The following is a 57,026-nucleotide window of genomic DNA, read 5'->3' as shown; positions in this document are numbered from 1 at the left end:
CGACTGGCGCCCTGGCCGATGCCATCACCAAGCAATTCGGCTCCTTCGCCGAGTTCAAGGATGCCTTCACCAAGTCTGCCATCGGCAACTTCGGTTCTAGCTGGACCTGGTTGGTGAAAAAAGCCGACGGCACCCTGGCCATCGTCAACACCTCCAACGCCGGTTGCCCGCTGACCGAAGCCGGTACCACGCCGCTGCTGACCGTCGACCTGTGGGAGCACGCCTACTACATCGATTTCCGCAACATGCGTCCCAAGTACATGGAAACCTTCTGGACCCTGGTCAACTGGGAATTCGTGGCCAAGAACCTGGCTGCCTGATAGCCTCTTTCTTGCCAAAACACCCCGCACTGCGGGGTGTTTTTTTATCCGCGCTGGCCAAGCGATCAAAATGAGAGAGGCGCCCATGGGCGCCTCTCTCATGTCATGCGGATGTGTATCTGTTACTGGTCTATCTCGTCCAGATACTCATCCAGATTACCCTCGTCCTGACGGCCGGTCTGGGGTCTGGCCCCATCGCCGAACGGCATATTGCGCCCCTCTATCTTGCTCTGATCGTACTGCAGGTAGAGGCCCTTGGTGAAGGCGTAAGGGTCGAGGGAGTTATCGACCACCCGCTCCTGATCGACAAGCTTGGATCGGGTACCGACCCCATCCAGCGCCCAGTGCACCACCTTCATCGGGAACGTCAGCAGCGCATAGGGGAAGTAGAGGGTATCTATGGTGTCGCCAATCAGATCCCGGGTGGTGGTTGGCCCATACACGGGGAACATCAAGTAACCTCCTTCGCCAATGTCGGCACGGCCGATGAGGGTGCTCATCTCCAGCATGTTGCGCTCCAGCCCCACATGCTTGGCCACGTCGAAGATGCCGAACAGACCCAGGGTGGTATTGAGGGTGAATCGACCCAGATTGTTGCCGGCACCAGGCAGATCGCCGCTGATCAGGTGGTTGACCATGCTGCTCGGCTCGTCGAAGTTGTTGACGAAGTTGTCTACCCCCTCCTTGACGCTGTCCGGCACATAATCGGCATAGCTGTGAATGACGGGGCGGGCGACATAGGGTTCGAGCACATCGAAGTTGACCGCCCACATGGCGCGGTTCACCCCCTGGAAGGGATCCTGGGGATCGCTGGCGGTACTGACCGCCTCGGGGGCATTGTGATTACTGAGCCCGACATCCAGACTCGCGGGTCCCGGTTTGGGTGGGCCGCCAGCACAACCACCGAGTAGCAATGCCAGTCCCCATGCACCTAAACGCACTTGCATACTGATTTACCTTGAGAAAGTCACTTGAACTGTTTGATTATTATAAGCGGCTCGGCCCCAGAGGGGCCGAGTAAAGATGACTATTAGAGGGCGCGATCGATACGGATGTCAATCGGCACTGTCGGAATTGTCGCTGTTGATACCGTTGTCGATACCCCTTCGAAGGCCCCCTCCTTGTTCATGACGTTGCCACCGGCAGAGAGCCTCGCCTTGAATTGCAGCTCGGGGTTCACTTCAAGCTTGCTGCCCTCGATCATCGCGTCCCCATCACCGAGAGAGAGGGTGACGGGCAACTTGGGATCCCGGATCCGCTTGACCGCGATTGGCATGGGCGGGCCATTGGGGACCACGGCAAACACGAAGAGGTGAGGATCATCTGGCATCTGAATACCTGGCGCCAGGGTGATGTGGATGGGGAACTCACCCGCCTTCACCGCCAGGCTAACCTCCCCTTGCGGGTCGCCACTGGCCGCACTCGGAGCAAGCTGGCCACCACTCTTGGCCAGTTGCTGCTCCGCGTACTCGATGGAGCGCTCTATCATCTGATAGCGGCTCGACCCCTTCTCCATCAATGGCAACATCGCCTGCCAACGGCTGAGGGCCGTCTTGAAGTCCTCTTTTTGCAGCGCCATGAAGGCATAGGTGGAGCGCGCCTCCAGATCCTGGGGATCCCTGGCGATGGCCTGCTGAAGCAGCGCGTCGGCTTTCACCTCATCACCGTTCATCATCAGCGCCTGGGCATAGGGTACCGTCACCAGGCGTTTTTCCGGCGCCATCTGGTAGGCCCGCTCGAGGGAGCCGAGCGCCGTGTCCGGATCGTTGCCATCCAGCGCCAGACGGCCGAGCAGCAGCCAGCCACGGTAATCACCCGGCTCCTCGGCCAAGCGGGTACGCAGTCCCAGCATGAACTCCTGCAGATCCTGCTCGGTCACATCGCTATCACGCTCAACCAAAATCTTGTTGCTGAGTTCAGGCAGGCGCGCATTGACCGACTGCCAATGCATCACCTCTTGCCAGGCGCCCAGCTTGGCATAGAGCGCCAGGCTCACCACCACCAGGACCAGCACCCCCGGGATCCAGACCAGGCTGCGACCGGCACTGGCGGTCTGTTCGACATCAGGAATATCATCCAGCAGGCTACGTTGCAGCTCCACCAGAGACTCCTGCTCCTCGGCCAGAATGCCCTGATCACGCTCCTCCCCTATCTCCACGACCCGTTGGCGATAGAGCTGCTTGTTGAGCGCCGAGCGACTGATGGTTTGACGGCTCTCACCACGCAGCAACGGCAGAGCCAGGGTCAGGCTCACCAGCGCCAGCAAGGCGACGATGACAATCCAGAATGCGATCATTGTTTCTCTTCCTCTTTGAGCAGGGCAGCCAGACGGCGACTCTCCTCATCGTTCAATCCCGGCTGGAGTGCAGGCTCACTCCTTGGCCGCTTGCGGGCACGGGCCACCACGACACAGAAACCTATCACTATCACCCCGAATGGCCCCAGCCAGAGGATCAGGGTGGAGGCCATCATCGGCGGGTCGTAGAGAATGAAGTTGCCATAGCGCGCCACCATGTAATCGATGATCTCCTGCTTCTCCTTGCCCTGATGCACCATCTGGTAGGTCTTGTCACGCAAGTCCTTGGCAAGGCCGGCATTGGAGTCGGCAATGTCCTGGTTCTGACACTTGGGACAACGCAGTTCGCGGGTCAGCTCACGAAAGGTCTGCTCCTGGGCATCGGAGTCAAAGCTGTAGACGTCGATGGCAGCCAATGCCGACCAGGAAGTGCCCAATGCCAGGGTCAGCAAGAGGGCAGAGAGAGAGCGGCGCATCATTTCATCGCCTCATAGATGGGCTTGAGGGTGGATTCCCACACCTGGGCGTTGACGTCCCCCACGTGGCGATAACGGATGATGCCCTGGGAGTCGATGAAGAAGGTCTCGGGCGCGCCATAGACACCGAGATCCAGACCCAGCATGCCGTCGGGATCGTAGAGGCTGACCTGATAGGGATCGCCCAGCTCATCCAGCCACTTGAGGGCCTTGTCACGCTCGTCCTTGTAGTTCATGCCGACTATGGTCACCCCCTGCCCCGCCAGCTCCTTGAGGTAGGTGTGCTCGGCGTAGCAGGTCGGGCACCAGGTCGCCCAGACGTTGAGCAGCATGGGCCGTCCCTTGAACAGGCTGCTGTCATGCTGCTTGTTGAGATCGTGCAAGTCTTGCAGGGTAAAGACGGGCACCTCCTTGCCGACCATCACGGATTCCAGCTTGCGCGGGTCGGAATAGAGCCCCTTGAACAGGAACACAGCCCCCAGCAGGAAGATGATGAAGGGCAGCAGAAACAACCAGGTCTTCTTGTTCATGGTTTGGCCTCCTCTTCACGACGGCCAAAGCGATAACGCTTGTCCAGCATGGCGAGCACGCCACCGATGGCCATGAAGACGCCACCGAACCAGATCCAGCGCACGAACGGCTTGTAATAGATGCGCACGGCCCAGGCGCCATTATCGAGCGGCTCGCCCAGCGCCGCATAGAGATCCCGGGTGAAGCCGGCATCGATGGCGGCTTCCGTCATCGGCATACGGCTGACGATGTAGTTGCGCTTCTCCGGCTTGAGCAGGGCGACCTGCTTGCCGTCACGATGCACCTCAAGCACTCCCTTGAAGCCTTCGTAGTTGGGGCCGTTCTTCTCCTTGATGCCGGTGAAGACAAACTCGTAGTCGGCGAAATGCACCCTGTCGCCGGCCTGCATGCGCAAGTCCTTCTCGATGCTGTAGTTCTGGGTACAGGCGATGCCGATGATGCTGACCGCCAGCCCCACATGACCGAAGATCATGGCCCAGTGGCTGTTGCCAAGCCGGCGAACACCGACACCGAAGCTGTGCTTGTGGGTGGCACGCACCCAGGTCTCCTGGATGCTGGTGATGATGATCCAGGCGCCAAGACCTATGCCAAGGGCCGCCCAGGGTTTGAACTCCTCGGCAAAGAACCAGGGCAGCAGCAAGGCGGCAGCCAGGCTCAATGCCAGGGCGAGGATCACCTTGCCCTTGAGCTCGCCCACCGCCTGGCGGCGCCAGCGGAACAGCGGGCCGACCCCCAGCAGGGCGGCGAAGGGGATGATGAGCCAGCTGTAGATATGGTTGAAGAAGGGAGTACCGATGGAGATGCTCCCCAGGCCCAGCTCCTTGTGCACCAGGGGCAGCAGGGTACCGAGCAGCACGGTCAGCAATCCGGCCATCAGCAGAATGTTGTTGCCAAGCAGCAGAGTCTCGCGACTCCAGAACTCATGCTTGCCATGGCTCTTCACCTGGGAACCCTTGAAGGCAAACAGCAGCAGGGAGCTGCCGATCACCGCCAGCAGGAAGCCGAGAATGAAGAGGCCACGGGTCGGATCCGAGGCGAACGCATGCACCGAGACCAGCACGCCGGAACGCACCAGGAAGGTACCCAGCAGACTCAAAGAGAAGGCCGACAGCGCCAGCAGCACTGTCCAGGCCTTGAAGGTGGCGCGCTTCTCGCTGACCGCGAGCGAATGCAGCAGGGCAGTGCCCGCCAGCCAGGGCATGAAGGAGGCATTTTCCACCGGATCCCAGAACCACCAGCCACCCCAGCCGAGTTCGTAATAGGCCCACCAGGAGCCCAGCACGATACCGAGTGTCAGGAAGACCCAGGCCGCCATGGTCCAGGGACGGGACCAGCGCGCCCAGGTGGCGTCCAGACGCCCGGTCATCAGGGAGGCGATGGCAAAGGCAAAGGCCACCGAGAAGCCCACATAGCCCATGTAGAGCATGGGAGGATGGAAGATGAGACCCGGATCTTGCAACAGGGGGTTGAGATCGCGGCCATCCACCGGGAAGAACGGCAGGGTGCGGGTGAAAGGATCCGAGGTGAACAGCACGAAGGCGGTGAAGCCGACGGCAATCAGGCCCAGCACCCCCAGCACCCGCGCCACCGCATCGAGCGGCAGGCTACGGCTGAACAAGGCCACGGCCGCGGTCCAGCCTCCCAGGGTCAGCACCCAGAGCAGCAAGGAGCCCTCATGGGCGCCCCACACCGCCGATATCCGGTACTGCAGCGGCAACAGGCTGTTGGAGTTGGTCGCCACATATTGCACCGTGAAGTCGTTGTCGATAAAGGCCCAGGTCAGGCAGAGGAACGACAGCAACAGCAGCAGGAACTGGGCATAGGCCAGCGGGCGGGCGGCTTGCATCATGCCAATCCGCCCCCACTTGGCGCCGAGCAGCGGGTAGCTGCCGAGCAGCAAGGAGGTGGCAAAAGCCAGGATCAGGGCGAACTGACCAAGTTCCGGGATCATAATGGGCATCCTTTCATCGCAGCGCAGTCAGTCATCAGGCCAGTGGTTAAGGTAAAACGACCAGGTTCCGGGATCATAGTTGCCATCCTTTCATATCCGAGGCATCACTCATCAGGCCAGTGAGCAAGGTAAACCGGCCAAGTTCCGGGATCATAATGGGCATCCTTTCAGAGTCGAAAAGCGGGAGACTAGCGTCGAAAGTTCAAGCAAGTGGCAGCCCATCATGGCTTGCCCCCCTGAAGCTGCGCCTCTGTGTAATCCGGTTTGTAGTGCTTCATCCCCTTGAGGGCGTCGGCCACTTCCGGCGGCATATAGTTCTCATCGTGCTTGGCGAGCACCTCGAAGGCGGTCACGGTGCGGGCATCCTTGAGGTTGCCCTGAGCCACTATGCCCTGCCCCTCGCGAAACAGATCCGGCAGTATGCCGTCATAGGTGACGGTGACCCGCTCGCCGCTGGCATCGATCAGATCGAAATTAACCAGCAGGCTATGACTGTCACGCTTGACCGAACCCGGCACCACCATGCCGCCGATGCGAAGGCGTTGGCCCTCCTCGGGCTTGATCTTGTCCGGGCCCTTGCCCAGCACCAGCTCACCCGGGGTGTAGAAGAGATCGATATTCTGACTGAGGGCATAGAGCACCAGGCCAATCACGGCGGCAACCCCTGTGCTGATGGCCAATATGATGGTCAGACGCTTCTTGCGGCGCGGGTTCATAACAGAGTCTCCATCGAGAGAGTGCCGGATGAGGGAACGAGAGGGATCACAGGGTGTTCTCCATCTGTTGGGCCGCCAGGCGGCGCGACTCGCGGGCCTGCTTGTTGCGCAGATCGCGAAGCAGGCTGCGGCGTTTGAGGCGGGTGCTCACTATGATACCGACCAGACAGAGCCAGGAGAGACCAAACGACAGCCACACATAAAAGCCGTACCCTCCCATGGCCAGAAAATCGCCCAAAGACGAGAAGTGCATGTTATTTCTCCTGCTCGGCCAGGGCCTTGACCCAGGGTCTGTGCCACTCGCGCATGATCAGCTCATTGCGAAAACGCATCAGGGTAAGGGCGCCGAGGAAGGTGGCGAAGGCCACTATCATCACCAGCAGCGGCCACAGCATGCTGGGGGCAATGGAGGGCTTGGCAAACTTGGTGATGCTGGCCCCCTGATGCAGGGTGTTCCACCACTCCACCGAGTAGTGAATGATGGGCAGATTGATGACGCCGACCAGGGCCAGGATACCGGCGGCGCGACCGGCCACCACCTTGTCGCTGAAGGCGTTGTAGAGGGCGATGACCCCGAGATAGAGGAACAAGAGAATAAGTTCCGAGGTGAGACGGGCATCCCATACCCACCAGGCCCCCCACATCGGCTTGCCCCAGGCGGCGCCGGTAAAGAGGGCGATAAAGGTGAACACGGCGCCTACCGGGGCGATGGCGGCCACCGTCATGTCGGCCATGCGCAGTTGCCACACCATGCCGATGAAGGCGGCGATGGCCATGGTGGAGTAAGCCCCCATGGAGAGGATGGCGGCGGGCACGTGGAGATAGATGATCCGGAAGGAGTCACCCTGCTGATAGTCGGCGGGGGCGAAGGCCAGCCCCCAGACGGTGCCTATGATGAAGGCGAGCAGACTGATCACCGCAAACCAGGGCAATAACCGACCGGCCAGCCGATAGGCTTGCTCCGGTTTGGCATAGGGATGCAACCATTTCCACATAGCTCACAAAACCTTTCTGTTATTAATATCGTTGGCGCCGCCTACCTTACTCACTGCCTCCGGCGTGCAAATACCCCGAAAGAAATAAGCGGCGCTCTCCTTGATCCATCGCAACCTATTTGCCAACAAATGACAACGGCGAGCCAAGCGAGCGGGCGCATTATGCCCAGCTAATGCTAACCCAGAGTGAACGAAGTCAGCAGCGGAGTAATTATTCAATGAAATCCGTCAGTTCACACTCACCCTCAGGGACGCCGAGACCGCGAACGGCGTCATGATCAGGGCGCCTACCAGCATGGCCCCCAGCATGGCAAGCTGGCCGCTGTAGGGCAGACCCAAGCCAGCCGCCTCTATGGCCGAGGTGGCGAAGATCAGCACCGGGATATAAAGCGGCAGAATAAGCAGGCTGAGCAGCACGCCGCCCTTGCGCAGGGCCACGGTCAGTGCCACCCCGACGGCGCCTAGCAGGCTGAGAATGGGGGTGCCAAGGGCCAGGGTCGCCGCCATGGCGAGCCAGGTATTGATGTCCAGGGAGAGCAGCACCGCAATGAGCGGCGAGATGAGCAGCAGCGGCAAACCGGTCAGCAACCAATGCGCCGTCACCTTGGCCAGGGCCAACAACCCGAGGGGATGGGGCATCAACATCATCTGCTCCAGGGCGCCATCGGCAAAATCATCCCGAAACAGCCGCTCAAGGGAGAGCATGGCCGCCAGCAGCGCCGCCACCCAGATGATACCGGGGGCGATGCGGGCCAACAGCTGGGGCTCGGGGCCTATGCCCAGCGGGAACAGGGTGATGACGATGAGGAAGAACCAGAGCGGGTTGAGAATATCGGCCCGCTGGCGAAAGGCCATCAGCAGCTCACGATGGATCAGGGTCAGCACGGCGCTCAGCATGGAACCTCCAAGGGGCCTGGTGCGAGGGAAAGCGTCTTGAGTCGGCCCTGCATCAGGCTCATCTCCTGATGGGTGGTGAGGATCACGATGCCACCCCGCTCCCCATGGCGCAGCATCAGCTGTTCCAGCACCTTGACCCCCTGCTTGTCGATGGCCGTAAAGGGTTCGTCAAGCACCCACAATGCGGGCTTGTCGCAGAGCCAGAGCCGGGCCAGGGCGACACGCCGCTGCTGCCCCGCCGAGAGCTGGGCACTGGGATAATCCTCAAAACCGGCCAGGCCAACCTGGGCCAGGATCTGCCAGGGATCGACCTTTGCGGCACTGCCTTGATGCAGTTTTTGATAGAAGCTGAGGTTCTCGAGGGGAGTCAGCCCCCCCTTGACGCCCGGCTGATGGCCGAGATACAGCAGGTTGGCATGATATTCATCGCGGCAGTGACAGATGTTTTCACCCTGCCAGCGCACCTCACCGGCAAAGGGCTGGGAAAGCCCGGTGATCAGGCGCAGCAAGCTGGTCTTTCCCACCCCGTTGGGGCCCTCGATCTGGAGCAGATCGCCGGGGGAGACGGAGAAGGAGAGATGCTCAAACAGGGTGCGATCTTCACGCACGCAGCTCAGATTGTGAACGTCAAGCAGCATGGGGACGGGTTCAGATGAAAAGTAGCGGCCTGCATCTTAACACAGTATTGGAATGGGTCTTTTCAAAGATAGAAACCGGGCAGCGGTTTTGTGGGAGAGATCCCGCCGACGCCTGCGTCGCAGGCCGGGGTTGCGCCAGGAGGGCAACTCGCTCACGGGGATCTGGAGTCGGAGTGGCGAGCCTCTGCCTCAGGGCAGGCAAGATAAGACAACGGGAAGGCCGCAGCCTTCCCGTGGGTCATGAGCGACCCTTGCGCAGCGAGATCAACAACTCGGCTTCGGCCTTGGGCAACTCACACTCGTTCATCACCTCGTCCAGGTCGGCACCCAGCTCCACCATCTTGGCGGCACGGCTGTAGAGCCTGCGATCCGGATCCTGCAGGGTCAGCTCCTGCTGGCGATCGCCCAGCTGCTGGGCCTGGGCCTCAACCCCTTGCAGGCGCTGACCCATGCCGATGGCACCGGTGTGCAGCTCCATCATCTGCTTGCGCAGGCTCTCGAGCTGGCCTTGCAGGGCCGTCGCCTTCGCCTCGGACTCCTGCCCGGCGCGCCGAGCCTGGCGCCATCCGGCCAGGGCAACCGCCAACGCCAGCAGGGACAACCCCAAAGCAATAGCTTCAAGTATCAATTCATCTTCCTCATCTGCTCACGCCGGGCCGACGCCCAAGGAGCGGCGACGACCGGCATCATCCATTGGCCGCAGCCTTAGAGGGAGCCGATATCGTCCCACTCTTCGTCTGACAGCAACTTGTTGAGATCGACCAGGATCAGCAGTTGGCCATCGCGATTGCTGACCCCCTGAATGAACTTGGCGCTCTCCTCGGTTCCCACGGCAGGTGCCGCGTCTATCTCGGAGGAACGAAGGTAAACCACCTCGGCCACGCTGTCGACCATGATGCCGATCACCTGCTTCTCCGCCTCTATGATGACGATGCGGGAATTCTCGCTCACTTCACCACCGGGCAGACCGAAACGGGAGCGGGTGTCGATGACGGTGACCACGTTGCCACGCAGGTTGATGATGCCGAGCACGTAGTCAGGGGCACCGGGCACAGGGGCAATCTCGGTGTAGCGCAACACCTCCTGCACCTGCATCACATTGATGCCATAAGTCTCGTTTTCGAGCTGGAAGGTGACCCATTGCAGCACTTCGTCTTCCGCCAGATTCTGGGCAATATTGCGCTTTTGTGTCATGTCTTGTTCCTTGTATGAAAACATCTCGTTCCGGCCAAAGCCGGGTAGCGATCAGTGCCCGGTAATATTGACGCCCCGCGCCAGCAGAACCAGCAACTCCCTGACGTGCAGCAGGGCGCACATTTTCTCTTTGACCATGCCGGCGAGCCAGGGGCGTTTGCCCTCCTGATGGCGCCACTTGACCTGATCCCGACGCAGCAGCTCGGTCCCCCTCAAGTGGTGGCAAGCAAGTCCCCAATTGGACTCACCCAGCATGATCAAATAGTGGTAATCAGCGACCTCGAGCTCCTTCTCCGGCATCACCCAGAGCGCGGTATCGACCACACTCATCTGTTGCTCACGCTGGGTCATGATGCCACGGTACCACTTCGGTTGGCCGAACAACGCGCTCACCTCTCCCAGCTGATGAATGCCTCCCAGCTCCATCAGGGGCACGGCGAAGGTCACGCCGGCCACCTCGAAGAAGAGCGCCTGAAACTCGTTGCCCATCTCGATATTCTGCCAGGGCTCGGCCTCTGATGGCTGGATCTCGGCCAGCTCGGTGGCCGTCTCGATCTGCACAGCTTCTACCGGCAAGGCGACAGGGGCAGGCTCGTACTGAGGTTGCGCCTCGACCAGCAGCGCCTCGGTGGCGACCGGCAGCACTTCAGCCTCGGGCAAGGCCTCAACCTGGCTCGCCAGGGCGAAGGGTTCAACCGCAGTCTCCTGGCTGAGGGTCTCCATCTCGACCTGCACCTTGCTCACCTGGGCCAGCAGGGAGCTCAGCTGAGCCAGACGTTCATCCTCCACCTCCACATAGGGGGCGCGATAGGCTTGGGTTGCCACCCGGGACTGGGGGGCCAGCTCGGGCGGGAGCTCCTCCTCCAGCAGGAGGTCATCAATTAGCAGCGAATGGAAGTAGTCATCCATCGCCCGGGTCTGGGTGACCTCGCTCATACCACCACCTCCTGCACCCGTTTGCGCTCTAGGGCATCCAGGTGCGTCAATAACGTTTGATAGGCATAGCTGCCCCGGCTGGCGGGGGCAAAAATCGAGGGCGGCATGTGCTCCAGGCTGGCATCCCTGAACTTGGTGTCGATGGGGATCACCGCATTCCACACCGCCTCGCCATACTGCGCCTTGATCGACTGCAAGGTCAGCAGGGAGGCCCGGGTGCGCTTGTCGAACATGGTCGGGATCACGGTAAAGCGGAACTTGTCTCGCTTGGAACGCTGCATGATCTCGAAGGTCTTCATCATCCGCTCCAGCCCCTTCAAGGCCAGAAACTCGGTCTGCACCGGCACCAGAATGCGATCGCAGGCCGCCAGGGCGTTGACCATCATGACCCCGAGCACGGGAGGGCAGTCGATCAACACATAGTCATAACTGTCCTGAATGCGCAGCAGCGCCCGTTTGAGCACCAACCCCATCCCTTCCCGGTTGCCCATGACCCTGTCCAGGGTCGCCAGCGTGATGGAGGCCGGCAGCAGGCTGATGTTGTCAAACCGCGTCTTGAGGGTCACCTTGTTGACCAGCTCGCTGCTGGGTTTGACCGCCTGGAACAGCTCATAAAGCGTGCCATCGAGCCGGTCGGAGTCGTAGCCGAAATAGGAGGTCAGAGAGGCATGGGGATCGGTATCGATCAATAGCACCCGCTGCCCCTTCTGGGCGAGGATCCCGGCCAGTGAGACGACTGTGGTGGTTTTACCTACCCCACCCTTTTGATTGGCAACCGCCCAGACAATCACAGTGTTAATCCTGTCTCGTGGTAATTCGTATGCCGCCGCCCGGTAAGGCAATGACTCTAATGGCTTGTGCATCGGCCTTGGGAGCAGTTTGCTCGACCTGGGCCACCTGAACTGTCGGTGCTGTCGGCGTTGCCGGTGCTACCCAGCGCAGGCGAGAGATGGCGACCACGACCTGACGATTCTTCGCCCTGCCCCCTTCGGTCTCATTGCTGGCGAAGGGTGAGAACTCCCCGTAGGCCTCGAACGCGAGTCGCTGTGGCGCAATGCCCTGACCGATGAGGGTGGTGAGCACCGCCTCGGCCCTGGCCGCAGAGAGCGCCCAGTTGGAGCTAAAAATCTCATTGTGGATCTGCTGGTTATCGGTATAGCCCCGAATCCTCACATAGTTATCGACCGGTTTGAGAATACTTGAGAGGCTATTGAGCAGTGGCGATGCATTCGGGCCCATAAAGGCGCTGCCGCTCGAAAAAAGCAGGGCCGAATCGAGGGCAATGTTGAGCCACTCCTTGTCCTGCTGGATATCGACCAGACCGGCCTCGAGCAGGGGGGCCATCGCCTTGCGCAGCTCGGCATCCAGGGTGGGAAGCGGTTCTCCCTGCTGGGTCATGGGTACCCCGGAGATGGGGGCCAGGGCAATTGCCTGCACCTGCGAGGGGGCGGATATTATCTTGTCTGGCGCAGAGCCCGGGGGCACGATGGCGGATCCCTCCCGCTCCAGCAACCCCTCTCCGTGCAGAGGGCGCGCCTCGAAGGCCTGGGTCACGCCTTCGATCACCGCCCGAAACTTCTCCTTGTCGACCATGGCCACCGAATAGAGCACCACGAACAGGGCGAAGATCAGGGTCATGTAATCGGCGTAGGAGACCAGCCAGCGATCCAGCTGCTCATGGCCCCGCAGGTGAAGACGATAGCGCTTGCGCATGTTCACTCCCCCTTGAGGTAGACCCTGAGCCGGCGCTCCAGCTGCAGGCCGTTCTCGCCATGGGCGATGGCCAGCAGCCCCTCCAGGGTCATCTCCTGATAGAGGCCGTAGTGGTAGTGGAAGGCACGCAGCCGGTTGGCCAGGGGCAAATAGACGAGGTTGGCAAAGCCGACCCCATAGATAGTCGCCACGAAGGCCACGGCAATACCGGCGCCAAGCGCCGCCGGGTCTTCCAGGTGAAACATGGCCTGGATAAGCCCCAGCACGGCACCAATGATGCCGATGGTCGGGCTATAGCCGCCCATGGATTCAAACACCCGGGCCGCATGCTCATTGCGCTCCTGGCTGATATCGATGTCGGCCTCGAGCAGCTGACGCATCTGTTCGACCGATACCCCGTCCACCAGCATGGTGAGCCCCTGATGGGTGAAGGGATCTTCTTCACCCTCGGCCGCCTCTTCCAGGGCCAGCAACCCCTGCTGGCGGGCAAACAGGGCCCAGCGCTTGAGTCGTTCACTCTGCTGGGCGAGGTTCCAGGCTGGCGGGTTCAGCACCCAGCCAAGCTGGGCAAAGGCTTGCAGCAAATACTGGCGCGGGGTCTGCAGTATGACGGCGCCCAGGGTGCCGCCCACCACGATCAGAAAAGCGGGGCCGTCGAGCAGGGTCAGCAGGCTACCACCGTGCCACCATTGGGCTATGGCAATGGCCGCCAGCGCCAGCACTAACCCAAGCAGCGCCATTTAGCGGCCCAGCTCGACCAGGATGCGCTGGGCGACCCTGTCCAGGGGCAGGGATTCGGAAGCGATCCCCGCCTTGGCGACCGCTTGCGGCATGCCGTAGACGACGCAAGATGCCTCGTCCTGAGCCCAGATGGTGGAACCCTGCTCCTTGAGCAGACGCGCGCCATCCCGGCCATCGGCACCCATGCCGGTCAGCACTATGGCCAGCACCTTGTCCCCATACGTCTTGGCAGCGGAGGCGAAGGTGATGTCGACGCATGGTTTGTAATTGACCTTGTCATTGCCCTCTATGATGCGCAGCCGGGCACCGGTGCCACGCCCCTCGAGCAGCATCTGTTTGCCCCCCGGCGCCAGATAGGCATGACCAGGCTTGAGCACATCGCCATCCTGCGCCTCTTTCACCCCTATCTGACACAGGCCATTGAGGCGAGCGGCAAAGGCGGCGGTGAAGGTGGCCGGCATGTGCTGGATAAGCAGGATCGGATGGGGAAAATCCAGCGGCAGTTTGGTCAGCACATTCTGCAAGGCGACCGGGCCGCCCGTCGAGGTGCCGATGGCCACCAACTGATAACTCTTGCCGCTGCGCTTGAAGCTGGCGGCGGGCGCGGTGCGCTCAGTACCGAGCGCGCGCTCGGCCAACCCTGGGCGCTCCCGCAGGGGGGACGTGCCCAGCGCCGGTCTGGCCGCAGGTGCCGCCACCGGTTGCGGGCGGGCCGACATCAGGAAGCGCTTGCGCGAGATCTCTTTGACCCTCTGCTGCAGCAGGCGTACCGCTTCATCCTTGTCGCGGGCGATGTCTTCAAACTTTTTGGGCAGAAAATCCAGGGCCCCGGCATCCAGGGCGTCCAGGGTGGAGCGAGCCCCCTCGTGGGTCAGGGAGGAGAACATCAGTATGGGAGTGGGGCACTTGGCCATGATTTCACGCACCGCACTGATGCCATCAAGCACCGGCATCTCTATGTCCATGGTGATGACATCGGGGCGCAGGGCGATGGCCTTGTCCACTGCCTCACGGCCATTTTGGGCCGTGTCTATCACGGTCAGCTGAGGATCCTGATTGATGATCTCGCTGACCCTGCGGCGAAAGAAGCTCGAGTCGTCGACGACTAATACCTTGACTGCCATTGTTATTTTTCTAACTCCTTGGACCCGAAGGATTATTGTCTACGCGCATAGGCCTTGAGCAGACTGGGAACATCGAGAATAAGCGCAATGCCGCCATCGCTGGTGATGGTCGCACCCGCCATGCCCGGGGTGCCTTGCAGCAGAGTGTCCAGCGGCTTGATCACCACCTCTTCCTGCCCGATGAGATTGTCGACCACGAAGCCGACCTGCTGGGTACCAATCTGCACGATCACCACGTGCCCCGTCTCCTGGTTGCCATGACGATTGCCGCCACGGATCAACCACTTGCGCAGATAGAAGAGCGGGATTGCCTTGTCGCGCACTATGATGGTCAGTTGGCCATCCACCACATTGGCCTTCTTCAGATCCAGGTGGAAGATCTCGTTGACGCAGCCCAGTGGCAACGCAAACGTCTGCTCCCCCACCTCGACCATCAGGGTCGGCAATATTGCCAGGGTGAGCGGCACCTTGATCTCGAGACGGGTACCCTTGCCGAAGGTAGAGTCGATGTGCACCGAGCCGTTCAGGCTCACTATGCTGGTCTTGACCACGTCCATGCCGACCCCACGACCCGAGATGTCGGAGATCTCCGACTTGGTGGAGAAGCCGGGGGCGAAGATCAGGTTGTACGCATCGGTATCGCTCATGCGGGCCGCGCTGTCGGCGTCGAGCACCCCACGGCTGATGGCGATGGACTTGAGCTTTTCGGGATCCATACCGGCACCGTCATCTTCGATGCAGAGCAAGATATGGTCCCCCTGCTGGGAGGCACTCAGGGTAATGGTACCCTGGCGGGGCTTACCCGCCTGCTCCCGCACGTCCGGCATCTCGACACCATGGTCACAGGAGTTGCGCACCAGGTGAACCAGCGGGTCGGCCAGGGCCTCCACCAGGTTTTTATCAAGGTCGGTCTCTTCCCCGACCATGATGAGTTCAATCTCTTTCTTCAGGCTGCGGGCCAAGTCGCGCACCACCCGCGGGAAGCGGCCAAACACCTTCTTGATTGGCTGCATGCGGGTCTTCATCACCGCCCCTTGCAGATCCGCGGTGACCACATCCAGGTTGGCAACCGCCTTGGACATCTCTTCGTCATTGCTGTTGATGCCAAGGCTCACCAGGCGGTTACGCACCAGCACCAGCTCGCCCACCATGTTCATGATGACATCCAGGGTCTTGGTATCGACCCGCACCGTGCTGTCGTTTTGTACCCCATTGCTCTCGGGAGCCGCAGGCTTGGCCGGGGCCTTGGGGGCCGCGGCGACGGGCGCAGGCGCGGCGCTGTTGCCCACTGTCGCGTTAGGGGCAAGTGGAGTCGCGGCCTTGGCCACGACGGGGGCTGGCGGAGTTGCTGGCACCACTGGCGTGCTGGGTGTGGCAGCCACTGGCGCGGCCGATTTCATGGTGACGGCGGGGCCCTGACCACGGCCATGGAGCTCATCGAGCAGGCGTTCGAACTCGTCGTCATCGATCAGGGCATCCACTTCGCTCTGTACCGATTGCAACGGATTGGGGGCCGGGGCACCCAGATGCTGGCCATGACCGTGGAGTTGATCGAGCAGGGCTTCGAATTCGTCGTCCGTGATATCACCGCTGGCGGAAGGGGCCGCGGAGGGTGCCACTGAGGGGGCAGTCTGAGCCGTCGGTGAGGCACCCGCCCCGTGCAACTCATCGAGCAGACGCTCAAACTCGTCGTCGGAGATCTCATCGATGGAACCGCCACCCTGTCCGGCCAGGACTGGCGCCGCGTCAGGGGCAGGCTCGGGCAGGGTAACGGGTGCCGGGGCCATGGCGGCATTCAGCAGTCGCTCTTCCCCTTGCGGCTTGCACAGCTCATGGAGATTGTGCAGTAGCTCGGGGGCGGCGGCGCTGGTCGGCTCACGATTTTGCACCTGGGCGAACATGACATTGATGGCGTCGAGGGCCTGCAGGATCACGTCCATCAGCTCGGCACTGAGGGTCCGCTTGCCATTGCGCAGCATGTCGAACAGGTTCTCGGCCCCATGGCAGACATCGACCAATTCGGTCAGTGACAGGAAGCCGGCGCCCCCCTTGACGGTATGAAAACCGCGAAAGATGGCGTTGAGCAGGTTCTTGTCGTCTGGGCGCTTCTCGAGTTCGACCAGTTGTTCAGACAACTGCTCCAATATTTCGGATGCTTCGACCAGAAAGTCTTGCAGTATGTCTTCATCAACTTCGAAGGCCATTCGTCACTCCATTAGAATCCGGGGTTGAACAACAGATCGTCCACATCATCTGGCACCCGAGACAGGACAGGGGATAACCCAAGTCTCATTCGGCATCCGAGGCAGGACAGCAGACCGTCCGGCAGATCATCTAGAATCCGAGGCTGGACAGCAGATCGTCCACATCATCCTGACCGTTCACCACGTCACTTCGGGTATGAGGGTTCATGATGGGCCCTTCCGCCTCTATCCCGCTCACGGGGGGTTTGGGAGGGACAGGCTCAGTCGGTGCGTCGCCAAACATGGTCAGCATGTCGATCAATTTGGTTTCAACTTCCTGCACCAGGGTGATCACCCGCCGGATCATTTGTCCGGTCAGGTCCTGGAAATCCTGAGCCATCAGGATATCTGTCAGCAATTGTCGTAATTTATCGGCATCGGATTCCGAAGCCTTAATAAAATCATCCAGTTGATGACACAACGCCTTGAATTGGCCCAGGCTGAGCTCCCGGGACATCAGTGCCTGCCAGTTCGGCAGCACCAACTGGATATTGTCATTGAGGCGATCGGCAATGGGCAGACTGGCCTCGACGGCATCCATGGTGCGGTTGGCGGCCTTGTCGGTCATGTCGATGACATAGCTGAGCCGCTCGCGCGCATCCGGGATCTCCTCATTGGCGAGGGAGGGCAGTCTGGGGTCGAGTTGGAAATCGCGCAGTGAATCGTGCAGTTGGCGAGTCAGCTGGCCAACCTTGTCAAACAGCATGGCCGCATTGGGGGCGCAGACATCGGCGAGCAGTGAGTCAGCCGACTCAAACTCCTGCTGCTCCAGATGGGTGACCAGCATTCTCGCCTGCTCGAGGGAGATCATGGCACTCGTTTTGGCCGTCATGGCGGGCCCCTTAGCCGATCCGCTCGAAGATCTTGTCGAGTTTCTCTTTGAGAGTGGCGGCGGTGAACGGCTTGACGATGTAACCGTTGACGCCAGCCTGGGCCGCTTCGATGATCTGTTCGCGCTTGGCTTCGGCGGTCACCATCAACACCGGCAGGTGCTTGAGTTTGTCGTCGAGGCGAATGGCCCTGAGCAGGTCGATGCCTTGCATGCCGGGCATGTTCCAGTCGGTGACCACAAACTGGTAGTCTCCATTCTTGAGCATGGGCAGTGCCGTATTGCCATCGTCCGCTTCATGGGTGTTATTGAAGCCGAGATCGCGCAGCAAGTTCTTGATAATCCGGCGCATCGTCGAGAAGTCGTCGACGATGAGGATTTTCATGTTCTTGTCCAAATTTTCCTCCTAGAGAGCCGTCGTGGCGGCTTACTTACATGATGCAATAGCGCAGGTTTCAGGGTGCGGATTATGCCTGAGAGTCGGGGGCCAGTGTAGCCATGACACGCTTATGCGTGCCAATCTCGCAGGCGGGCACGCAATCTGTGCATCGCCTGGCTGTGGATCTGGCTCACCCGAGACTCACTTACGTTCAATACTTCGCCAATCTCGCGCAAGTTCAACTCTTCGTCGTAATAGAGGGAAAGCACCAGGGCTTCACGCTCCGGCAAGCGGCCTATGTGCTCGGCCAGGGCGCTCTGGAAGCGCTCGGCCGCCAGTTCGTCGAAGCCCAGGTTATTGCCCGTATCGGGCCCACCTATCACATCCTCGCTGATCCCCAGATCCTCGATGCCGATGATCTTGCCGCAGGAGACATCCTGCAACATGGTGTGATACTCCCCGAGGCCCACCCCCATATAGGCGGCCACCTCGGTATCGCGCGCATCACGGCCATGGGCCTGCTCCACATTCTCGATGGCATCGGCGATGGTGCGGCTGTTGCGGTGCACCGAACGGGGCACCCAGTCACCACGGCGGATCTCGTCGAGCATGGATCCGCGAATACGGATGCCGGCATAGGTCTCGAAACTGGCGCCCTTGCTACCGTCAAAGTTGCGGGAGGCTTCGAGCAACCCAATCATACCTGCCTGGATCAGGTCATCCAGCAAGACACTGCTCGGCAGACGAGCCAACAGATGCTGGGCGATCCGTTTCACCAACGGAGCGTGGCGCTCCACCAGCACATAGGAATCCTGATGACGCAAGTACGCTTGGGCTTTATTCACGAGTACCTTCCTCTGTGATTGCCGTTTTTTGCAGCAGATTTTCCAGGAAGAACTCCAGGTGACCACCGGGCTGATGCGGGATGGGCCAACTGGCGGCCTTGTTGCCCAGGGCACGGAACGCCAACGCGGCCGGCGACTTGGGGAAGGCTTCGATGATCAACTTCTGCTTGCGCACCGCGGCCCGCAAGTTGGTGTCATAAGGAATACAGGCGACCAATTCCAGGGATGTATCGAGGAAACGATCGGTCACCCGGGTCAATTTTGCATAGAGCTCCTGGCCTTCGCGCAGGGAGCGCACCATGTTCGCCACCACCTTGAAGCGGAACACCCCGTGATCCTTGGACAAGATCTTGATCAGGGCATAGGCATCCGTGATGGAGGTCGGCTCGTCGCACACCACCACCATGATGTCTTGCGCGGCGCGGGTGAAGCTCAGCACCATGTCGGAGATACCGGCGGCGGTGTCCACCAGCAGGATGTCGACCTGGGTCTTCATCTCGCTGAAGGCGCGGATCAGCCCCACGTGCTGGGCAGGTGAGAGCTCGACCATGGACTGGGTGCCCGAGGTGGCCGGCACTATCATCATGCCGTAGGGTCCCTCGACGATGATGTCGTCCAGGGTGCACTCCCCCGCCAACACATGGGAGAGATTGCGGTGTACCCGCAGGCCCAGCATGACGTCAACGTTGGCCAGCCCCAAGTCGGCATCCAGCACCATGACCCGCTTGCCTTGCGCCGCCATGGCCCCGGCCACGTTCAGGGTGACGTTGGTCTTGCCGACGCCCCCCTTACCACCGGAGACAGCGATCACTTTTACTCGATTATTTGTACGCATTTTGCGCAGACCACTCGCCTGATCCATAGGTATGTTACTCATAAGATTCTGAATCCTCGCCCTCACCAAACCCCGCACCCCAGAAATAGGGCTCTTCACTCCCTCGGTCCAGCGACCCCATGGCCGCGCCGACGAGCTGGGCTGCGTTGGCAATCTGAATATCTTCCGGAACCCGCTGACCATCGGTGATATAGCTGATGGGCAGCGCATTCTGGATGCACACGTTGATCACTTCCCCCAGATTGAGGCTCTCATCCAGCTTGGTAAGAATGCAGCCGGAGAGCGGTATGCGGCGAAAGTGATCCATGGCCTCTTGCATGACCCGGCGCTGGGAGGTCGCGGACATCACCAGATAACTGCGGATCTGCACCTTGGAACTCTTGACCAGGGTATCGAGTTGTTCGGTCAGCCTGATATCCCGTTGCCCCATACCGGCAGTGTCAATCAGCACCAACCGACGGTGGCGGAACTGATAGAGGGCGGCCGACAGCTCCTCGGCATCCCGCACCTGGCGTACCGGGCAGCCCATGATACGCCCATAGGTCTGCAACTGCTCGTGGGCACCTATCCGATAATTGTCTGTGGTGATCAAGGCCACCTGCTCGGCGCCATACTTCATGGCAAAACGGGCCGCCAGCTTGGCGATGGTGGTGGTCTTGCCCACCCCGGTCGGTCCGAGCAGCGCCACGGCGCCACCCTGACGCAAGATATCGTCCTCGCTCACCTTGAGCTGCGCCGTCAGCACCTCGGCCAACTGGGCCAACGCCTGATGGACGGACACATCTTCCGGTATGAGGCCCGCCAACTGATCGGCGAACGCATCATCGAAACCAATCTTCTTGAGCTCCTTGATAAGCAGGGCTCGCATCGGCTCGCGGCGCTCCACCTCCTGCCACATCAGACCGGAGATCTGGTGCTCGAGCAGCTTGCGAATGGAGGCCATCTCATGGCGCATGCCCTCCATCTCCTGATCGCGCTGAGCCGGTTGCGGCGCACGCTGGGCGGCGGGGCGCGGCTTGGGCTTGGGTGCTTCCGGGGCTGCCCAGTTGCTCTGTTCGGCCAGGGTTCGGGGCGCCTGCGCTGGCTGGGAGGCCGCGCGTCCCCCGCCCAATCCGCTCTGGCTGGGAGTCAGCTGCTGTTGACGCGCCAGCAGGGCGGCCAGGGTATCGGCATACTGCTCGTTCCTGCTCTGCCCGCCCCTGGCCGGCTCCTGGGCCAGACCCGCGCCGGAAAGCTGGCTGGTCGGACGCACGGCCTGACGCGCCGCAGACGAAATATTGACGCTCTCTTCGTTTAACTGACGGCGAACCGGCACATCCCTGGGCACAACGACCTGGGACTGATAGTCGATCGCGGCGACGATCTCGACGCCGCCGGTGACCTTTTTGTTGGACATGATGACGGCGTCCGGCCCGAGAGTCTCTTTGACTTCGGCCAGGGCCGTGCGCATATCCTTGGCAAAAAACCGCTTAATCTTCACCCGTCATCTCCGTTAACTAGTTCTGTCCTACCGCGCTGACAATACGGATCTGCTTGTCATCCGGTACTTCCTGATAGGACAGGACGCGCAATCCTGGAATGGCATTCTTGACAAACTTGGCCAGGGTATTGCGTAAAATCCCCGATGTCAGAAGCACCGCCGGTTGACCTTCCAATTCTTGTCGCTGGGTGGCCTCGAGCAGGGAGCGTTGCATCCGCTCCGCCAGGCCCGGCTCGATACCGGCTCCTTCGCCCCCACCCGCCTGCAAAGACTGATGCAATATGCGTTCCAACTCTGGTGCCAAGGTGATGACAGGCAACTCGGGATCCGGGCCCGCTATCTCCTGCACGATCAAACGGCGCAGGGCGATACGGCAGGCCGCGGTCAGCACCTCGGGATCCGGGCTGCGGGGGCCATATTCCACCAGGGTCTGCAGTATGGTGCGCATGTCGCGAATAGGCACGCCTTCATTGAGGAGATTCTGCAACACCTTGACCAGGTTACCCATGCTGATCACCTCGGGAACCAGCCCTTCCACCAGCTTGCTCTGATGCCTTCCTATCATGTCGAGCAGCTGTTGCACTTCATCGTGACCGAGCAGCAGCGCCGCCTGATTGGAGAGGATCTGGCTCATGTGAGTTGCCACTACCGTCGCGGCATCCACCACCGTATACCCCAGGGTCTGCGCCTGGGAGACCTGATCCTTGGCGACCCAGACCGCCTCCAGCCCGAAGGCGGGATCCTGGGTCGGGATACCCTGGATCTGGCCAAACACCTGGCCCGGGTTGATGGCCATCTCCTTGTCGTGATAGACGTTCGCCTCCCCCGTGCTCACCCCCATCAGGGTGATGCGGTACTGGTTCGGCGCCAGATCCAGATTGTCGCGGATGTGTACCGCCGGCACCAGAAAACCGAGCTCCTGGGAGAGCTTCTTGCGCACCCCCTTGATGCGGTTGAGCAGCTCACCCCCCTGGCTCTTGTCCACCAGGGGGATCAGCTGGTAGCCGACCTCGAGGCCGATGATGTCCACCGGCATGACGTCATCCCAGCTCAGGTCTTTCTGCTCGACCGGTGCATCGCCATTGGCCGGCAAGAGTTCACCGCTCGCCACCCTGGCCTTGTTCTGTTTCTCGCGGCGCAGCAACCACCAGGCGCCGAGTGCCGCCACGGCCCCCAGACTCAGGAAGGCCAGGTGCGGCATGCCCGGTACCAGCCCCATCATCAGCAAAATAGTGGCGGAGATGACCAGGGCCTTGGGGTTGTCGAACAACTGGCTCAGCATGGCGGTGCCCATGTCCTGATCCGTGTTCTGGCGCGTCACTATGATGGCGGCGGCGATGGAGAGCAGCAGCGAGGGTATCTGGGCAACCAGGCCGTCACCTATGGCAAGCAGGGTATAGATCTCGGCCGCCTCGCCGAAGCTGAGATCGTGCTGCATCATGCCGATGATGAAGCCGCCGATGATGTTGATGAAGAGGATCATGATGCCCGCGATGGCATCCCCCTTGACGAATTTGGAGGCACCGTCCATCGAGCCGTAGAAGTCAGCCTCCTGGGTCACCTCGGCGCGGCGCTTGCGCGCATCTTCCTGATTGATGAGACCCGCATTGAGATCGGCATCTATCGCCATCTGCTTGCCGGGCATGGCATCGAGGGTGAAGCGGGCGCTGACTTCCGAGATCCGCCCCGCACCCTTGGTAACCACCACGAAGTTGATGATGACCAGGATGAGGAAGACGATGATGCCCACCGCATAGTTGCCGCCGATCACCACGTTGCCGAAGGCTTCGATCACATGACCCGCGGCGTCGCCACCATTGTGGCCCTCGAGCAGTACCACCCGGGTCGAGGCGACGTTGAGCGCCAGACGCAGCAGGGTCGCTATCAAGAGCACGGTCGGGAAGGCGGCAAATTCGAGGGGACGGCGGGTGTAGACTGCCACCAGCAAGACCACGATGGAGAGGGCGATGTTGAAGGAGAACAGGGTGTCCAGCATCAGCGGCGGTATGGGCAGCACCACCATGCCGAGGGAGGCCAGCACCAGTAGCGGTGTACCCAACCCCTTGCCCAGCAGTCCACGGTACTCTTTCAACCGGCCCAATGATGCCCGCACTGTCATGACGACTCTCAGTTCTTAACCCCAGATGGGCAGATTAAAGCAAACATCGAGCCAACAAAGCAATTCGTTGATTTTAAATGATTTTAATTTGACTGCGTCAGAAGTTTGTCATCGTCGGCGGTATTTGCGGTATTACGCAGGGAATGGCCAGATCCTTGGCCTCGGGTGCCCAGCGTTAGGCTGAGGGCATCAGCCTCCGGTGCCCAGCGTTATTTGCTTATTTGCGGTATTCCGGGGGAATGGGCAGATCCTTGCCAAGGGGCTGAGGGCGGCGACCCCGGCCACGGCGGAATTTCTTGAGCTGATAGACGTAGGCCAGCACCTGGGCCACGGCGGCGAACAGCCCTTCGGGGATCTCCTGGCCAATCTCGGCGCTGTGGTAGATGGCGCGGGTCAGCCCTGGGGATGGCAGTATGGGGATCTCGTACTCGCGACCTATCTCGCGAATTTTTAGCGCTATCTCGTCCACCCCCTTGGCCAGCACCTTGGGCGCGGCCCCCGGCTTGCTCTGATCATATTGCAGCGCCACCGAGTAGTGGGTCGGGTTGGTGATGATGACGTCCGCCTTGGGCACATCTCCCATCATGCGCCGCGCAGCCATCTCCATCTGCAAACGGCGGATCCGCCCCTTGACCTCGGGCTTGCCCTCGGAATCCTTGTACTCGTCCTTGACCTCCTGCTTGGTCATCTTGAGCTGACGAGCATGGTTCCAGCTCTGGAAGGGAATGTCGATGGCAACGATGGGCAGCAAGGCGCAGCACAGGATGATCAACATCCACAGAAACAGCTCTAGGGCATCGATGATGCCCCCCGGAAAGGCCTCAAGGGAGAGATTGAGCAGGTGGTTGAACTGACTCGACAGGGTCCACCAGGCGAACAGGCTGATGAAGACCACCTTGGCGATGGACTTGACAAGCTCCACCCAGGATTGCACCCCGAACATGCGCTTGAGACCGGCGAGCGGGCTAAGCTTGCTCCACTTGGGCATCATGGCCTGGGTAGAAAAGTTGAGGCCACCGAGCAGGGTATTGCCAACAAAGGCCGCCAGCGCCACCAGGGCGAACAGCAACCCCAGCGGGGCCAGCACCTCGCCGAGCAGGGTCGGCACCATGGCCCCCATGGCATTGGGATCGAATGCCTGCTCCCGCTCCAGGGTGAATCCCATGGTCATCACCTTGATCATGGCGGTGGCCAGCTGTCCCTTGATCATCAGCAGCCCGAACACGGCGGCCAACAGCACGCTGGCGGTACCCAACTCCTTGGACCGGGCGATCTGCCCCTTCTCACGGGCCTGTTGCAGTCGCTTGCCGGTCGCCTGTTCACTGCGTTCCTGATCGGAATCAGCCATGGGGGCCGGCTCCGCAGAAACCCGGGGGCAGACTGCCCCACCTCAACCAGATCCCATCAACTATGGGCGCGTTGCGGTCGCGATCTGGCAAGCACCCCTGGCTCAGCCAACCCCCATTAACTATGGGCACGTTGCGGTCGCAACCTGGCAAGCCCCCCTGGCTCAGCCAACCCCCATTAACTATGGGCACATTGCGGTCGCGACCTGGCAAGCACCCCTGGCTCAGCCAACCCCCATCAACCATGGGCACCTCCCAGACACTGGGTATCGATCAGCTGGCAGCTCGTCTCCTGCACCCGCTCCCAGAGGGCATCGAAGTGCCCCATGAAGCCGCCGATAGTGAGCCAGAGAATGAAGAGTCCCGACATCATGCTGACCGCAAACCCGATGCTGAAGATGTTGAGTTGAGGGGCCGCCCGGGTCATGACCCCGAACGCGAAGTTGATGAGCAGCAGGGCGACGATGGCGGAGAGGGACATCACCAGAGCGGCCTGGAACATGACCCCGATAAAACCTGCCAGGGTGCGCAAAGACCCAACCGAGAGGCCCACTGTGCCCACCGGCAAAGTATCGAAACTCAAGATAACCATGCGCAGCATGATGAGGTGACCGTCGAGGGCGAGGAATACCAGGGTCGCCAGCATCAGGTAGAACTGGCCCACCACGGGGGCGGACTGGCCGTTCATGGGATCCACCAGAGAGGCAAAACCCAGGCTTGTCTGCATCGAGATGACCTGACCGGCCAGCACGAAGCTCTCCATCAGAAACTGGGTCATCAGGCCGAGGGCGGCACCTATCAGGATCTGCTGACCGAGAATAAGAAAGCTGCCGAGGGAGAAGAGCTCCACCGAGGGCATGGGCGGCAACAGGGGTACGATCAGGAAGGTGATGGCCAAAGAGAGCCCCATGCGCACATTCATGGGGGCCAGCTTGCTGCCAAACACCGCCATCACCATCAGCAGGCTGCTGACCCGGGCCAGGGGCCAGAGCACGGCGGCGAGCCACTCCAGAATGAGCTGGCTGGAGAAGGTCACGCTGCTCGCCCCGGGGTTGTGCGACTCACCCCACCACCTCGGGGATCTGGCTCACCATCAGCTGGAAGAAGTCCATCAGGCTCTGCAGGCCCCAATGCGCACCGGCCCCCAGGGCCAGCAGGGTCACCACCAGCCGGGGCAGGAAGCTCAGGGTCTGTTCGTTGATGGAGGTGGCCGCCTGGAAGATGGCCACCAGCAGACCGACGAACAGGCTCGGCAGTATGACGGCACACACCATGATGGTGACCAGCCAGAGCGCCTCGCGAAATACGTCGACAAAGGTTTCCGGACTCATGTTACCGACTCCTTTCCATTGGCCACCGGCATCCGGGCCGACGCGGGTGACCCACATGACCGAGGCAGGAAGCGCCCAGCATCATCCCCCGCTCCCCAAACCAAAGCTGGTCGCCAGGGAGCCCAGAATGAGGTTCCAGCCATCGACCATGACGAACAGCATCAGCTTGAAGGGCAGCGATACCAGCATGGGAGAGAGCATCATCATCCCCATGGCCATCAGGATGCTGGCGACCACCAGATCGATGACCAGGAAGGGCAGAAACAGCATGAAACCTATCTGGAAGGCGGTCTTGAGCTCGCTGGTGACGAAGGCCGGGATCAGCACCCACAACGGCACATCGGCGGGCTTGTCCACCTGCACGTTGGCGATCTCCATGAAAGTATTGAGATCCTTGATCCGGGTCTGGGCCAGCATGAACTGGTGCAGGGGCAACTGGGCCTTCTCCAGCGCCTCCTGGGTGGTGATGGTTTCGGCCAGATAGGGCTGCAAGGCCTCCTCGTTGATGCGATCCAGCACCGGGGACATGATGAAGAAGGACATGAACAGGGCGATGCCGACCAGCACCTGGTTTGAGGGGCTCTGCTGCAGACCGATGGCCTGACGCAGGATGCCGAGCACCACTATGATGCGGGTGAAGGAGGTCATCATGATGACCACGGCCGGCAGGAAGGAGAGGGCCGTCATCAGCGCCAGCACCTGCAGGGTCAGGCTGTACTCCTGACTGCCATCCGCCATGGTCTTGATGGTCACCGCCGACATGCCATCCTGGGCCAGTACCAGCGGCGAGCAGAGCAACAGCAACAGCCAGCCCCAGTGACGCTTCATCAATAGATTTCTCATCCCGTTATTCTTTGTCATTGCGCGCCATCAGCTTGCTGAGCTGCTGGGCGAAGGCCTGGGGTTGACGCTCATCCAGGGGCTGCTCAAGCCGATGGAGAAAGGTGACCTGCTGGGGGGTAACGCCGAGCAAGAACTGCTGCTCCCCCACCTTGACCACCAGCAGTTTTTCCTTGTAGCCGAGGGGCAAACTGGCGATCACCTTCATCTGGCCGCCCCCTATCGCCTGAGTGAGCTTGCTCTTCTTGAGCAGAAACCCCAGCACCAGGATGAGGCCGATGACCATCAGGCTCGACAGCAGCCAGGAGGTGAGGCTCGGCAGCGTGGCGGTTGTCTGTGCCAAGGCAGGCAGCGGCAACAGCAGCAACAAGAGGGCGGCCCGCATCATTTTAATTTCTTGATCCGTTCAATCTGGCTGATCACATCGGTCAGCCGGATCCCGAATTTGTCATTGACCACCACCACCTCGCCGTGGGCGATCAGGGTGCCGTTGACCAATACATCCAGGGGCTCACCGGCCACCCTGTCCAGCTCCACCACAGATCCCTGGTTGAGCTGGAGCAGGTTGCGGATGCTGATCTGGCTGCGGCCCACTTCCATGGCGATGGTCACCGGGATGTCGAGTATGGTGTCAAGCTTGCGGCGCTCCTCGGCACTGATGGGCGCATCGTCCTTCAGCTCTTCGAGGGGAGCCGGTTTGACTTCCGTCGTGACCTGCTCTTCGAGGGCTGCAGCCCAGGCATCGGCCATCAGATCCTGCTCGTCTTCGGGTGTGCTCATCTTACTTCCTTACTGTTCATGATTAGGCGGGTTCCGGGCCTGTTATCGGTGGGGATTTTCGATGCTGCGCTCGAGCTCTTCCAGCTCGGCCTCGCCATCGATACGCACGCCGCCCCGGGTGACCAGGTGCATCTCGGTCTTGACCCCGTCCGGACGCTTGAGTTTGTCGACAATCTTGAGCGCCACGTTCTCTTTTGTGCGGCCCATCTTGGCGTGGAAGGTCGGCAAGTCCTCCACATAGACCAGCAGGTTCTCCGGCATCTCCACCGGGATGATGTCGCCGGGTTTCAGCTCCATGAGGTCGCGCAGGGTGAGCTCGGTCTCCAGCAATTTCGCCTTGAGCTCCACCTTGACATCCATGATCTCGTCGCGCAGCGCCTTGCTCCAGCGCACGTCGGTGTCCCCCTTGTCGCTCTGCACCCCGGCATCGAGCAACTCGCGGATGGGTTCGAGCATGGAGTAAGGCATGGCCACGTGGAAGTCGCCGCCACCGCCATCGAGTTCGATGTGGAAGGAGCTGACCACTATCACCTCGGTCGGGCTGACGATGTTTGCCATGGCCGGGTTCACTTCGGAGTCGAGGTACTCGAAGCCCACATCCATCACCGGCGCCCAGGCATCCTTGTAATCCTCGAACACCAGCTTGAGCAGCATCTGGATGATACGCCGCTCGGTGGGGGTGAATTCCCGTCCCTCGATCTTGGCATGGTAACGGCCATCGCCACCGAAGAAGTTCTCCACCAGGATGAAGACCAGACGCGCCTCCATGGTGATCAGCGCCGTCCCCTTGAGGGGACGGAAACGCACCATGTTCAGGCTGGTTGGCACGAACAGGGTATGTACATATTCGCCGAACTTGAGCATCTGCACACCGTTGATCGACACCTCGGCGGTGCGCCGCATCATGTTGAACAGGCTGATGCGCATGTGACGGGCAAAACGCTCGTTCACCAGCTCCAGGGTCGGCATGCGGCCACGGACGATGCGATCCTGGGAGGAAAAATCAAACTGGGCTATGCCGGGATCGCCGGCCGCCCCTAACTCCTCCTCTTCGACATCGTCGACCCCGTGCAAGAGGGCATCAATTTCGTCCTGACTTAACAGATCGCTCACGCTTCACCTACTGCATTACAAAGCCGGTAAACAGCACTTGTTCGATTACGGGGGAAGAGGTCAGGTCTTTCAGGACCCGACGGCACTCTTCCAGTGAGTCATTTCGCAACTTTTCCTTGCCCTCGAAGGTGACCAGTTGCTCGGCGCTGGCGGCGCTGAAGACCCGCAGCAGCGTCCCCTCGATAAGCGGTACATGCTGCTTGGCAAGGGCCTCGCTCGGGGCGCCGCGCACCATCAGCTGCACCTTGATCTGCACCAGCCTGTCCCGGCTCTGGCCCGCCACGTTGAATACGAAGGGACGCGGCATGCCGACATAGAGCGCCGGCAGGGTCGCGGGGTCTTGAGCCTGACCATCCGCCTGGGCGCTGGCCTCGGCCTTGGCGGCCTCGTCACTCCCCGAGAGCAGCAACCAGGCGGCAACGCCGCCCCCCATCAACACAAGCAGCACTATGACGGCCATGATGATCAGCTTTTTTTTGCTGGCCGTCGCCGGGTCTTTGAGCGTCAGTTCGCTATCGTCCGCCATCCCTTGTCCACCCTGGTATCAAACTTGTTCGTTATCATAAACTTAACTTGGGGCGCATCAAGCATAGAAATCAATTCCGCTCTCGTTTGCCGCATCCATGGACAAACTGAGTCGAGTGACGCCGTTTTCGGCCTCATGTTGAGCGCCATGACCGCCCTCCCGACCAGGCTGACCATGGCCCCCCTGTCCCGCGAAACCCTGGGTCTGCTGTTGCGACTGCTGCTGAGCCTGCTGTTGGGTCTGTTGTTGCACCGACGTCTGGCCAAGCTGGATCCCCTGCCCCGCCAGCATCTCCCTGAGCCTGGGCATGGCCTGCTCCAGCATCTCCCGGGTCTGGCCATGCTGCACCACGAAACTGACGCTGGCCTGGCTGTCCTGGCCCAGCTGGATCTGGATTTTCATCTTGCCAAGGCCCAGAGGGTCGAGCTGGATCTCCGCCTGTTGCAGCTTGTCTGCCAGCATGACATTGACCCGTTGCTGCAATTCGGCCGGGGCATCCTGACCGGCCAATTTCAAATGGGGTAAAGCGGGGGCGTCGGCGCGGGGCTGGCTCAGGGCAGTCTGGCTGACCCTGGCCTCGGCCAGTGCTTGCGGGCCCTGATGTGGGCTGGGAGGCGCAGGGTCGCTCTCCCCCTTCTGACCGCTGGTGACCAGAGATCCACTGCGCTCAAGAGCCGCCAGTTTACCCTTGGTGACAGGCTCATTTTTCACTGACGCGGCGGCCCCCTCGATGGTCGCGGCAGAGGCCCCTTGAGGCAAACTGGTGACAGGTGCCTGACTCCCCTGAGATTGCGCCTGAGCCAGCACTTGCTGAGGCACCACTAAGGTCGGCGCCACTGGCGTGCTGCTCGCAGCCTGCCCTGGCGCGCTCTGGGTTAGGGTAGTCTGCGAGTCACCACCGGCCTTGGCCGCAGCGCCCTGACTGACGCTCCCGTCTGCGTCCACCGCTGATGGCGTCCGGTCTTGCGGCTTGTCAGCCGGCTGGCCACGGCCTGATACATCTGGCGGCACGCTGCCCGGCAACGGCCCCCCTTGCTGGGCGAGCTGGCTGCCGACCGCAAAGGCCTGGGCCGGCGTGCTGGCATCGGGCTTGCGCGCAGGCTCGGTGACCGGCGTGGTGCCCTCATCCCCTTGCAGGGCCTCATCCATACTGGGCAAGGCCCCGGCAGGCAGTATCTTGCGGCCCTGCTCGGCACCTCTCTCCATCAGGGCCGCAACCAGCTTGCTGTCGCCCTCTCCCGCCTCTGCCTGTGCCTCATCGGCGGCATCATGCTGACCCCTGTGGGCCGCAAGTGGCGCGCCCGGCGTGTCGGATGTCGATGCTGCGCTCGTCTCTTCAAGGCCGGGAGCAGGCGGCAACATATTGCCTTCCCCAGGCGCGCTGCTGCCTGATGGCGAAACCAGGCGGGTATCTTGTTTGAGGGAATCTTGCAGATGGGCGAGGAAGGGGTGACCGGCAAGGGCGTTGAGCGCCAGGGCACCATCGTCAAGGGCGTCCCCCTTGACAGCCTCCTCGCCATCTTGCCCATGAGCGACGGCTTTGCCTGGCTTGGCGTCACTCTCTTGACGCCCTGCAGATGCCAAACCGGCGGCCATCTCTGCCCCGGCCTGTTCCATCTGCGGCTGCAAGCTCTTATCAGCGCCATCCGTCCTGGCCACGCCCTCAGCCCGGTCTCCCCTGGACGGCGCAACCTGCTCCCCTTGCTGGTACTGGGTCATCAGATCGGCAAACCCAGCCTTCTCCTCCCCAGGCACAGGGGCATCATCGCGCCGAGCCTGGCTTGTCAGGACGCTCGTCTCACCGCTAACGGGTGGCGTAATGGGGGTCAACAATGTCTGCATCATCCTGGATTCCGGGTCTGGGCGCCGATAAGGCCTGAATTGGAATAGGGGCACCCCTTGGTGCGTCATGAGCAATTAGAAAGCAAGTTACAGGCCAGAATGTTGAGTTCGGCTACGCAGGGAGAATTCATCCAACATCTTCTGCTCTTGCCGCTGGGCTTGCTGCTGGGCGCGAACGGCCTGCTTGTCGAGCAGCAGTGCCACCGCCTTGCGCCGTTGCTGGGCTCCCAGCCACTCTTCCCGGCGCTGGCTGAGCACCTCGCGGATCTGCAACACCCCCTCAAACTGCTGGGTCGCAGCCTGCTCCAACTTGCTGATGAAGGCGTGATACTGGGCGTTCTGCTGCGCGGGTATGCCCTGCAGGCCCCGGTCTGTCCACTGCTGGTGATAGACCTGACGATATTGGTTGAGGGCATCTTGCTGCTGCTGGTACAGCTTCAAGTCCTGCTGCGCCTTGGCCAGCGCCAGGGCAGCCTGCTGCTCAGCCACCAGCAACCTTTCCGCTAATAACACCAGTCCCTTGCTCATTGACTACCTCTCGCTGGCTGGATGAAGGGGGATGTTCGCCCCGCACGCGGGATCACTGCATCAGGGGCATGGCCACCAGTTGCAGTGCCTGCAGGCCATCATCATAGTGGACGACCTCACGCATTTTTTGCTGCAAGAAGCGATCCAGATACGGCTTTTGGCTGATGGCCCTGTCGATGCGCGGATCCGCCCCCTGGCTGTAGGCGCCTATGGTGATCAGATCCCGGTTCTGCTGATAGAGGGAGTAATACTGCTTGAGGGCCCGTGCCAGCCCCTGATGCTCGGCCGAGGTGACCTGAGGCATGACCCGGCTGATGGATTTTTCGATGTCGATGGCTGGGTAGTGGCCCGAATCCGCGAGTTCGCGGGACAACACTATGTGGCCATCGAGAATGGCCCGGGCCGCATCGGCGATGGGGTCTTGCAGGTCATCCCCTTCGGTCAGTACCGTGAAAAAGGCGGTGATCGACCCCTGACCATCGCTGCCATTGCCCGCCCGCTCCACCAGGGCAGGCAGCTTGGCGAACACCGACGGCGGGTAGCCCTTGGTCGCGGGCGGCTCTCCCACGGCCAGGGCGATTTCCCGCTGGGCCTGGGCATAGCGGGTGAGGGAATCCATCAGCAGCAGCACATTGAGGCCCTGATCGCGAAAATACTCGGCGATGGCCAGCGCCGTTTCGCAGCCCTTGAGCCGCATCAGCGGCGAGGCATCCGCCGGGGCGGCCACCACCACGGCCCGCTCGCGCCCCTCTGCCCCCAGAATATCTTCGATAAACTCTTTGACCTCCCGGCCCCGCTCGCCGATGAGGCCGACCACCACCACATCCGCCACCGAGCCCCGGGTCATCATGCCCAGCAACACGGACTTGCCGACCCCGGAGCCAGCAAAGAGCCCCATCCGCTGGCCCTGACCGACGGTGAGCACCGCATTGATGGCACGCACCCCTACGTCCATCGGCTTGTGGATGGGACGACGGGCGAGCGGGTTGATGCGGGTCTGGGCAAATTGCACCGTCTGGGCCGCGATAATGGGGCCGAGTCCATCCAGGGGCTGGCCGATGCCATCGATGACACGGCCGAGCAGATTCATGCCGACCGGTATGCCATAGGCCTCGGTAATGGGCACCACGCGGGCGCCGGGGATCACCCCCTTGAGCTGTTCACTCGGCATCAGGAACAGGCGATCGCCGCTAAAGCCGACCACCTCTGCCTCCAGGGTGCCATCCTGGGTATCGATGCGGCACAGGGCGCCGATGGCGGCCCGGCACCCCACGGCCTCCAGGGTCAATCCCACCACCCGCGTCAACTTTCCGGCGACCGGGGTCTTGGGGGCTATCTCTCCGACCCGGTAACGTTGCAGTCGCTGGCAAAGGCTGTTGCTCATAATGGGATCCTGAGGCTGGGAATTGAGAAGGGAAACCCTGGCGTCAATCGCGCTGGTTGTCGCGCAAGAAGTTGCGCAACAGCTGGTCGATGCGCCCCGAGAGGGTCAAGTCCACACTGGAGAGTTCAGTGGCCAGCTGAATATCGCCGGGCAACAGGGTCGGATCGCTCTCTAGCCGCCAGTGGCGCCGCTCGCACTCCTCCTCCCCGAATGCCGCCACCACCCGGGCAATATCATCCGGATGCAGGGAGAGCGTCACCCCTTGATTGGACGCGGGCAGCAGGGCCAGCCCCTCCTTCAAGGCACCGAGCAGCAAGGCGGGTGAGGTCACGGCCTCCTGCTTGATCAGGGCCCGGGTCAGCTGCATCACCAGGGCGATGAGCTGTTGCTCCACGTCGGCATCCTGCTCGGCCAGGGGGTCGGCCAGGCGGGAGGCCAGCAGGCGCCAATGGCCCTGCTCCTGCTCGACCAACTCGCGCCCGAGGGCCAAGCCCTCCTCCTTGCCTTGGCTAAGACCGGCATCGTGCCCCTGCTTGAGACCCTCTAGCTTGCCCTCCTCCAACCCCTTGGCAAAACCTGCGGCCTGCCCCTCGGCCATGCCCTCTTCCCAGGCAGCCTGGCGAATGGCTTCCAGCTCCTCGGCCGTGATGCTGGGGGCGGGTTCCTCGGCCGGCTCCGGCTCAGGTGGCAGCTCCGACTGACTATACCAATCCTGGGGCAGGCCCAGGGCATTGGTCTCTATCTCGGACTCGACTTCCATCTCCGGCCAGCCCCAGGTCTCTATCTGGGTACCGGTCGTGTCGGGTCTCACATATCCGCGCAGCTTGCTGTTGTTCATGGTTGAGAGGCACTCCTCGTCACTAGCGGCCCGGCGCCGCCGCGCCGCTTATGATGCATGGTTTAGAGGAACTCGTCGCCGCCACCGGCGCCCAGCATGATCTCGCCGGCATCGGCCAGGCGACGGGCGATGGAGAGGATCTCCTTCTGGGCCGCTTCCACCTCTGAGACCCGGATCGGCCCCATGGCCTCCAGATCGTCCGCCAGCATCTCGGCGGCGCGCTTGGACATGTTCTTGAAAATCTTCTCGCGCATCTGATCGTCCGACCCCTTGAGGGCCCGTTGCAGCAGATCCCCCGGCACTTCCCGCAACATGGTCTGGATGCCGCGATCGTCCACGTCGATCAGGTTCTCGAACACGAACATCAAGTCCTGGATCTGCTGGCTCATCTCCTCGTCGGAGTCGCGGATGGCGTCCATCAGCTGACCTTCGACGTTGGTGTCCAGGTAGTTCATGATGTTGGCCGCCGCCTTCATGCCGCCCATCTTGGCTGCCTGAGCACCTGCCGCACCGGCAAACTGCTTCTCCATGATGTCGTTGAGCTCTTGCAGCGCCGCCGGTTGTACCTCTTCGAGGTTGGCGATGCGCATCACCAGATCCAGGCGTACCTGCTCCGGGAACTGGCTCAGGATCTCGGCAGACTGCTCCGGCTCCAGGTAAGAGAGCACTATGGTCTGGATCTGCGGGTGTTCGTTCTGGATGATGCTGGCCACCTGGCGGGCATCCATCCACTTGAGGGAATCCAGACCCCGGGCGCCGGATCCCAGGATGATCTGATCCACCAGGTTGCTGGCCTTGTCTTCACCCAGGGCCGCCACCAAGGCTTTGCGCACGAAATCTTCGCTGCCGATGCCGATGTTGGTGTACTTCTGGATATCGTCGATAAATTGACGATGCACCGCCGCCACCCGGTCGTGACTGAAATCGGACATGGAGGCCATGGACATGCCGAGCCGCTGCACCTGCTTGGGCTCGAGGTGGCGGAAGATCTGGGCCGCATCCTCTTCGTTGAGGCTGAGCATCAGCACCGCGGCCATCTCTATCCCCGTCATCTGCTCGAGGATCTGGCGCTGACCATCGCTGATGTCGTTGCCGGTCACTTGATTCTTATTTTCTTCAGGCATCTTTGGTTACCCACTCTTTAATGACCTGCGCGGCCAAGTCCGGTTCATTCGCCACCAGGGCACGCACCGCCTTGAGCAGGTCTTCATCACGATGGAGATCCGGCAGCTTGAGGTGGCCATCGCGCACCCCGAAGATGGGTTCTGCCTCGGCCTGGGCCGCCAGCAGACTCAGTTCGTCGTCGCCGCCCAGCACTATGCTGTTGTCCAGATCCAGTTCGCCATCGGGTCTGACATCCGGGTAGAGCAGACGCTTGAGCATGGGCCGCACCACAGTCACTATCAGCACTATGATGACCAGCACAGAGGCGGCGATGCGCACCGCGCGCCAGAACCAGGGCTGCTCGTAGATGGGCAGGTCCGGCATCACATCCAGCTCGGGGCGGTTGAAGGGGATGGCGACCACTTCCAGGCTGTCTCCTCGGGTCACATCGAACCCCAGGCCGCCGCTGATGAGCCGACGCAGGGTATCAATCTCGGTCTGGCTGCGCGGCTCGCGGGTAACGGCGCCATCGGCCCCGGTGATCGACTTGTAATCCACCGCCACCGAGACCGTCATGCGGCGAATGCCGCCCATCTGACGCCGGGTATGACTGACGGTGGTATCGAGTTCATAGTTGCGGGTGGCCTCCTTGCGCGAGCGACCGGCGCTGGTGCTGCTCTCGCCCCCTTCCACCTTCTCCGGGATCCCCGAGGCGGCGGGTGGCTGGTTGGAGAGGGCGCCAGGCACACCGCCATTGGCCCCGCTGGCACTGTTCTCTTCCAGGGTCATCTCCGAGCGCACCGCAGGCAGGTCCGGGTTGTAGGTCTTGCGGGTCTGCTCCTGCTGGGAGAAGTCCAGGGCAAGATCCACTTCGGCGGTGTAGTTGTCCATGCCGAGCACGGGGATCAGGATGGCGTCAATTTTCTGTTTGTACTCCAGCTCCTGCTTCTGCTGCATGGCAAATTCTTTGCGGGTCTGGGCGGAGACCGGATCCTGGGAGCCTGAGTTGAGCAGGCGACCACTCTGATCGGTGACAGTGACCCGGGTCGGTTCCAGGCCATGGACCGCGGAGGCAACCATGTCGACGATGGAGTCCACCTCCCCCTGACCCAGGGCCGAGCCCTTGAGGCTCAACACCACGGTGGCGCTCGGTTTGCGCTCGTTGCGGGCGAACACGTTGTCTTTGGGAATGGCCAGCAGCACCTGGGCCTTGGCCACGTTCTGGAACTGTTCGATGGCGCTGGCGAGCTGGCGCTCGCGGCTGAGCTTGAGGCGCTCGGCTTCCATGCGCTGGCTCACCCCGAAGCTGGAGTCCTTGAGCAAGATAGCCTCGCCATCGTTGCTGCTGACGCTGTTGGTGCCGAGCCCTGCCCGGGTCAATCGCAGTCGGATATCCCCATAGTTCTCGGCGCTGACCAGCACGCTCTTGCCATCGACCTGATAGGGGATCTTCTGCTGATCCAGATAATCCAGGGTGGAGACCAGCTCCTCGGTGCTATAGGTGCCAAGGGGCCGCATCTCCGGCTCCTTGCCCCACAGCAAGATGAAGACGGCGATGGCCAGACAGATGGCCAGCCCCAGGATCAGGGTGATCTGGCGCAGCACATCGCTGTTGGAGAGAAACCCCAGCGCCGAGCTCTTCTGTTCATTCTCGTCGAGGGCACTCGCCCCTTCATGGTTGATCAGCAGATCGCCATTTTGATCGTTCGCCACGGGTCAGATCCTTATCTTCTGGTCTGGTTCATGAGGTTCATGAGGTTCATGAGGTTCATGAGGTTCATGAGGTTCATGAAAGAGGGGAATAGCGAGGAGGGAAAATGCGCTCTCCAGTACCTGGCCAAATAGCAAAATCAACCCCTTACACCGGCATGTTCATGATGGTCTTGTAGGCATCGACCATCTTGTTACGCACCTGCACCGTCGCCTCGAAGGCGATGGAGGCTTTCTGACCGGCGATCATCACATCGGAGAGATCCACCGACTTGTCACCCATGTCGAGCCGGGTACGCAGATCGTTGGCAGTGCCCTGCAAACCGTTCACATTGCCGAGGGCCTGCTGCAGCAGCTGGCCGAAATCCGAGCTGACGTGGCCGCTTGGCTGGCTGACGGCAGGAATACCCGCTTCCACCTTGAGGGCCTGCATCTCTTGCATCAGGCTGCTTGCACTTATTTCCATCACTCTTCCCCAGACAAATCATTGACGCTGGCAGAAGATAAGCAATTAGGGTGCCAATCCGGGATATCGAGGGAGAAATGGGCAAGCGGGCACCGACGGATAAGCGCCGGCGCCCGAGCCCGGGCTACCTTAGCCCAGCAACAATCGGAGATAACTCAGGTGCAGATCCCTGTGCTCATCGGCGGGCAATTTGACCAAGACCTCATCATGGAGATAGCGGCTCTTGGCAGTGGCCAGCTCGGGGGCCACCAGACCCACCTCGACCAGCTTGGCGACGATGGCAACCGCCAGCGCCATGCAGCCGTCACTCTCCTGGCCCCAACCGAAATCACCATCATAATCAAACAGTTCAGGACGAGGCGAGAGAGGATCAACCCGATCCCCCCAGACCCAGAAGGCCATGGGCCTCTCTTGGGGAAGGCGCAGATAGATACTCTGTCTGTCCCACTCCCGTTGTTGGCCCTGAGTCGCATCCCGTGCTGCCTGATCCGGTTCCTGCGCCATACTGCACTCCTTGTCTCGCGATGCTATTTTGGGATGCCCATAGAAAAAGAGGGCACAAGGCCCTCTTTTTACTGGAAAACTCGCTATTTAAACAGCCAGAATTTCAACACAAAACCAGAAAAACTCCTTGCTGAACAGCGGGTGATCATGACTTGTTCAGATCGTCATCCAGCCAGTACTTGGAACCCGCCACACTGGCGTCGAGCAAGAGCCCTTTCTCACCGATCTGGTAGATAGCCATGCCGCCATTGTATTTGGCGGTCAGTTCGGCGCTCTCTTTGCCAGCCACTGCCCCCACCTCGGAGGTTGCTTCCCAACCCTGGTGGACAAATCCATCAAACTTGGCTTTGTTCTCGAACAGGATCACCTGCTGATAGAATTTTCCGCCCATACCGGCAGAGAGGCCGCCGCCAAACATCTTCATGTAGGTGCGACTGTTATTCTGGCGGCTGACCGCCACCCCGGCGCCCTGATTGGTGCTGAGCATCAGGGAGAACTTGCGAGAATCAAAGACCGCATAGCCATAGGCCTGGTCAAACAGCAACTTGGCGGAGGGCTGCTCGTTGAATAGCCGCACCAGGGCGGTATCGGCCATGGTATCGAGGGCGGTACGTGCCTGCTCGGCCGTCTTGGGCTCGACCATCTCATCGAGCTTCTTGTCTGCAACCGTCAACCACTCCTTGCTGGTCGCCATGCTCTTGTCGGTCCACTCCCCCGCGGTGTTGAATGCCTCTTCTCCCCACTGGGAGGCAGAATCCCAAGTCTGTTTGGAGAAGTCGCTGACATCACGCCACGCCTCTTTGCTGGTCTCACTCACCGCGTCACCGAGGTCGGAGGCTGCACTCTTGAGCTTGTCCCAATCCGCATGACCGGGCATGGCCACCAGCGCCACCATGAGCAGGGGCAGAGTTCGCATCTTCATGACTATCTCCATATCAAATGCCCACCAGGGGCGAGAAACTGCGTTTCCTTTAGCATACACCGCCAGGGGCGTCGCCACAGCCCTGGAGAGTAGCAAGTGTCTGTTATCCGGGCAGTTAGCAGGGCATCCTGTTGAGAAGAGAAGCAGGATCCGCAATGGCATCCCAACCTGGAGGGGCTCGTCAGCCGGGATGCAGACATGGTCATGGGGATAAGAAGAGGGAGCCAAGGCTCCCCCTGTGTGGACCAATATCCATCATGGCGATGAACTGAAACGTCGTCCCTGTGCATCCACCACCTGCTCCCCGTCTTCCTTGCTGAAGGCCCCTTGCTGGGGGCTCGGCAGGATATCCAGCACCACTTCTGACGGACGGCACAGCCTGGTGCCAAGCGGGGTGACCACTATGGGGCGGTTGATCAGGATGGGATGGGACAGCATGGCGTCAATCAACTCATCATCGCTGAATCCCTCCCCGGCCAGCCCCAGCGCCTCGTAGGGGGGAACATTCTGGCGCAGCAGGTCGCGCACCGATATCCCCATGGCGGCAATGAGTGCGACCAGGGTTTCGCGGCTCGGCGGCGTCTCCAGATAGTGGATGACGGTCGGCTCCACACCTGAGTTGCGGACAAGTGCCAACGTATTGCGCGAGGTGCCGCAGGCCGGATTGTGGTAGATGGTGATCAGGGTGTCATTCATGATAAAGCCTCTTCTTTCAAATAGTTGCGTTTCATGCGCAGGGCCACGTTGACCAGGGCGATCAGCACGGGCACTTCCACCAATGGGCCTATGACGCCGGCGAAGGCCTGATCCGAGCTCAGCCCGAACACGGCAATGGAGACCGCGATGGCCAGCTCGAAGTTGTTGCCGGTGGCGGTAAAGGCGATGGAGGCGTTCTTGTCATAGGGAATACCCAGCCTCTTGCCCACCAAGAAGCTGGTGAAGAACATCAGCACAAAGTAGATCACCAAGGGCACGGCGACCCGCAGCACATCCATGGGCAGCTCGACGATCATCTCCCCCTTGAGGCTGAACATCAGCACTATGGTGGCCAACAGGGCGATGAGGGTGATGGGGGAGATGGCCGGAATGAAGCGCTCGCTATACCACTTCTCCCCCTTGGCCTTGACCAGATAATGGCGGCTCAGAAAACCTGCCAGGAAGGGAATACCCAGATAGATCAGCACACTCTCGGCGATATCCAGCATGGTGATGTCCACCGCGAAGCCTTGCAGACCGAACAGGGGCGGCAGCACTGTAATGAACAGCCAGGCCATGAAGCTGTAGGTGAGGATCTGGAAACCGCTGTTGAGCGCTACCAGACCCGCACCGTACTCCTTGCTGCCGCCGCCGAGATCGTTCCACACCAGCACCATGGCGATGCAGCGCGCCAAGCCGATCAGGATGAGGCCCGCCATGTAGCCCGGCTGATCATGCAAAAACACCAGGGCTATCACGAACATCAGGATGGGGCCAACCAACCAGTTCATTACCAGGGAGAGGGTGATGGCGCGGCGATCCCGGGTCATGGTGCCCATGGTGGCGTAGTTCACCTTGGCGAGCGGCGGATACATCATCAGGATGAGGCCTATGGCCAGCGGGATATTGGTGGTGCCGACCGACATCGCCTCATTCCACTGGGCCACCTGGGGGAACAGATAGCCAATCCCGACCCCTATGCCCATGGCAACAAAGATCCAGAGGGTCAGATTGCGGTCGAGAAAACTCATTTTTTTGCTGACGGGCAGATCGCAGCAGGCATTGATACTCATCAAGAGACTCCCTGAGAGGATGAAACAGGCGGCTGATGGCGGGGCAAACCGACAGAGATCAGCGCCGCCAACAGGATAAGGTAATTGACGTGAGGGGCCAGGGTCAGCGCCTTGGGACGCAGCCGCAACTCTTGGTCGCGCCCCCCTGCGTATGACTGGCTGCCCATGAGTTCAGCAGCAGGACTCACCGGGCATGATGCCGCAGGCCTCCGGGTGACCGGCGCAGCACTCCTCGGTCAGGTAGCCAATCAGGCTCTGCATCAGCGCGATGTTGGCGCGATAACGCAGGTAGCGCCCCTCTTGCTCCACCGAGAGCAGACCCGCATGCAGCATGGCCTTCAGATGAAACGACAGGGCGTTGGGGGCGATGTCCAGCTCGCTGGCGAGCTGACCCGCCACCCGTCCCTCCAGACCCGCCTTGACCAGTAGCCGCCACACATCGAGTCGCACCCCGGAGGCGAGAGACTCGAACAACTTGCTGGCGACTGTCTTGTTCATTTCGACCATGATCCACACCTTATTCACTCAGTTAGTTCAACTATACAAGAGTTATTGAAATGATCAATCCAGCCAGATGACTTTTCCTCCCGCCCCTGCTTTGCTACCCTGCGCGGCCAAATAATCAGCGGCCCGGACATCGTCGCTGCAGGATGCAGACCAGCTTCCAGCGAGACCGGCTATCACCGACCCCCATCACAATGACTCCCCCTCGATCCCGCCAAGGGACAAGGCGGTGAGCGACAACGAGCGAGAGAATCGACATGCGTCAACGCCTACAACAAGAGTGGTTCGCCAATGTGCGTGGTGACCTGCTCGCCGGCACCGTGGTCGCCCTGGCCCTGATCCCGGAGGCGATCGCCTTCTCCATCATCGCTGGCGTCGATCCCAAGGTGGGCCTCTATGCCTCCTTCTGCATCGCCGTCATCATCGCCTTCGTCGGCGGCCGCCCCGGCATGATCTCCGCCGCCACCGGTGCCATGGCGCTGCTGATGGTCACCCTGGTCAAGGATCACGGCCTGCAATACCTGCTGGCGGCGACCCTGCTCACCGGGATCTTCCAGATAGGGGCTGGCTATCTCAAGCTCGGCAGCCTGATGCGCTTTGTCTCCCGCTCTGTGGTGACTGGCTTCGTCAACGCCCTGGCCATCTTGATCTTCATGGCCCAGTTGCCCGAGCTCACCAACGTCACCTGGCAGGTCTATGCCATGACGGCCGCCGGCCTTGCCATCATCTATTTGTTCCCGCTCATTCCCGTGGTGGGCAAGCTGGTGCCCTCCCCGCTGCTGTGCATCGTCATCCTGACGGCGGTGGCCATCACCATGGGGATAGATATTCGCACCGTGGGCGACATGGGCGAACTGCCCGATACCCTGCCCATCTTCCTCTGGCCGGATGTGCCGCTCAATCTGGAGACACTGGTCATCATCTTCCCCTACTCTGCGGCGCTGGCCGTGGTCGGTCTGCTTGAGTCGCTGATGACGGCGGCCATCGTCGACGATCTGACCGACACCAAGAGCGATCGCAACCGCGAGTGCAAGGGCCAGGGGATCGCCAACCTAGGCGCCGGCCTGATGGGCGGCATGGCGGGTTGCGCCATGATTGGCCAGTCGATCATCAACATCAAATCTGGCGGCCGCGGCCGTCTCTCCACCTTTGTGGCAGGCACCCTGCTGATCCTGATGGTGGTCTTCATGGATGAGTGGATCCGCCAGATCCCCATGGCCGCCCTGGTCGCCGTGATGATCATGGTCTCTATCGGTACCTTCTCCTGGGACTCCATCCGCAACCTGCGCAGCCACCCGCTCTCCACCAATATCGTGATGGTGGCCACGGTTGCCGTCGTGGTCGCTACCCATAACCTTGCCCTTGGGGTATTTGTCGGAGTACTGCTCGCCTCCCTCTTCTTCGCCGCCAAGGTGGCCCGCTTCATGCTGGTCAAGAGCGAGAGCAGCAAAGCGGGGGATGAGCGCCATTATCAGGTACGAGGCCAGGTGTTCTTCGCCTCTGCCGAACAGTTCATCGCCGCCTTCGACTTCAAAGAGGTGCTCAGCCGGGTGACCATAGATCTTAGCCAGGCCCACTTCTGGGACATCACGGCGGTGACCGCCCTGGACAAGGTGGTGCTCAAGTTCCGCCGCGAGGGGACCCAGGTCGACGTGATCGGTTTGAACGAGGCGAGCGCGACCCTGGTCGACCGATTTGGAGTACAGGACAAGCCCGAAGAGATAGAGAAGCTGCTGGCCAACCACTAAGGAGCGACCATGACCCATATCCTCGCCTGCCTCGATGGGGTAGCCAGCCAAGGGGCCATCTGCGATGCCTCCGCCTGGGCCGCTACCATCACCGGTGATGCTGTCACCCTGCTGCATGTGTTGGAGCGCCACCAAAACGTGCTGCCCGACTTGAGCGGCACCATTGGTCTGGGGAGCCGGGAGACCTTGCAGGCCGAGCTGGCCGAACTCGACCAGCAGCGTAGCCAGCTGGCTCGCCAGCAAGGCAAGGTGCAGCTGGACGCCGCCGTCCATCAGCTGGCGGAACACGGCATCCAGGCCAATCGCCTGCAGCGCCATGGCGACTTGCTCGAGACCCTGAGCGAGTTTACCGAGCAGACTCGCTTGCTGGTACTCGGCAAATGCGGCGCCCGGCACGAGGGGGAAGATGCCGTGGTCGGCAGCCAGCTCGAGAGCTTGCTGCGCACCCAGCGCACCCCGGCGCTGGTCGTGCAGCGCCACTTCACCGCCCCCACCAGCCTGCTGTTTGCCTTTGATGGCAGCGAGACGGCGCAGCGGGCCTTGCAGCAGCTGGCAGGCAGTACCTTGCTCAAGGGCTTGCCCTGTCATCTGGTGATGGTGGCCGACCCCGGCGCCGAGCACAGCGCTCAGCTCGAGGATGCCGCCGCCATGCTGCGCCAGGGGGGTTGGCAGGTGATCCCCAGTCTGCGCCAGGGGGAACTCATCCCCACCCTGACTCAATATCTGGCGCAGCAGCAGATAGCCCTGCTGGTGATGGGGGCCTACGGCCACTCCCGAGTGCGCCAGTTCGTGCTCGGCAGCCACACCAGCGCCATGCTGCGCGCCCTGCCCTGCACGCTGTTGCTGCTGCGCTGACCATCAGAGCCGCCCCGCGCGGCCCTCTCATCTTGCCCTGATGGACTCCCCCTCGGCCCTGCCCTTGATATGCAGTTGCGCTGAGGCGCCATCTGCCCCCATCTGAGCGTTCTGCTCACCCCTGGCATCTGCCCCGTTACCGCTGTCCATCCTCCAAAAGCCAGTACTGGTGCGGCTCTCCCGGCTGGTAATGCCCGCCTCCTCGTGTATCTGGCACCTGCGGCCCAGGCATTTGACATAAATTGTTCCCGTCAACGCGTCCAGCTGTATAGTTTTTGGTTAGCCATTCCGGTAAAATCCGCGCCCTTATAAGAGAGCCACCTAAGAGCGATTGAGCGATGTCCAACACAAAACAGGCCCCCAAAGTAGGATTCGTCTCCTTGGGTTGCCCTAACAACCAATAACTAGATTGATATTCTTCTGAATTTGATTGGGTAAGGCCGTGTCAATGGTCTCAATTGGTGCAATTTGTTAGGGTGTCAGCCATTTACCACACATGTACAAGGAATTCTTGCTTTGAGCAAAAAAGCAGCCAAGATAGGAGATATTGGGACAGATCATGATGGCTTTCACCCTACAGCCATCACCGCAGGGTCGCCCGATGTGTTCAAAGATGGAATCCCCGTTGCCCGAGTTGGCGATCCCCTAGTTCCTCATGACAAGCCAAACAATCTCCACCATCCAAGAGCCATTGCTTCTGGTTCCTCAACAGCTCTTGCCTCTGGCTATCACTGGTGGTGGTGTTGATTGTGGTGGAGTTATCATAGGGTCTGGAACTATCATTGTTGGAGTTCAAGCATCAGCGGCCTGAGCTTCCGCAGCTCGTCAGCCTGCTGCACCTTTAGAGCTCCCGGCTAAAAATGCCTATTGGCCTCCCTATGACTTTTCCCAGGGTAAGACGCTAGAGGTTGTATACACCACGGCATCAACTGATATTGCCTTATTATCGCGAGAAGAGGCTAAGGAACTGCTACAGACCCTTTACTCTGAAATGGGTGGTAAGGATACTGTTGGGACAACAAAGATAACGATAATATTCTTTGATTGGTCAATGCTATATATTACAACCATACCTAGAATTATTTTTTCTTCGGGTGATGACAGGTAGCCTGTTCTGGCCCTATAAAAGAAGGGCTCTATCTTTATTCTGGTTGAATCTAGTTGGTTTTATATGCTTCTATGCATCATTGATGAAATTACACATTTAGGAACTTCTTCAAATGGATTCAAGGATAATGCTTTTAATTAAGATTTTCGATAAAGAAGAGTATGCGGATGCATTCCTCAACAATGGTGAGATATTTTGTCAAACTTTAGAAAGTTTTAAAAAAATAGAAGATGCCGGAGTTAGAGGTGATACCTATGAAGCAGTATCTAGTTGGTATCAACCAGATCAGGTTTCTCTAATTATATCATATAAAGATGATGCAGGTGTTGAGCACAAAATACCACTAATGCCCTCAGACCTAGCCGGCCCAATCATCACTCAACTCAACAAATATAATCATTTAAATCTTTACTGTATGTATGCAGTAATAATTCCAGAGTTTAACGAGTCTTACACAACTGAAGAAGAAAAATTGCTTGTGTCTGAAAAAATAAACTCTATGCTTGCTGAAAGAACAACCTTGGATGATGAAGTTCTATCTCTTGGAAAATATGCAGTTATTATCCATAGTGTTAACGATTTCATCGAGAAAGTTGAAAGTGCCGCAAAGGAAAGAAATTATCAATGCCGCCATAAACCAATTACTTATTTCGACTCTGACAGTTTCAATGGAAGTGTTAATGAATTAGAAGCCGTGTTTAGAAAGAGACATTGTTACAAATACCAGAGTGAATATCGCTTCGCGTTTGCTACACAAGAACTTGTAGGGCCAAAGACAATACATATTGGGCCGATCGGAGGAATTGCAATAAAGGTTCCCACTGAAAGTATAAAAAGCAAGCTGAGATTAAAAGTAAAAATTTAAAAAGTGTTTTTATTTTAAGTAAGAAAGCCCCCAACTAAGGGGGCCTTCTGAACTTCATTGGGAGGTTGTGTTATCCCTTCCCAATTCAACAATGCCATGACTTACATCACTTAGTCAAATGGGTTAAGAACTAGCACTCCAATCCCCACAACTTCGAAATTACATAGAGACTCATCCGTAACAGTCACTTCGTTATACTTCTTATTGTCGCTGGTTAAACTGTATCCCTCAGAAACTATCTGCACTCTCTTGTATAAGTAGCTTCCCGCCTTACGCATAACAACTACTTTACTATCTCTGAGCTCTTTTTGGCCCTGGTCTATGACTAGAACACTCCCCACGCCAAACGTAGGCACCATCACATCACTGTCTACTAGTAGGGCTACAAGACGGCCAGCATTCTCCTGGAGAGTCGGGAAGGCTTTAGAATCCAAAAAAAGGAATTCATTACTATCTATAAAAGGAATTTTTAGCACTCTGCCATTTTCTGCTTCCTGAGCTACCGCCAGAGCCGCCCCTCTAAACTCTTCACCTGTAGCCAGCCATTCCACTGAGACGTTCCCAGCCTTAGCGAGCGAAACAAGGTTCTCTAGAGTTGGGCTAGAAACGCCCTGCAAGTAGTTGTGGACGGTACTGTACCCAATCCCCGCCCTCTTAGCGAACTCGCGGCCAGAGCCTGCCGGAACAATTGATTTAAGCCTCTCGCTGAATTGGAAAATGCTCTCTTTCTTGTCAGTCATAGTGTCACCTAACACCACAATAAAAGGAATAGATGTTCCTTATTCTGGTTTGACATGTTCCATATAATGATCAATCATATGCTTAATGTAAGTAACGAGTGGTCATTATGAGTATTCATAATCCTGAAGAATCGCAGAAAAAGGAGCGGGATGCCAGTACTAAGAACTGGCACAGGGCAGACATACTTGCAGCCATTAAGAAGAAGGGAGGAACACTAGCACAGCTTTCAAGAGATAACGGATTACATGAGAGAACTCTCTATAACGCACTTGAACGACACTGGCCTAAAGGTGAGCAGATCATTGCTGACTATATAGGCGTTGCTACCCATACCATTTGGCCGGAAAGATATGTATCATCGAACGTTAGCAACGAATGAATCTCATCTGATTTTTTAACCGTAATGGAACTACAGATATCATGAAAAAAAGAATGCAAGTGTTAGTATATAGTTTGTGGGGATTAATCACTCTAATCTTTGGACTAAGTGCTTATAAAGAAATCTACGAGCCGGGGATGGGTTTCTGGTCTGGCACTCTGACTGTTATATCTGCCACTTTGATGACATTAGTAGCTTTGTTAGCCTTATCCTGGGCAATTCTTTCCATTGACCGGATTAGAAATAAGCTATTACCAAAACCAAAGTACAAATTTATAAACAACTACACTGTACCTTGTTTATTAATCCTTTTGGTAAGTATCTCGAATACACTGGGATCTTCTGCAAGTGCAATGCAAGGTAAAGAATTGGGATTTCTATCTGAAGCAGAGTTTTCAGATGCCAAGATGCATAAAATTTTTGATAAAAATGAATATTCAAAATACTTGGTAGAAAAAGAAGAAAAAAATAAAGCTGATGAAGAAAGAAGGGTTGTAGTGAAAGCTGAGGAAGAACGAGCAACAAAAATAGAAGCTGCTGTGCAACTATTTGATGTAGAAAAAAGAGAGCAAGTAAAAAAATTAATTATTAAAGATCTTAAAGAACACCCTGGCTTAACACAGCAAATACTAAACGAAATAGCAGCGTATGATAAACTCTCTATGGAACGAACTAGTGCTGAAAGGACATATATAGACGATGGTGTCAGTCATAAAGAGTATATGAAAGCAATTGATGACTCTAACTGCCGACAGGAGATGAAGTCAAACCTAGCTCCATATAAAGCATTGTTTGATGCCCAATCTAAAAATTGGAGGCCCTTCGCTGAATATCCTGATTATATGGTGAAGCAGGAAATGTATCAGAGAGATCTTGCTAATGTTGAGTACCTCAAAAACAAAACTAAGGTGGAGAATATCTTTATGCAATGTATATTCCCACTTATGCAAAATATCCCTCACCTTTCTAGAGCTGATTCAAAACCTAAAGTTATGGACGCAGAATACTTCCCTGAGAGTCTACAATGCGTGCAAAGAAATGGTGGCGATTATAATACTTGTTATAAATGGAAAGGAGTATAATCACCAAATGTTCTCAAGGATATCTATTATCAAAATCAACTTAAAAGGATATATTGTGCATATGATATATTATGTTGCTCTTATGATATTATTCATGCCGCTAAGTTCAACTGCAATAGCAGCCTCGTTTGATTGCAATAAGGCTCATGGTTTTATTGAAAAAACCATCTGCTCCACACCTGAATTATCTACTTTAGATGAGGATCTGAGTAAAATATATAAAGAAATTATACATGCCGATCCCGAAAATGCTGGCCTCATGAAGAAAGCACAATTGTGGTGGTTGAAAAGTATACGTAATAAGGCAACCAACACTCAGGAACTTAAAGAGGCATATATAGCACGGATTAATGACCTTAATTTTTTACTACATGGAGATGAAGAGCTATTACAGTCCCAAGCAGTGAACCATACTCAAGTCCCTCCCTCCCCCAAGGCTGTAATATCGGCCGGCATTTCGCCAACAAAAAACACTACGTCATTTTACGATAGCTTAGAGGAATTCTCTTCAAGTAATGAGGCTGGTTTTTTATCCGCAGGCATGAATATAGAGACTAGAAAAAGAATTGCAAAAGAAATTTATAACGATTTAAAGAGTTTCAGTAGTACACCAACAACTAAGTATGAATATACGCAAAAACAGTATAAATATTCTGATTTAATTAATATATACAGTAGTCGAAATGATGCTGAAGCAGTTAGATACTTTACAGCTATCGGCATTATTGATAATAGAAAAATAGAGCCTGAATTATATAATTTTCTTGGCGTGTATTATCTTTACGGATATCACGGCGTAGAGAAAAACACGGATAAAGCTAGATTGTTTTTAGCATATGCAGCAAGTAAGGGTGTTTATTATGCTAGATATATTTTGGCCAACGACTATATATTCAAAAATGAACATGCAACAATCAAAGAACTAGAGTATGGTCGTATATTGGTAGAGCATTCCCCATGGTTTTCTGAGAAGATTGAAATATTAGATAACATTAAGTTTAGGCGTGAAAACTATGATGGTTATCGTTTAAAAATATCATGTACTGCTAATACAAAAGCTAAAACACAACTGAATATCAAGCAATGCATGACTCCTAATTTTATGACATTAAATGGCTCGAATAACAAACAGAAAAATATATCATATTCTCTTTCAAACGGGCCTGCTTGGATTGATTTTAATGGTGAAAGCGTATTGTACACTCCTAAGCATTTCAACGTTAGCATTAGCAACGGCTCAAAAAATACATTACTAAAAATTGATATATACAAACAAGGCTCTGATCAACCGGAAGAGAAGTTTGAAGCGGAATCCTACCAAAACATATCAATTACTCGTTGATAAAAAGAGATGACGAAATTTAAAAAAATGTAAATGTAAATGTAAAAACATATAATAAGGGCTTTCGCAAGAAGAAAGCCCTTATTAAAAGAATGCGTTTCCGTATACCTAAAATACTAGAGAGCTCTTTGGTTTACTAAGTACTCATCATTTCTTTTTTGACACGAAACACTGTTGCCCTACCGCAGTCGCACAGCTTCGCGATCTCATCTGGCGTATTCTTCCCAGCTAAGAGCATTTCAGTGATCTTGCTATGAAGTTCCTTGTTCTTCTGCTTCCCCTTGTATCGGCCAGCATCTTTAGCAATGGCTATGCCTTCATTACGTCTTGATGCGATCATGCCTCTCTCAAACTCAGCGACTGCCCCCATCATGGTTAGGATCAGACGACTTTGCGGGGAGTTGTCAAAGCTCATGCCGTTAGCCAGGAAGCGAACAACGATACCCCGTTCAACAAGGCTATCTATCATTTCCAGTAAGTCGCGGGTGTTACGTGCAAGACGGTCAATAGAATGGGCTACTAGGGTATCGCCTTCGCGGAGGTGTGAAAGCAGGTTCAGCAGTTCTGGCCTTTCACTAGTGGATTTCCCTGATTCCTTCTCAGAAATGATCTTATCGCAAACAGGTTCCAGTACCGCCAACTGACGTTCAAGGCTTTGATCTTTTGTCGAGACTCTTGCGTACCCAAAAATCATTTCCTTACCCCTACCTGCCATCAAGTATCGTTTAGATTGAATCAATGATACTGTATCATATAGGTTATTTCAACATCTAAATGATACTAAACGAGACTCGGCGGAGCGGTATCACTGGGGAGTACTCAAAAGAGATTTTCCTCTAGTGTCTTTTTCAACCCGGATCGCACTCTATCGAATCAGTAATTGCCGTTTACTCAGGATGGTTGAGTTTGATGGGTTATCACGAAACGCTTTTCTGCTGTTGAGAGTTGGGATAGCCTTAAATCTGTGAATGCCCTGTTAAAAGTTGTTTTAGGTAGGCCCATATGCTCTTTAATCAGTTGCTTGCACGTTCTGCGGTATTGGAGGAGCGACTAGCTGACTTCTTTTCGTTACCGCTGGTAAATGATTCCTGTCGTCTACAGGCTACGAGGGCACTTGCTAGCCTTAGCTTTGAACATGCTCAAAGCTTGAAGTATCTAGTGGCAGCAGGCCTACATACATCTGCCGCAGCCCTACTTCGCGTGCAGTATGAGTCGCTGGTTCGTTCCCTTTGGGTGCTTTACGTTGCGACGGACAGCCAAGCTGAATTGATGCTTGCTGAGCTCACGCAGGATACTGCTAAGCAAGCCAACAAAATTCCGATGCTCAGCCAAATGCTAGAAGCAATCGAGGAGAAGGCACCACATGCACCAGTGGTTCATCTCAAGGAGTTCAAACATTACTCGTGGCGGCCTCTGAGCTCTTTTGTGCACGGTGGCATCCATGCAGTGAATCGTCATGGCAGAGGCTTCCCGCCGGAGCTGGTTCTGATGCAAATCCGACACTCGAATGGGCTGCTGGGGATTGCAGGTAATCTGCTTTTGATCCTGGCTGGCGTACCAGCAGAGGCCGGTAAAATGGCTGGCATATATGCTGAGTTTCAAGACTGCTTTCCCCCGGCCGATTCACCTTACCCGCGAACCACTGAGCCATCTTACTAATTAACATCTGAGGCGAGTGAATACCCCTGCGGAATGTCCGTTGGCACGTATACACCCAATAAGCTGAGGCTCGTGGGTAATCACGAAAAGATAAAATATATCTTGACATTTTTCGATAATGCCACATTAAATATTATTCCAGTGGCTCAGATGATTTTTGACTCGTGCAGATAAAAACAGGCTTATTTCTGTTCTGAGTATGAGATTCCTTCAATTTCCTCAAAGAACGATGACGGTACTGGGTTCTGATAATTTTCGGGTTTGAAGGCCAGTCAGCTAGGCTAAGAAAGTAACACTTGATACTTTTATAAAATAAAAATTGACATATTGAATTTCACCTCAATTTCTGAAAAAAAAGCACCATTCGTGCTATAATAGATACATCCAAAATTATGCAGCCCCAGACTCTAGACGCCCCTGGCCCTAGGGCTTTTTTGTATGCATTTTATTTGGAAAATCGCCAGTAAACAATGAGTTACTGGGATATATAAAAAGGAAGTATATGAAAATAAAAACAATAATCCGCCCTACTTTGTTCAATCACAACCTACTGTTTCCACAACTTCATAAGCTTAAGTTTGCCGCCTATGGATGTGGGGCTGGTAAAACTACCGCCCTGATTCAAGAAGTAAACAGCTCAAAATACGATCAGTTCTTCATCTTGGCTTTCGGTACTAACAAGATGCAGGAGTATGTGGCATCACAGATCAATGGTTCTCTGGTGTGGGTCAGTGACAAGGACTCGCAGAACTACTGTAGTGACATTCTACAAGCAGCTCTGAACTACCTACGAGCCCCCCAGATCAGCCACAAAGCACTGATAATTAGCGATAAAATCTTCTTTAAATTAGATCCTAAGCTACTGAGAAAATTCAAAATCTATCTAGATGACGTTGTAACTTTCAGCTCTCATATCACTCTCAACGACGCCACACCGGCAGCAAAGCTACTAGTCCAAGATGAGTTGTTGAAGCTGACCCCCTATGACATCTCCACCAGTAAGAAAGCGAAAAAGGGACAATCCAGCGAGCAGTACTGCATAGGAACAAAGCGTGATTTTTCGGGGGACATAACCACAACAGTGAGTAAAACCCTCGATATTATTCAAGATAATGACCAGTTTTTCATGGATTCGAGCTGGTTTTATGACAGTTCAAAGTCCCAATTGAACATCACTGCTTGGCGAGATTTACAGAAGTATATAGATGCGGGTCTAGACATGACATTCATTGGAGCGAACTTTACTAACTCCATGATATATAAGGCACATAAGCATTTATTCAGGCCAATTACATTGCCTAACATACAGGAAAGATCTGTCCCTTTGGATGATCGCCTAGAAATCTTCTACTTTCTGGAACACACTCGGGCATCAGCAACTTGGAAGAATGATAGTGGCGATTGTTTAACTAAAATTTATGACTATTTAATCATTTCCTTAGGTGCCAATTACTACTACACCCACAATAAATCTGACGAAAAACGCAAGAACACTCGCGGTGAGTCATACAAGCTGTCAGGAGATAAAATCAGCGTAGAAGCCCGTGGTTCGAATGATTTCAGAGAACACGACACTTGTGTTTGGCTCGCGACTCTCAAGCCAAGCCCAAGTGAGGCCGCTCACATTGAGCATTTATTCGGTATTACCTACAGCGAGTTCATTAGCTCTAGAGAACACGAGACCATGCACCAATTCGTACTGAGGGGGTGCAGTAGAGACTACAGTTCAACCCAGATTCAACGAGTCTATGTTCTCGACCGCGAGCAAGCAGAAGCACTAGGGACAAACATAAAGCACATTGACCTACAGCTCCAATCAGATAACCCAGACAAGAAACCTGTCGGTGCACCTGTGAAGCAGTTCAAGCTGGACGCCGCCGCTTCTGAACGCTGTAGAAGGAAGCTCCAAAAGAATCCAACCTTGAAAGAGTTCAGGGAGTGGATGTTCAAAGGAGCCAATGCTAGCTGTACTGACTGGGAACGGAAGATCTTCATGGAGAGGTACGAGAAGCATCAGTCTACAGCCGGACTGAGGAAGGCTGCCTAATGGATTCAAGGAAAAGTGGGATTTAATACCTTATATACTATAGGGATTTATTCCCACCTTTTAGGTATAAGCAATGAAGAACGCCGCTACCGCTTGCGGTTAGGAGTTCTTCCCATGTAGTCATGAGTAACGAGTGCAGCGAGTTCGATTGACTACTGTCAAATGTCTGTATCAGTACGTTTTTAATACAGAAATTCTACAGATACCTACTTATACATATGTACACCAGTAGTCACTCGTGGACTCGTGACTACGTGGTAAAAAGCCGTACTGCAAGCAGTTACGGCTTTTTATTTTCTTTTTATGTATTCATAACTTATTGTTATTTAATGAAAAATACTTAATAACTAGATCCAAAAATGCCTTTGGTGTTATTAGTGCTACTGCATACGACAAATGGGCGATCAAGCCCATCAGAGGCTCAGGATCTACATAATAACGGCTTCAATTAGGAAGGCTCCACGGAGTGCATACTCTACGACCAAGAAGAACACCCGCACAGAAGGATCCAAAAGGGTTCTTTTATATATTGGTTTACTTCACCAACTTCATCTATATTTTAATATTAATCAAGCTTTAATTTATATTTCCATTGGTTTTGGCATCAAAATGAATGATATTTACATGTCCTATCTGTTAGGCCAAAATGCAGAACCATTTATTTCAGGATACCCAACTGTAGAAAGTAATCCCATTACTGTTTTTAAGTATTTTTGATAGGTGTTTTGAATTTCTTTTTCTGTATTAATGATAGTTTTCATTTTTTCATGACTAAGTAAATCATCATTAGTACTAACCAAAGAACTTTCACCATCAACATAATGTTCTGTGTAGAACTTCCATTGAGGTTTCATCATATCCCCAGTAAACACATAAAGAATATCTGAACCTATGCATTTCACTTTGATACTTAGACAACCATCAATCTTATCAAGAAATGCAGTTTCAATTATTGAACTTATGTTATTTCTGATTTTATTTCTTGATTCATCAGTAATATCATTGAAGGTATCCCAGCGGATCATCCCAATGAAGTCAATCATTGTATCTTCAAAGGATCCTTTACCTTTCATGAGAATCTTCTTATCACTCAAGTTTGATATCTGTTTGATCAAACCATCCCTTTCCTTTCCTAGTTCAATCAATCTTTCAGAAAGTTCTGATATGTTACCAACACCATTCTCAACTAAAGACACTAGATTCTTTACCTTATTGGAACATGTCTCTAAAAGGTTCTGTTTAGATTCTATTGCACTTTCAATGTCAGATACATTTTGTGATGTATCCCTAGATGAATCTAAGTATTCCATAAGCAAACATATGATTATACATTGTTCAACTAGTGGTGCAGTTACCGACCATGCCGAACAACCTTTTTGTTTGTGTTTGCCGTTAACACATATATATCTTGGTTTTCCTTTGTTGAGATATCCATGCATAGTTCCCTTGCACCTAGCACAACGTAGGATACTCAAACCTGACATTAACTTTATGTTGTCTTTGTTTGGATCCCTTTTAGACTTGTGTCCATTTTGAACTCTTAATTCCTGTAGTCTCAAGAATTCACTTTCACTTTTACACAGTGCTGGATAGTAGTTTTCTAGTATGTAAGTTCTTTTTTGGACGTTTAGCGTTCGCTCCCCGATCAATGCTCTGCTTTCTCGCATACGCTTGATTACTTGATAGTCCCATTCTTTTCCATTCAGTTCATTTGGATACTGATCATCAAGGTAGCGTTTTACTTTGTATATCCCATGCCCTTCTAAGAACATATCCAATGCTTCACGGGCAATCTGCCAATACTTAGGATGGGGTTTGATTGCCTCATACTGAGAACCGCTATCATCGACCCAGAAGGGGTGTTTCCCTGCACTCTTGATGTTCACAGGCTCACCCTTCTTATGGCGTTCGATCAGGGCTTCCATGTTCCCGATGGTGCGGGCCTGTTTGGTCTTACTCTCTTCATTCGCTCGACTGAACAACAGGATACTAAGCATTAAGTCTGTGGGGTTCTGGTTTACAGACTCACTTGTATACACTCGTTTATCCATACCTGTGACGACGGTTAAGCCAAGCCGGAGCAGCTTCAGGAACAGTTCTTGAGCGGTGGTCACATCCTGCCTTGTGAGGCGGTCAAGGTTCTCAACATAAAGCCAGCTATCAGAAGGGATCGCCTTGGCCTCGACGGCCGCAATGAAGTCCCCTAGTTTCCCATCAGTGGCGTTTTTGCCTTTGAAGGCACTCACCCCAGCCTCGATAACCTCGACAAGCTCTAAGCCTTGCTGGATGGCAAATTCTTTAGCTCCTGCCATCTGCCGTTGCAGGGTTGTTCCCAATTCTTGGCGATCTGATGACCACCGGATGTAGCTGTACATTTGTGTCATGTTGTATACTCTGCGACCTTCAGCAATGTGATAGTACAAAAAAATGCCTAAGATTGGTTTTTTATCATTGGGTTGCCCCAAAAATCTGGTCGATTCCGAGCGCATCCTGACCCAGCTGCGTACCGAAGGGTACGATGTGGTGCCCAGCTATGACGATGCCGAGCTGGTAGTAGTCAACACCTGCGGTTTCATCGACAGCGCGGTACAAGAATCCCTCGAAGCGATCGGTGAGGCCCTGGCCGAGAACGGCAAGGTCATCGTCACCGGTTGCCTCGGCGCCAAGGTGGATCAGATCCGCGAGATCCACCCCAAGGTGCTCGAGATCACCGGCCCTCATGCCTATGAAGAGGTGCTCGGTCATGTCCACAAATACGTGGCCAAGCCGACCCACAACCCCTTCACCAGCCTGGTGCCGGCCCACGGCGTCAAGCTGACTCCGCGTCACTACGCCTATCTCAAGATCTCCGAAGGCTGCAACCACCGCTGCACCTTCTGCATCATCCCCTCCATGCGCGGGGATCTGGTGAGCCGTCCCATCGGCGACGTGCTGGCCGAGGCCAAGCGTCTGAAAGAGGCTGGCGTCAAGGAGCTGCTGGTGATCTCCCAGGACACCTCCGCCTACGGCGTGGACGTCAAGCACCGCACCGGTTTCTTTGATGGCATGCCGGTCAAGACCAGCATGGTGGCCCTGTGTGAAGAGCTGGCCAAGCTCGACATCTGGGTACGCCTGCACTACGTCTACCCCTACCCCCACGTGGACGACGTCATCCCGCTGATGCGCGACGGCAAGGTACTGCCCTACCTGGACATCCCGCTGCAACACGCCAGCCCGCGCATCCTGAAGCTGATGAAACGCCCGGGTACCGTCGAGCGCACCCTGGAGCGTATCCAGAAGTGGCGCGAGATCTGCCCCGAGATCACCCTGCGCTCCACCTTCATCGTCGGCTTCCCCGGCGAGACCGAAGAAGAGTTCCAGATGCTGCTGGACTTCATCGACAAGGCGGAGCTGGACCGGGTCGGCTGCTTCAAATACAGCCCGGTTGATGGCGCCAAGGCCAACGAGCTGCCGGATCCGGTGCCGGCAGATATCCAGGAAGAGCGCTTCGTGCGCTTCATGGAGCTGCAACAGCAGGTCTCCATCCGCAAGCTGGCCCGCAAGGTCGGCCAGGAGATGACGGTGCTCATCGACGAAGTGGACGAAGAGGGGGCCACCGGCCGCTCCTTCGCCGACGCCCCCGAGATCGACGGCCTGGTCTATCTCAATGGTGAAACCGGCCTCAAAGCGGGCGACATGGTCAAGGTCCGCATCGATGAAGCGGACGAATATGACCTCTGGGCCAGTCTGGTAGGCTGATCCCAGCCCCAAACACCTGTAAACCAGGCATCAATCAAGAGCCAGTCAGCGAACACTGACTGGCTCTTTTGTCTCTCTGCATGGCCGCCTCGAACAGGGGAAGGATCATCACCCGACGTTGTGCCCCGTTAATTGTCCAGATGGACGACACAGTGATTGAGTCGGCAGCAGGCCCAAGATTGCGCCTTCTTACTTGAATGGATCCATCAGAATGAAACTTTCCGCCTGTCGCTGATGTTGATTGATCATCGGCACCAACCGCTTGAAGTGCTCGGTATTGCAATGAGCATCCAGGGCCGCTCTATCTGGCCACTCCTCCATGAAGATGAAATGTCCGGGATCCTTCTGGTTAATACACAGCTCGTAAGAGATACAGCGCGGTTCTTGTCGCGTTTTTTCTATCAACTCTCGATAGAGTGGCATGACATCATCGATGTGGTCCAGGTGTATAAAATCTTGTGCAATCACTTTCAACATGGTGACAAATACCTCAGGGCTGACCGTATTCTCAGTGCGCCACATAGGAACCGTACAGCAAAGAATGACTTTACGATAACAGCAGCCAATGTAATTTAAACAGCTGGTTCACTAAGCCAACGACAGACTCTTCAATGAGTGAGGCACAATTATTTTATGCATGGGCGTGACAAAGAACATATAAACTTTACCTAAGGTATTGTTTATATGAACGACCGTA

At 57.0% G+C, this 57,026-nt stretch carries 60 protein-coding genes (2 of these 60 only partly in view); 11 read left to right on the top strand and 49 right to left on the bottom strand.

Features of this window, described 5'->3' with window-relative positions; all coding sequences use genetic code 11:
• On the top strand, positions 1-320 hold the 3' portion of the coding sequence (gene sodB, locus M2366_RS07175; RefSeq protein WP_042039491.1) for a superoxide dismutase [Fe]. It extends 265 nt beyond the left edge of the window; only the last 320 of its 585 coding nucleotides appear in the window; the start codon falls outside the window, past its left edge; the stop codon is at positions 318-320.
• A 122-nt stretch (positions 321-442) separates the two neighbouring features.
• Here sodB and M2366_RS07170 read toward each other — a convergent pair whose 3' ends face one another.
• From M2366_RS07170 to M2366_RS06955, 44 genes are all read right to left on the bottom strand, one after another.
• Positions 443-1,267, bottom strand: coding sequence for a VacJ family lipoprotein (locus M2366_RS07170; protein WP_259235646.1), 825 nt, complete (start codon positions 1,265-1,267; stop codon positions 443-445).
• 83 nt (positions 1,268-1,350) lie between these two features.
• Complete coding sequence (gene ccmI, locus M2366_RS07165) at positions 1,351-2,616, bottom strand: c-type cytochrome biogenesis protein CcmI (protein WP_259269300.1); 1,266 nt, start codon at positions 2,614-2,616, stop codon at positions 1,351-1,353.
• Positions 2,613-3,092, bottom strand: a complete 480-nt coding sequence (locus tag M2366_RS07160; RefSeq protein WP_042039555.1) for a cytochrome c-type biogenesis protein — start codon at positions 3,090-3,092, stop codon at positions 2,613-2,615. Before M2366_RS07160 ends, ccmI begins: the two co-directional genes overlap by 4 nt.
• On the bottom strand, positions 3,092-3,622 hold the full coding sequence (locus M2366_RS07155; protein WP_259269299.1) for a DsbE family thiol:disulfide interchange protein: 531 nt from the start codon (positions 3,620-3,622) through the stop codon (positions 3,092-3,094). The genes M2366_RS07160 and M2366_RS07155 overlap by 1 nt, the downstream gene beginning before the upstream one ends.
• Positions 3,619-5,574 (bottom strand): heme lyase CcmF/NrfE family subunit, encoded by a 1,956-nt coding sequence (locus M2366_RS07150; RefSeq protein WP_224430889.1) that lies wholly within the window; start codon positions 5,572-5,574, stop codon positions 3,619-3,621. Before M2366_RS07150 ends, M2366_RS07155 begins: the two co-directional genes overlap by 4 nt.
• A gap of 221 nt (positions 5,575-5,795) precedes the next feature.
• Entirely contained in the window at positions 5,796-6,290 is a 495-nt protein-coding gene (ccmE, locus tag M2366_RS07145; protein WP_042041241.1) for a cytochrome c maturation protein CcmE, read from the bottom strand.
• Positions 6,291-6,336: 46 nt separating this feature from the next.
• Positions 6,337-6,543 (bottom strand): heme exporter protein CcmD, encoded by a 207-nt coding sequence (gene ccmD / locus M2366_RS07140; RefSeq protein ID WP_042041240.1) that lies wholly within the window; start codon positions 6,541-6,543, stop codon positions 6,337-6,339.
• A 1-nt stretch (position 6,544) separates the two neighbouring features.
• Complete coding sequence (locus tag M2366_RS07135; RefSeq protein WP_259269298.1) at positions 6,545-7,285, bottom strand: heme ABC transporter permease; 741 nt, start codon at positions 7,283-7,285, stop codon at positions 6,545-6,547.
• Positions 7,286-7,513: 228 nt separating this feature from the next.
• Positions 7,514-8,182, bottom strand: coding sequence for a heme exporter protein CcmB (gene ccmB / locus M2366_RS07130; RefSeq protein WP_259235644.1), 669 nt, complete (start codon positions 8,180-8,182; stop codon positions 7,514-7,516).
• Positions 8,176-8,820 (bottom strand): cytochrome c biogenesis heme-transporting ATPase CcmA, encoded by a 645-nt coding sequence (gene ccmA, locus M2366_RS07125; protein ID WP_259235643.1) that lies wholly within the window; start codon positions 8,818-8,820, stop codon positions 8,176-8,178. Before ccmA ends, ccmB begins: the two co-directional genes overlap by 7 nt.
• 238 nt (positions 8,821-9,058) lie before the next feature.
• Positions 9,059-9,445 (bottom strand): DUF2802 domain-containing protein, encoded by a 387-nt coding sequence (locus M2366_RS07120; RefSeq protein WP_224433020.1) that lies wholly within the window; start codon positions 9,443-9,445, stop codon positions 9,059-9,061.
• Between the two features lie 80 nt (positions 9,446-9,525).
• Positions 9,526-10,014, bottom strand: coding sequence for a chemotaxis protein CheW (locus tag M2366_RS07115; RefSeq protein WP_005907442.1), 489 nt, complete (start codon positions 10,012-10,014; stop codon positions 9,526-9,528).
• Positions 10,015-10,065: 51 nt separating this feature from the next.
• On the bottom strand, positions 10,066-10,950 hold the full coding sequence (locus M2366_RS07110; RefSeq protein WP_259269297.1) for a chemotaxis protein CheW: 885 nt from the start codon (positions 10,948-10,950) through the stop codon (positions 10,066-10,068).
• Positions 10,947-11,741 (bottom strand): ParA family protein, encoded by a 795-nt coding sequence (locus M2366_RS07105; RefSeq protein WP_042043829.1) that lies wholly within the window; start codon positions 11,739-11,741, stop codon positions 10,947-10,949. Before M2366_RS07105 ends, M2366_RS07110 begins: the two co-directional genes overlap by 4 nt.
• Before the next feature lie 4 nt (positions 11,742-11,745).
• The gene (locus tag M2366_RS07100) at positions 11,746-12,663 is read right to left on the bottom strand and encodes a flagellar motor protein MotB (RefSeq protein ID WP_259269296.1); all 918 of its coding nucleotides are present in this window, start codon (positions 12,661-12,663) and stop codon (positions 11,746-11,748) included.
• Positions 12,664-12,665: 2 nt separating this feature from the next.
• Complete coding sequence (locus M2366_RS07095; protein ID WP_224430893.1) at positions 12,666-13,403, bottom strand: flagellar motor protein; 738 nt, start codon at positions 13,401-13,403, stop codon at positions 12,666-12,668.
• Entirely contained in the window at positions 13,404-14,528 is a 1,125-nt protein-coding gene (locus M2366_RS07090) for a chemotaxis response regulator protein-glutamate methylesterase (protein WP_259269295.1), read from the bottom strand.
• 32 nt (positions 14,529-14,560) lie between these two features.
• Positions 14,561-16,732 (bottom strand): chemotaxis protein CheA, encoded by a 2,172-nt coding sequence (locus tag M2366_RS07085; RefSeq protein ID WP_259269294.1) that lies wholly within the window; start codon positions 16,730-16,732, stop codon positions 14,561-14,563.
• 130 nt (positions 16,733-16,862) lie between these two features.
• Complete coding sequence (locus M2366_RS07080) at positions 16,863-17,603, bottom strand: protein phosphatase CheZ (protein WP_042040541.1); 741 nt, start codon at positions 17,601-17,603, stop codon at positions 16,863-16,865.
• Between the two features lie 10 nt (positions 17,604-17,613).
• Positions 17,614-17,997, bottom strand: coding sequence for a chemotaxis response regulator CheY (cheY, locus tag M2366_RS07075; protein WP_005899653.1), 384 nt, complete (start codon positions 17,995-17,997; stop codon positions 17,614-17,616).
• A 110-nt stretch (positions 17,998-18,107) separates the two neighbouring features.
• Positions 18,108-18,824: an RNA polymerase sigma factor FliA gene (locus M2366_RS07070; protein ID WP_042040542.1), complete on the bottom strand. Its 717-nt coding sequence runs from the start codon at positions 18,822-18,824 to the stop codon at positions 18,108-18,110.
• Complete coding sequence (locus M2366_RS07065) at positions 18,817-19,659, bottom strand: MinD/ParA family protein (RefSeq protein ID WP_306381966.1); 843 nt, start codon at positions 19,657-19,659, stop codon at positions 18,817-18,819. Before M2366_RS07065 ends, M2366_RS07070 begins: the two co-directional genes overlap by 8 nt.
• Positions 19,660-19,693: 34 nt before the next feature.
• Positions 19,694-21,139 (bottom strand): flagellar biosynthesis protein FlhF, encoded by a 1,446-nt coding sequence (gene flhF, locus M2366_RS07060; RefSeq protein WP_259269293.1) that lies wholly within the window; start codon positions 21,137-21,139, stop codon positions 19,694-19,696.
• Between the two features lie 16 nt (positions 21,140-21,155).
• A complete protein-coding gene (gene flhA / locus M2366_RS07055; protein ID WP_259269292.1) occupies positions 21,156-23,258 on the bottom strand; it encodes a flagellar biosynthesis protein FlhA in 2,103 nt (700 codons plus the stop codon).
• Between the two features lie 217 nt (positions 23,259-23,475).
• Entirely contained in the window at positions 23,476-24,606 is a 1,131-nt protein-coding gene (flhB, locus tag M2366_RS07050; protein WP_042040547.1) for a flagellar biosynthesis protein FlhB, read from the bottom strand.
• A 236-nt stretch (positions 24,607-24,842) separates the two neighbouring features.
• Positions 24,843-25,640 carry a flagellar biosynthetic protein FliR gene (gene fliR, locus M2366_RS07045; RefSeq protein ID WP_042040549.1) on the bottom strand — a complete coding sequence of 266 codons (798 nt, stop codon included), beginning with the start codon at positions 25,638-25,640 and terminating at the stop codon, positions 24,843-24,845.
• A 25-nt stretch (positions 25,641-25,665) separates the two neighbouring features.
• On the bottom strand, positions 25,666-25,935 hold the full coding sequence (fliQ, locus tag M2366_RS07040) for a flagellar biosynthesis protein FliQ (RefSeq protein ID WP_005899639.1): 270 nt from the start codon (positions 25,933-25,935) through the stop codon (positions 25,666-25,668).
• 81 nt (positions 25,936-26,016) lie between these two features.
• Positions 26,017-26,796: a flagellar type III secretion system pore protein FliP gene (gene fliP, locus M2366_RS07035; RefSeq protein WP_404972788.1), complete on the bottom strand. Its 780-nt coding sequence runs from the start codon at positions 26,794-26,796 to the stop codon at positions 26,017-26,019.
• The gene (gene fliO, locus M2366_RS07030; protein ID WP_370736599.1) at positions 26,783-27,163 is read right to left on the bottom strand and encodes a flagellar biosynthetic protein FliO; all 381 of its coding nucleotides are present in this window, start codon (positions 27,161-27,163) and stop codon (positions 26,783-26,785) included. The genes fliP and fliO overlap by 14 nt, the downstream gene beginning before the upstream one ends.
• Positions 27,160-27,555 (bottom strand): flagellar motor switch protein FliN, encoded by a 396-nt coding sequence (fliN, locus tag M2366_RS07025; protein ID WP_042040553.1) that lies wholly within the window; start codon positions 27,553-27,555, stop codon positions 27,160-27,162. Before fliN ends, fliO begins: the two co-directional genes overlap by 4 nt.
• A gap of 42 nt (positions 27,556-27,597) precedes the next feature.
• On the bottom strand, positions 27,598-28,668 hold the full coding sequence (gene fliM / locus M2366_RS07020; protein WP_042040555.1) for a flagellar motor switch protein FliM: 1,071 nt from the start codon (positions 28,666-28,668) through the stop codon (positions 27,598-27,600).
• Positions 28,669-28,675: 7 nt separating this feature from the next.
• Positions 28,676-29,194, bottom strand: a complete 519-nt coding sequence (fliL, locus tag M2366_RS07015; RefSeq protein ID WP_042040556.1) for a flagellar basal body-associated protein FliL — start codon at positions 29,192-29,194, stop codon at positions 28,676-28,678.
• 57 nt (positions 29,195-29,251) lie between these two features.
• Complete coding sequence (locus M2366_RS07010; RefSeq protein WP_259269291.1) at positions 29,252-31,039, bottom strand: flagellar hook-length control protein FliK; 1,788 nt, start codon at positions 31,037-31,039, stop codon at positions 29,252-29,254.
• Between the two features lie 84 nt (positions 31,040-31,123).
• On the bottom strand, positions 31,124-31,564 hold the full coding sequence (gene fliJ, locus M2366_RS07005) for a flagellar export protein FliJ (RefSeq protein WP_042040558.1): 441 nt from the start codon (positions 31,562-31,564) through the stop codon (positions 31,124-31,126).
• Positions 31,565-31,616: 52 nt separating this feature from the next.
• A complete protein-coding gene (gene fliI / locus M2366_RS07000) occupies positions 31,617-32,948 on the bottom strand; it encodes a flagellar protein export ATPase FliI (protein ID WP_042040559.1) in 1,332 nt (443 codons plus the stop codon).
• A gap of 43 nt (positions 32,949-32,991) precedes the next feature.
• Complete coding sequence (gene fliH / locus M2366_RS06995; protein ID WP_042040560.1) at positions 32,992-33,786, bottom strand: flagellar assembly protein FliH; 795 nt, start codon at positions 33,784-33,786, stop codon at positions 32,992-32,994.
• Positions 33,787-33,848: 62 nt separating this feature from the next.
• The gene (gene fliG, locus M2366_RS06990) at positions 33,849-34,910 is read right to left on the bottom strand and encodes a flagellar motor switch protein FliG (protein WP_005899616.1); all 1,062 of its coding nucleotides are present in this window, start codon (positions 34,908-34,910) and stop codon (positions 33,849-33,851) included.
• Complete coding sequence (gene fliF, locus M2366_RS06985; RefSeq protein WP_042040561.1) at positions 34,903-36,603, bottom strand: flagellar basal-body MS-ring/collar protein FliF; 1,701 nt, start codon at positions 36,601-36,603, stop codon at positions 34,903-34,905. Before fliF ends, fliG begins: the two co-directional genes overlap by 8 nt.
• 145 nt (positions 36,604-36,748) lie before the next feature.
• Positions 36,749-37,066, bottom strand: a complete 318-nt coding sequence (gene fliE, locus M2366_RS06980) for a flagellar hook-basal body complex protein FliE (RefSeq protein WP_042040562.1) — start codon at positions 37,064-37,066, stop codon at positions 36,749-36,751.
• Positions 37,067-37,195: 129 nt separating this feature from the next.
• Positions 37,196-37,570 (bottom strand): hypothetical protein, encoded by a 375-nt coding sequence (locus tag M2366_RS06975; RefSeq protein ID WP_224430903.1) that lies wholly within the window; start codon positions 37,568-37,570, stop codon positions 37,196-37,198.
• A gap of 145 nt (positions 37,571-37,715) precedes the next feature.
• The gene (locus M2366_RS06970) at positions 37,716-38,492 is read right to left on the bottom strand and encodes a hypothetical protein (protein WP_224430904.1); all 777 of its coding nucleotides are present in this window, start codon (positions 38,490-38,492) and stop codon (positions 37,716-37,718) included.
• A gap of 255 nt (positions 38,493-38,747) precedes the next feature.
• A complete protein-coding gene (gene arsC / locus M2366_RS06965) occupies positions 38,748-39,188 on the bottom strand; it encodes a glutaredoxin-dependent arsenate reductase (RefSeq protein WP_259269290.1) in 441 nt (146 codons plus the stop codon).
• Positions 39,185-40,261, bottom strand: a complete 1,077-nt coding sequence (gene arsB / locus M2366_RS06960; protein ID WP_259269289.1) for an ACR3 family arsenite efflux transporter — start codon at positions 40,259-40,261, stop codon at positions 39,185-39,187. The genes arsC and arsB overlap by 4 nt, the downstream gene beginning before the upstream one ends.
• A gap of 171 nt (positions 40,262-40,432) precedes the next feature.
• Complete coding sequence (locus tag M2366_RS06955) at positions 40,433-40,759, bottom strand: helix-turn-helix transcriptional regulator (RefSeq protein WP_259269450.1); 327 nt, start codon at positions 40,757-40,759, stop codon at positions 40,433-40,435.
• Between the two features lie 263 nt (positions 40,760-41,022).
• Here M2366_RS06955 and M2366_RS06950 point away from each other — a divergent pair, with 263 nt between their 5' ends.
• From M2366_RS06950 to M2366_RS06935, 4 genes are all read left to right on the top strand, one after another.
• Positions 41,023-42,513 (top strand): SulP family inorganic anion transporter, encoded by a 1,491-nt coding sequence (locus tag M2366_RS06950; protein WP_259269288.1) that lies wholly within the window; start codon positions 41,023-41,025, stop codon positions 42,511-42,513.
• A 9-nt stretch (positions 42,514-42,522) separates the two neighbouring features.
• The gene (locus tag M2366_RS06945) at positions 42,523-43,368 is read left to right on the top strand and encodes a universal stress protein (protein ID WP_259269287.1); all 846 of its coding nucleotides are present in this window, start codon (positions 42,523-42,525) and stop codon (positions 43,366-43,368) included.
• Positions 43,369-43,971: 603 nt separating this feature from the next.
• Entirely contained in the window at positions 43,972-44,115 is a 144-nt protein-coding gene (locus tag M2366_RS06940) for a hypothetical protein (RefSeq protein ID WP_259269449.1), read from the top strand.
• Between the two features lie 473 nt (positions 44,116-44,588).
• Positions 44,589-45,341: a hypothetical protein gene (locus tag M2366_RS06935; RefSeq protein ID WP_259269286.1), complete on the top strand. Its 753-nt coding sequence runs from the start codon at positions 44,589-44,591 to the stop codon at positions 45,339-45,341.
• Positions 45,342-45,451: 110 nt separating this feature from the next.
• Here M2366_RS06935 and M2366_RS06930 read toward each other — a convergent pair whose 3' ends face one another.
• A complete protein-coding gene (locus tag M2366_RS06930; protein ID WP_259269285.1) occupies positions 45,452-46,081 on the bottom strand; it encodes a LexA family transcriptional regulator in 630 nt (209 codons plus the stop codon).
• A 107-nt stretch (positions 46,082-46,188) separates the two neighbouring features.
• On the opposite strand from M2366_RS06930, the gene M2366_RS06925 reads away from it, so the two are divergent.
• Genes M2366_RS06925 through M2366_RS06915 form a run of 3 tightly spaced genes read left to right on the top strand, consistent with a single transcriptional unit; the run spans position 46,189 to position 48,885 of the window.
• Positions 46,189-46,461 (top strand): helix-turn-helix domain-containing protein, encoded by a 273-nt coding sequence (locus tag M2366_RS06925; protein WP_259269284.1) that lies wholly within the window; start codon positions 46,189-46,191, stop codon positions 46,459-46,461.
• A 41-nt stretch (positions 46,462-46,502) separates the two neighbouring features.
• A complete protein-coding gene (locus tag M2366_RS06920; RefSeq protein ID WP_259269283.1) occupies positions 46,503-47,543 on the top strand; it encodes a hypothetical protein in 1,041 nt (346 codons plus the stop codon).
• Positions 47,544-47,598: 55 nt separating this feature from the next.
• The gene (locus M2366_RS06915; protein ID WP_259269282.1) at positions 47,599-48,885 is read left to right on the top strand and encodes a hypothetical protein; all 1,287 of its coding nucleotides are present in this window, start codon (positions 47,599-47,601) and stop codon (positions 48,883-48,885) included.
• Between the two features lie 136 nt (positions 48,886-49,021).
• Here the strand turns inward: M2366_RS06915 and M2366_RS06910 are convergent, their stop codons facing one another.
• Positions 49,022-49,600, bottom strand: coding sequence for a recombinase family protein (locus M2366_RS06910; protein WP_259269281.1), 579 nt, complete (start codon positions 49,598-49,600; stop codon positions 49,022-49,024).
• 287 nt (positions 49,601-49,887) lie between these two features.
• Here M2366_RS06910 and M2366_RS06905 point away from each other — a divergent pair, with 287 nt between their 5' ends.
• Together M2366_RS06905 and M2366_RS06900 are read left to right on the top strand one after the other, a co-directional pair.
• The gene (locus M2366_RS06905) at positions 49,888-50,544 is read left to right on the top strand and encodes a DUF6988 family protein (protein ID WP_052448195.1); all 657 of its coding nucleotides are present in this window, start codon (positions 49,888-49,890) and stop codon (positions 50,542-50,544) included.
• 502 nt (positions 50,545-51,046) lie between these two features.
• Positions 51,047-52,591 carry a hypothetical protein gene (locus M2366_RS06900; protein WP_259269280.1) on the top strand — a complete coding sequence of 515 codons (1,545 nt, stop codon included), beginning with the start codon at positions 51,047-51,049 and terminating at the stop codon, positions 52,589-52,591.
• Between the two features lie 629 nt (positions 52,592-53,220).
• Here M2366_RS06900 and M2366_RS06895 read toward each other — a convergent pair.
• On the bottom strand, positions 53,221-54,966 hold the full coding sequence (locus tag M2366_RS06895; protein WP_259269279.1) for a recombinase family protein: 1,746 nt from the start codon (positions 54,964-54,966) through the stop codon (positions 53,221-53,223).
• Positions 54,967-55,018: 52 nt separating this feature from the next.
• Between M2366_RS06895 and rimO the strand changes: the two genes are divergently transcribed.
• On the top strand, positions 55,019-56,329 hold the full coding sequence (gene rimO, locus M2366_RS06890) for a 30S ribosomal protein S12 methylthiotransferase RimO (RefSeq protein WP_259269278.1): 1,311 nt from the start codon (positions 55,019-55,021) through the stop codon (positions 56,327-56,329).
• A gap of 189 nt (positions 56,330-56,518) precedes the next feature.
• On the opposite strand, the gene M2366_RS06885 is transcribed toward rimO, so the two are convergent.
• Together M2366_RS06885 and M2366_RS06880 are read right to left on the bottom strand one after the other, a co-directional pair.
• Positions 56,519-56,806 carry a putative quinol monooxygenase gene (locus M2366_RS06885; protein WP_259269277.1) on the bottom strand — a complete coding sequence of 96 codons (288 nt, stop codon included), beginning with the start codon at positions 56,804-56,806 and terminating at the stop codon, positions 56,519-56,521.
• Between the two features lie 111 nt (positions 56,807-56,917).
• Positions 56,918-57,026, bottom strand: partial view of a DUF2867 domain-containing protein gene (locus M2366_RS06880; RefSeq protein WP_259269276.1) — the final stretch only. 389 nt of this gene lie beyond the right edge of the window; the window shows 109 of its 498 coding nt (coding positions 390-498); the start codon falls outside the window, past its right edge; the stop codon is at positions 56,918-56,920.

This window comes from Aeromonas sp. BIGb0405 (genome assembly GCF_024807335.1).
In the GTDB taxonomy this organism is placed as follows: Bacteria; Pseudomonadota; Gammaproteobacteria; order Enterobacterales; family Aeromonadaceae; genus Aeromonas; species Aeromonas rivuli.
This window is presented reverse-complemented; position numbering and strand designations above follow the sequence as displayed.

Bases quoted from the DNA above. Each gene is read 5' to 3' on its own strand.
- M2366_RS07155 (WP_259269299.1), bottom strand. From the start codon at position 3,622: ATGAACAAGAAGACCTGGTTGTTTCTGCTGCCCTTCATCATCTTCCTG.
- M2366_RS06970 (WP_224430904.1), bottom strand. From the start codon at position 38,492: ATGAAGATGCGAACTCTGCCCCTGCTCATGGTGGCGCTGGTGGCCATG.
- M2366_RS07095 (WP_224430893.1), bottom strand. From the start codon at position 13,403: ATGGCGCTGCTTGGGTTAGTGCTGGCGCTGGCGGCCATTGCCATAGCC.
- ccmA (WP_259235643.1), bottom strand. From the start codon at position 8,820: ATGCTGCTTGACGTTCACAATCTGAGCTGCGTGCGTGAAGATCGCACC.
- fliE (WP_042040562.1), bottom strand. From the start codon at position 37,066: ATGGAAATAAGTGCAAGCAGCCTGATGCAAGAGATGCAGGCCCTCAAG.
- M2366_RS06975 (WP_224430903.1), bottom strand. From the start codon at position 37,570: ATGGCGCAGGAACCGGATCAGGCAGCACGGGATGCGACTCAGGGCCAA.
- M2366_RS07090 (WP_259269295.1), bottom strand. From the start codon at position 14,528: ATGGCAGTCAAGGTATTAGTCGTCGACGACTCGAGCTTCTTTCGCCGC.
- M2366_RS07100 (WP_259269296.1), bottom strand. From the start codon at position 12,663: ATGCGCAAGCGCTATCGTCTTCACCTGCGGGGCCATGAGCAGCTGGAT.
- flhA (WP_259269292.1), bottom strand. From the start codon at position 23,258: ATGACAGTGCGGGCATCATTGGGCCGGTTGAAAGAGTACCGTGGACTG.
- M2366_RS07170 (WP_259235646.1), bottom strand. From the start codon at position 1,267: ATGCAAGTGCGTTTAGGTGCATGGGGACTGGCATTGCTACTCGGTGGT.
- fliQ (WP_005899639.1), bottom strand. From the start codon at position 25,935: ATGAGTCCGGAAACCTTTGTCGACGTATTTCGCGAGGCGCTCTGGCTG.
- M2366_RS07080 (WP_042040541.1), bottom strand. From the start codon at position 17,603: ATGACGGCCAAAACGAGTGCCATGATCTCCCTCGAGCAGGCGAGAATG.
- M2366_RS07110 (WP_259269297.1), bottom strand. From the start codon at position 10,950: ATGAGCGAGGTCACCCAGACCCGGGCGATGGATGACTACTTCCATTCG.
- fliN (WP_042040553.1), bottom strand. From the start codon at position 27,555: ATGAGCACACCCGAAGACGAGCAGGATCTGATGGCCGATGCCTGGGCT.
- M2366_RS07160 (WP_042039555.1), bottom strand. From the start codon at position 3,092: ATGCGCCGCTCTCTCTCTGCCCTCTTGCTGACCCTGGCATTGGGCACT.
- M2366_RS07135 (WP_259269298.1), bottom strand. From the start codon at position 7,285: ATGTGGAAATGGTTGCATCCCTATGCCAAACCGGAGCAAGCCTATCGG.
- M2366_RS06950 (WP_259269288.1), top strand. From the start codon at position 41,023: ATGCGTCAACGCCTACAACAAGAGTGGTTCGCCAATGTGCGTGGTGAC.
- M2366_RS06925 (WP_259269284.1), top strand. From the start codon at position 46,189: ATGAGTATTCATAATCCTGAAGAATCGCAGAAAAAGGAGCGGGATGCC.
- M2366_RS06895 (WP_259269279.1), bottom strand. From the start codon at position 54,966: ATGTACAGCTACATCCGGTGGTCATCAGATCGCCAAGAATTGGGAACA.
- ccmD (WP_042041240.1), bottom strand. From the start codon at position 6,543: ATGCACTTCTCGTCTTTGGGCGATTTTCTGGCCATGGGAGGGTACGGC.
- fliI (WP_042040559.1), bottom strand. From the start codon at position 32,948: ATGAGCAACAGCCTTTGCCAGCGACTGCAACGTTACCGGGTCGGAGAG.
- M2366_RS06955 (WP_259269450.1), bottom strand. From the start codon at position 40,759: ATGAACAAGACAGTCGCCAGCAAGTTGTTCGAGTCTCTCGCCTCCGGG.
- ccmE (WP_042041241.1), bottom strand. From the start codon at position 6,290: ATGAACCCGCGCCGCAAGAAGCGTCTGACCATCATATTGGCCATCAGC.
- ccmI (WP_259269300.1), bottom strand. From the start codon at position 2,616: ATGATCGCATTCTGGATTGTCATCGTCGCCTTGCTGGCGCTGGTGAGC.
- M2366_RS06930 (WP_259269285.1), bottom strand. From the start codon at position 46,081: ATGACTGACAAGAAAGAGAGCATTTTCCAATTCAGCGAGAGGCTTAAA.
- M2366_RS07010 (WP_259269291.1), bottom strand. From the start codon at position 31,039: ATGATGCAGACATTGTTGACCCCCATTACGCCACCCGTTAGCGGTGAG.
- M2366_RS06910 (WP_259269281.1), bottom strand. From the start codon at position 49,600: ATGGCAGGTAGGGGTAAGGAAATGATTTTTGGGTACGCAAGAGTCTCG.
- ccmB (WP_259235644.1), bottom strand. From the start codon at position 8,182: ATGCTGAGCGCCGTGCTGACCCTGATCCATCGTGAGCTGCTGATGGCC.
- fliP (WP_404972788.1), bottom strand. From the start codon at position 26,796: ATGACAAAGAATAACGGGATGAGAAATCTATTGATGAAGCGTCACTGG.
- rimO (WP_259269278.1), top strand. From the start codon at position 55,019: ATGCCTAAGATTGGTTTTTTATCATTGGGTTGCCCCAAAAATCTGGTC.
- M2366_RS06935 (WP_259269286.1), top strand. From the start codon at position 44,589: ATGGATTCAAGGATAATGCTTTTAATTAAGATTTTCGATAAAGAAGAG.
- M2366_RS07150 (WP_224430889.1), bottom strand. From the start codon at position 5,574: ATGATCCCGGAACTTGGTCAGTTCGCCCTGATCCTGGCTTTTGCCACC.
- fliH (WP_042040560.1), bottom strand. From the start codon at position 33,786: ATGAACAACAGCAAGCTGCGCGGATATGTGAGACCCGACACGACCGGT.
- M2366_RS06885 (WP_259269277.1), bottom strand. From the start codon at position 56,806: ATGTTGAAAGTGATTGCACAAGATTTTATACACCTGGACCACATCGAT.
- M2366_RS07065 (WP_306381966.1), bottom strand. From the start codon at position 19,659: ATGCGTACAAATAATCGAGTAAAAGTGATCGCTGTCTCCGGTGGTAAG.
- fliO (WP_370736599.1), bottom strand. From the start codon at position 27,163: ATGATGCGGGCCGCCCTCTTGTTGCTGCTGTTGCCGCTGCCTGCCTTG.
- flhB (WP_042040547.1), bottom strand. From the start codon at position 24,606: ATGGCTGATTCCGATCAGGAACGCAGTGAACAGGCGACCGGCAAGCGA.
- fliJ (WP_042040558.1), bottom strand. From the start codon at position 31,564: ATGAGCAAGGGACTGGTGTTATTAGCGGAAAGGTTGCTGGTGGCTGAG.
- M2366_RS06905 (WP_052448195.1), top strand. From the start codon at position 49,888: ATGCTCTTTAATCAGTTGCTTGCACGTTCTGCGGTATTGGAGGAGCGA.
- fliL (WP_042040556.1), bottom strand. From the start codon at position 29,194: ATGGCGGACGATAGCGAACTGACGCTCAAAGACCCGGCGACGGCCAGC.
- arsC (WP_259269290.1), bottom strand. From the start codon at position 39,188: ATGAATGACACCCTGATCACCATCTACCACAATCCGGCCTGCGGCACC.
- M2366_RS06945 (WP_259269287.1), top strand. From the start codon at position 42,523: ATGACCCATATCCTCGCCTGCCTCGATGGGGTAGCCAGCCAAGGGGCC.
- M2366_RS07115 (WP_005907442.1), bottom strand. From the start codon at position 10,014: ATGACACAAAAGCGCAATATTGCCCAGAATCTGGCGGAAGACGAAGTG.
- arsB (WP_259269289.1), bottom strand. From the start codon at position 40,261: ATGAGTATCAATGCCTGCTGCGATCTGCCCGTCAGCAAAAAAATGAGT.
- fliG (WP_005899616.1), bottom strand. From the start codon at position 34,910: ATGCCTGAAGAAAATAAGAATCAAGTGACCGGCAACGACATCAGCGAT.
- M2366_RS06900 (WP_259269280.1), top strand. From the start codon at position 51,047: ATGAAAATAAAAACAATAATCCGCCCTACTTTGTTCAATCACAACCTA.
- M2366_RS07085 (WP_259269294.1), bottom strand. From the start codon at position 16,732: ATGGCCTTCGAAGTTGATGAAGACATACTGCAAGACTTTCTGGTCGAA.
- M2366_RS06920 (WP_259269283.1), top strand. From the start codon at position 46,503: ATGAAAAAAAGAATGCAAGTGTTAGTATATAGTTTGTGGGGATTAATC.